50 protein-coding genes, 2 tRNA genes and 1 pseudogene (2 of these 53 cut by a window edge) are annotated in these 57401 nt (G+C 65.9%); 21 read left to right on the forward strand and 32 right to left on the reverse strand.

What is annotated here, in order from left to right:
• Positions 1-608 carry the end of a tetratricopeptide repeat protein gene (locus ACQR1X_RS26175; RefSeq protein ID WP_434899907.1) on the forward strand. The gene continues 715 nt to the left of window position 1, outside the view, so the window shows 608 of its 1323 coding nt (coding positions 716-1323); the start codon falls outside the window, past its left edge; the stop codon is at positions 606-608.
• Here the strand turns inward: ACQR1X_RS26175 and ACQR1X_RS26180 are convergent.
• A complete protein-coding gene (locus ACQR1X_RS26180; RefSeq protein WP_316181080.1) occupies positions 605-1570 on the reverse strand; it encodes an NAD(P)-dependent oxidoreductase in 966 nt (321 codons plus the stop codon). The two genes, ACQR1X_RS26175 and ACQR1X_RS26180, sit on opposite strands and share 4 nt — an antisense overlap.
• Before the next feature lie 154 nt (positions 1571-1724).
• Complete coding sequence (locus ACQR1X_RS26185) at positions 1725-3026, reverse strand: M24 family metallopeptidase (RefSeq protein ID WP_315758877.1); 1302 nt, start codon at positions 3024-3026, stop codon at positions 1725-1727.
• A gap of 122 nt (positions 3027-3148) precedes the next feature.
• On the opposite strand from ACQR1X_RS26185, the gene ACQR1X_RS26190 reads away from it, so the two are divergent.
• The 3 genes from ACQR1X_RS26190 to ACQR1X_RS26200 are packed head-to-tail and all read left to right on the forward strand — an operon-like array spanning position 3149 to position 5826.
• The gene (locus tag ACQR1X_RS26190; protein ID WP_434895799.1) at positions 3149-4210 is read left to right on the forward strand and encodes a LacI family DNA-binding transcriptional regulator; all 1062 of its coding nucleotides are present in this window, start codon (positions 3149-3151) and stop codon (positions 4208-4210) included.
• Between the two features lie 57 nt (positions 4211-4267).
• Positions 4268-5086: a CoA transferase subunit A gene (locus tag ACQR1X_RS26195; RefSeq protein ID WP_434899908.1), complete on the forward strand. Its 819-nt coding sequence runs from the start codon at positions 4268-4270 to the stop codon at positions 5084-5086.
• Positions 5083-5826, forward strand: coding sequence for a CoA-transferase (locus ACQR1X_RS26200; RefSeq protein WP_434895801.1), 744 nt, complete (start codon positions 5083-5085; stop codon positions 5824-5826). The genes ACQR1X_RS26195 and ACQR1X_RS26200 overlap by 4 nt, the downstream gene beginning before the upstream one ends.
• A gap of 1 nt (position 5827) precedes the next feature.
• Here the strand turns inward: ACQR1X_RS26200 and ACQR1X_RS26205 are convergent, their stop codons facing one another.
• Positions 5828-7300, reverse strand: a complete 1473-nt coding sequence (locus ACQR1X_RS26205) for an N-acyl-D-amino-acid deacylase family protein (protein WP_434895802.1) — start codon at positions 7298-7300, stop codon at positions 5828-5830.
• Between the two features lie 256 nt (positions 7301-7556).
• Here ACQR1X_RS26205 and ACQR1X_RS26210 point away from each other — a divergent pair, with 256 nt between their 5' ends.
• The gene (locus ACQR1X_RS26210; protein WP_434874310.1) at positions 7557-8594 is read left to right on the forward strand and encodes a zinc-dependent alcohol dehydrogenase family protein; all 1038 of its coding nucleotides are present in this window, start codon (positions 7557-7559) and stop codon (positions 8592-8594) included.
• Positions 8595-8620: 26 nt separating this feature from the next.
• Here ACQR1X_RS26210 and glgA read toward each other — a convergent pair whose 3' ends face one another.
• From glgA to ACQR1X_RS26260, 10 genes are all read right to left on the reverse strand, one after another.
• Positions 8621-10087, reverse strand: coding sequence for a glycogen synthase GlgA (glgA, locus tag ACQR1X_RS26215; protein ID WP_315804645.1), 1467 nt, complete (start codon positions 10085-10087; stop codon positions 8621-8623).
• Positions 10084-11349 (reverse strand): glucose-1-phosphate adenylyltransferase, encoded by a 1266-nt coding sequence (glgC, locus tag ACQR1X_RS26220; RefSeq protein WP_315804646.1) that lies wholly within the window; start codon positions 11347-11349, stop codon positions 10084-10086. The genes glgA and glgC overlap by 4 nt, the downstream gene beginning before the upstream one ends.
• 144 nt (positions 11350-11493) lie before the next feature.
• Complete coding sequence (locus ACQR1X_RS26225; protein ID WP_316218063.1) at positions 11494-12441, reverse strand: carbohydrate kinase family protein; 948 nt, start codon at positions 12439-12441, stop codon at positions 11494-11496.
• A gap of 2 nt (positions 12442-12443) precedes the next feature.
• On the reverse strand, positions 12444-14087 hold the full coding sequence (locus tag ACQR1X_RS26230; protein WP_434899909.1) for an FGGY-family carbohydrate kinase: 1644 nt from the start codon (positions 14085-14087) through the stop codon (positions 12444-12446).
• 28 nt (positions 14088-14115) lie between these two features.
• On the reverse strand, positions 14116-14889 hold the full coding sequence (locus ACQR1X_RS26235; protein ID WP_434838060.1) for an SDR family NAD(P)-dependent oxidoreductase: 774 nt from the start codon (positions 14887-14889) through the stop codon (positions 14116-14118).
• A gap of 47 nt (positions 14890-14936) precedes the next feature.
• The gene (locus ACQR1X_RS26240) at positions 14937-15944 is read right to left on the reverse strand and encodes an ABC transporter ATP-binding protein (protein WP_434899910.1); all 1008 of its coding nucleotides are present in this window, start codon (positions 15942-15944) and stop codon (positions 14937-14939) included.
• A 15-nt stretch (positions 15945-15959) separates the two neighbouring features.
• Positions 15960-16790, reverse strand: coding sequence for a carbohydrate ABC transporter permease (locus ACQR1X_RS26245; RefSeq protein ID WP_315804651.1), 831 nt, complete (start codon positions 16788-16790; stop codon positions 15960-15962).
• 4 nt (positions 16791-16794) lie between these two features.
• Entirely contained in the window at positions 16795-17667 is an 873-nt protein-coding gene (locus tag ACQR1X_RS26250) for a carbohydrate ABC transporter permease (RefSeq protein ID WP_434899911.1), read from the reverse strand.
• Positions 17668-18019: 352 nt separating this feature from the next.
• Positions 18020-19309: an ABC transporter substrate-binding protein gene (locus ACQR1X_RS26255; protein WP_434847163.1), complete on the reverse strand. Its 1290-nt coding sequence runs from the start codon at positions 19307-19309 to the stop codon at positions 18020-18022.
• Between the two features lie 200 nt (positions 19310-19509).
• Positions 19510-20457: a sugar-binding transcriptional regulator gene (locus tag ACQR1X_RS26260; RefSeq protein ID WP_316181057.1), complete on the reverse strand. Its 948-nt coding sequence runs from the start codon at positions 20455-20457 to the stop codon at positions 19510-19512.
• A gap of 286 nt (positions 20458-20743) precedes the next feature.
• Here ACQR1X_RS26260 and ACQR1X_RS26265 point away from each other — a divergent pair, with 286 nt between their 5' ends.
• Entirely contained in the window at positions 20744-21067 is a 324-nt protein-coding gene (locus ACQR1X_RS26265; protein ID WP_316181055.1) for a hypothetical protein, read from the forward strand.
• Between the two features lie 116 nt (positions 21068-21183).
• Positions 21184-21594 carry a flagellar basal body rod protein FlgC gene (locus tag ACQR1X_RS26270; protein WP_434899912.1) on the forward strand — a complete coding sequence of 137 codons (411 nt, stop codon included), beginning with the start codon at positions 21184-21186 and terminating at the stop codon, positions 21592-21594.
• A 41-nt stretch (positions 21595-21635) separates the two neighbouring features.
• On the opposite strand, the gene aqpZ is transcribed toward ACQR1X_RS26270, so the two are convergent.
• Positions 21636-22388 (reverse strand): aquaporin Z, encoded by a 753-nt coding sequence (gene aqpZ / locus ACQR1X_RS26275; protein ID WP_434899913.1) that lies wholly within the window; start codon positions 22386-22388, stop codon positions 21636-21638.
• A 1188-nt stretch (positions 22389-23576) separates the two neighbouring features.
• On the opposite strand from aqpZ, the gene ACQR1X_RS26280 reads away from it, so the two are divergent.
• Complete coding sequence (locus ACQR1X_RS26280) at positions 23577-24809, forward strand: TIR domain-containing protein (RefSeq protein ID WP_434899914.1); 1233 nt, start codon at positions 23577-23579, stop codon at positions 24807-24809.
• 50 nt (positions 24810-24859) lie between these two features.
• Positions 24860-28003: a tetratricopeptide repeat-containing protein gene (locus ACQR1X_RS26285; RefSeq protein ID WP_434899915.1), complete on the forward strand. Its 3144-nt coding sequence runs from the start codon at positions 24860-24862 to the stop codon at positions 28001-28003.
• A 795-nt stretch (positions 28004-28798) separates the two neighbouring features.
• On the opposite strand, the gene ACQR1X_RS26290 is transcribed toward ACQR1X_RS26285, so the two are convergent.
• From ACQR1X_RS26290 to ACQR1X_RS26335, 10 genes are all read right to left on the reverse strand, one after another.
• Positions 28799-28874: transfer RNA gene (locus ACQR1X_RS26290), tRNA-Phe, on the reverse strand.
• A gap of 174 nt (positions 28875-29048) precedes the next feature.
• Complete coding sequence (gene yacG, locus ACQR1X_RS26295; RefSeq protein WP_315801484.1) at positions 29049-29246, reverse strand: DNA gyrase inhibitor YacG; 198 nt, start codon at positions 29244-29246, stop codon at positions 29049-29051.
• A 48-nt stretch (positions 29247-29294) separates the two neighbouring features.
• On the reverse strand, positions 29295-29924 hold the full coding sequence (locus ACQR1X_RS26300; protein WP_006613056.1) for a Maf-like protein: 630 nt from the start codon (positions 29922-29924) through the stop codon (positions 29295-29297).
• Between the two features lie 181 nt (positions 29925-30105).
• Positions 30106-30576 (reverse strand): low molecular weight phosphatase family protein, encoded by a 471-nt coding sequence (locus ACQR1X_RS26305; protein WP_434899916.1) that lies wholly within the window; start codon positions 30574-30576, stop codon positions 30106-30108.
• Between the two features lie 54 nt (positions 30577-30630).
• Positions 30631-31137: a UPF0262 family protein gene (locus tag ACQR1X_RS26310; RefSeq protein WP_006613054.1), complete on the reverse strand. Its 507-nt coding sequence runs from the start codon at positions 31135-31137 to the stop codon at positions 30631-30633.
• On the reverse strand, positions 31134-32429 hold the full coding sequence (gene hisD / locus ACQR1X_RS26315) for a histidinol dehydrogenase (RefSeq protein WP_434899917.1): 1296 nt from the start codon (positions 32427-32429) through the stop codon (positions 31134-31136). Before hisD ends, ACQR1X_RS26310 begins: the two co-directional genes overlap by 4 nt.
• An 87-nt stretch (positions 32430-32516) precedes the next feature.
• A complete protein-coding gene (locus tag ACQR1X_RS26320; RefSeq protein ID WP_316218920.1) occupies positions 32517-32966 on the reverse strand; it encodes a DUF2948 family protein in 450 nt (149 codons plus the stop codon).
• A gap of 18 nt (positions 32967-32984) precedes the next feature.
• Positions 32985-34274, reverse strand: coding sequence for a UDP-N-acetylglucosamine 1-carboxyvinyltransferase (gene murA / locus ACQR1X_RS26325; RefSeq protein WP_434899918.1), 1290 nt, complete (start codon positions 34272-34274; stop codon positions 32985-32987).
• A gap of 149 nt (positions 34275-34423) precedes the next feature.
• Positions 34424-36142: an FAD-dependent oxidoreductase gene (locus ACQR1X_RS26330; RefSeq protein WP_316218919.1), complete on the reverse strand. Its 1719-nt coding sequence runs from the start codon at positions 36140-36142 to the stop codon at positions 34424-34426.
• Positions 36143-36167: 25 nt separating this feature from the next.
• Positions 36168-36350, reverse strand: coding sequence for a hypothetical protein (locus tag ACQR1X_RS26335; RefSeq protein ID WP_316218918.1), 183 nt, complete (start codon positions 36348-36350; stop codon positions 36168-36170).
• Between the two features lie 352 nt (positions 36351-36702).
• Here ACQR1X_RS26335 and ACQR1X_RS26340 point away from each other — a divergent pair.
• Positions 36703-36777: transfer RNA gene (locus tag ACQR1X_RS26340), tRNA-Thr, on the forward strand.
• Positions 36778-36782: 5 nt separating this feature from the next.
• Here the strand turns inward: ACQR1X_RS26340 and ACQR1X_RS26345 are convergent.
• Positions 36783-36998: a hypothetical protein gene (locus ACQR1X_RS26345; RefSeq protein ID WP_315801491.1), complete on the reverse strand. Its 216-nt coding sequence runs from the start codon at positions 36996-36998 to the stop codon at positions 36783-36785.
• Positions 36999-38076: 1078 nt separating this feature from the next.
• On the opposite strand from ACQR1X_RS26345, the gene ACQR1X_RS26350 reads away from it, so the two are divergent.
• The 4 genes and pseudogenes from ACQR1X_RS26350 to ACQR1X_RS26365 form a co-directional block, all read left to right on the forward strand.
• Entirely contained in the window at positions 38077-38811 is a 735-nt protein-coding gene (locus tag ACQR1X_RS26350) for a sensor histidine kinase (protein ID WP_434848460.1), read from the forward strand.
• Positions 38792-39481, forward strand: a complete 690-nt coding sequence (locus tag ACQR1X_RS26355) for a response regulator (RefSeq protein ID WP_434899919.1) — start codon at positions 38792-38794, stop codon at positions 39479-39481. Before ACQR1X_RS26350 ends, ACQR1X_RS26355 begins: the two co-directional genes overlap by 20 nt.
• A gap of 187 nt (positions 39482-39668) precedes the next feature.
• Complete coding sequence (locus tag ACQR1X_RS26360) at positions 39669-40022, forward strand: response regulator (protein ID WP_315801494.1); 354 nt, start codon at positions 39669-39671, stop codon at positions 40020-40022.
• Between the two features lie 451 nt (positions 40023-40473).
• Positions 40474-41020 (forward strand): annotated as a pseudogene (locus ACQR1X_RS26365) (IS3 family transposase); the annotation flags it as partial.
• Between the two features lie 465 nt (positions 41021-41485).
• Here ACQR1X_RS26365 and ACQR1X_RS26370 read toward each other — a convergent pair.
• Complete coding sequence (locus ACQR1X_RS26370) at positions 41486-43561, reverse strand: methyl-accepting chemotaxis protein (protein WP_434899920.1); 2076 nt, start codon at positions 43559-43561, stop codon at positions 41486-41488.
• A 205-nt stretch (positions 43562-43766) separates the two neighbouring features.
• Entirely contained in the window at positions 43767-44495 is a 729-nt protein-coding gene (locus ACQR1X_RS26375; protein WP_434899921.1) for an SDR family oxidoreductase, read from the reverse strand.
• A 119-nt stretch (positions 44496-44614) separates the two neighbouring features.
• Here ACQR1X_RS26375 and ACQR1X_RS26380 point away from each other — a divergent pair, with 119 nt between their 5' ends.
• Positions 44615-45898, forward strand: coding sequence for a hypothetical protein (locus ACQR1X_RS26380; RefSeq protein ID WP_434899922.1), 1284 nt, complete (start codon positions 44615-44617; stop codon positions 45896-45898).
• A gap of 94 nt (positions 45899-45992) precedes the next feature.
• Here ACQR1X_RS26380 and ACQR1X_RS26385 read toward each other — a convergent pair whose 3' ends face one another.
• The 4 genes from ACQR1X_RS26385 to ACQR1X_RS26400 all read right to left on the reverse strand — a co-directional run bounded on the left by ACQR1X_RS26385 (position 45993) and on the right by ACQR1X_RS26400 (position 52073).
• Positions 45993-47030 carry a magnesium and cobalt transport protein CorA gene (locus ACQR1X_RS26385; RefSeq protein WP_315801497.1) on the reverse strand — a complete coding sequence of 346 codons (1038 nt, stop codon included), beginning with the start codon at positions 47028-47030 and terminating at the stop codon, positions 45993-45995.
• A 62-nt stretch (positions 47031-47092) separates the two neighbouring features.
• Complete coding sequence (locus ACQR1X_RS26390) at positions 47093-48697, reverse strand: hybrid sensor histidine kinase/response regulator (RefSeq protein ID WP_434899923.1); 1605 nt, start codon at positions 48695-48697, stop codon at positions 47093-47095.
• A gap of 288 nt (positions 48698-48985) precedes the next feature.
• A complete protein-coding gene (locus tag ACQR1X_RS26395; protein ID WP_434899924.1) occupies positions 48986-50425 on the reverse strand; it encodes a glutamine synthetase family protein in 1440 nt (479 codons plus the stop codon).
• Between the two features lie 289 nt (positions 50426-50714).
• A complete protein-coding gene (locus ACQR1X_RS26400) occupies positions 50715-52073 on the reverse strand; it encodes a Rieske 2Fe-2S domain-containing protein (RefSeq protein WP_434899925.1) in 1359 nt (452 codons plus the stop codon).
• A 211-nt stretch (positions 52074-52284) separates the two neighbouring features.
• Here ACQR1X_RS26400 and ACQR1X_RS26405 point away from each other — a divergent pair, with 211 nt between their 5' ends.
• The 4 genes from ACQR1X_RS26405 (at position 52285) to ACQR1X_RS26420 (ending at position 55484) form a co-directional block, all read left to right on the forward strand.
• A complete protein-coding gene (locus ACQR1X_RS26405) occupies positions 52285-53085 on the forward strand; it encodes an IclR family transcriptional regulator domain-containing protein (RefSeq protein WP_315801501.1) in 801 nt (266 codons plus the stop codon).
• 829 nt (positions 53086-53914) lie between these two features.
• Positions 53915-54616, forward strand: a complete 702-nt coding sequence (locus ACQR1X_RS26410) for an alpha/beta fold hydrolase (protein WP_315801502.1) — start codon at positions 53915-53917, stop codon at positions 54614-54616.
• A 75-nt stretch (positions 54617-54691) separates the two neighbouring features.
• Positions 54692-54979, forward strand: coding sequence for a hypothetical protein (locus tag ACQR1X_RS26415; RefSeq protein ID WP_315801503.1), 288 nt, complete (start codon positions 54692-54694; stop codon positions 54977-54979).
• On the forward strand, positions 54966-55484 hold the full coding sequence (locus ACQR1X_RS26420; RefSeq protein WP_316182225.1) for a hypothetical protein: 519 nt from the start codon (positions 54966-54968) through the stop codon (positions 55482-55484). The genes ACQR1X_RS26415 and ACQR1X_RS26420 overlap by 14 nt, the downstream gene beginning before the upstream one ends.
• A 16-nt stretch (positions 55485-55500) precedes the next feature.
• On the opposite strand, the gene ACQR1X_RS26425 is transcribed toward ACQR1X_RS26420, so the two are convergent.
• Positions 55501-56100: a TetR/AcrR family transcriptional regulator gene (locus ACQR1X_RS26425; protein ID WP_434874803.1), complete on the reverse strand. Its 600-nt coding sequence runs from the start codon at positions 56098-56100 to the stop codon at positions 55501-55503.
• 197 nt (positions 56101-56297) lie between these two features.
• On the opposite strand from ACQR1X_RS26425, the gene ACQR1X_RS26430 reads away from it, so the two are divergent.
• Positions 56298-56792, forward strand: coding sequence for a (2Fe-2S)-binding protein (locus tag ACQR1X_RS26430; protein WP_434874802.1), 495 nt, complete (start codon positions 56298-56300; stop codon positions 56790-56792).
• Positions 56789-57401, forward strand: partial view of an FAD binding domain-containing protein gene (locus ACQR1X_RS26435; protein WP_434874801.1) — the 5' portion only. The gene runs 446 nt beyond the window's last position; the window shows 613 of its 1059 coding nt (coding positions 1-613); the start codon lies at positions 56789-56791; its stop codon lies off the right edge, out of view. Before ACQR1X_RS26430 ends, ACQR1X_RS26435 begins: the two co-directional genes overlap by 4 nt.

Consider the following 57401-nt stretch of genomic DNA (forward strand, 5'->3'; position numbering starts at 1 on the left):
AGGCGCTCGGCGCCCTGGACCGCGGCGATGCCGCCGGGGCACTCAAAGTCTACACCGACGTGCTGGTACCGACGATGGACACCGCGCCGCCGCTCAACACGCTGTCGGACTGCGCCTCGCTGCTGTGGCGACTGCTGGCGGAGAACTACACCGTGCCGGGTGGCGCTTGGGCCGAGGTGGCGGCCTATGCCAGCCCCCGTTTCACGGGCTCGACGCTCGCCTTCATCGAGATGCACCTGGTGATGATCGCTGCGGCCACCGATGATACCGCGGCGCTCAAGGGCCGTCTCGCCGCGATCGAGCGGCGGCAGACCGAAGGCACGCTGCCGGCGGGCCGCATCGTGCCGCACATGCTGCGGGCGCTGCGCGCCTTCGCCGAAGAGAATTGGCGCGCCTGCGCGCGTGAGCTCACCCCTGTCATCGGCGACCTCGCCCGCATCGGCGGCAGCCACGCCCAGCGCGAGGTGATCGAGGACACCTACATCCTGTCCCTGATCCGCAGCGGCGCGCTGACCCAGGCCCGCGAGGTGCTCGACACCCGCCTGCACCGCCGGCCGTCGGCGCGCGACACGCGCTGGCGGGCCCTCACGACCCCTGCGCCTGCTTAGCCCTCGGTTTCCAGCCCGGTCGGCATCGGCACGTTTTCCGGCTGCAGCTTGAGACCGGCGGCGAGCGCCACCGTCTCCAGCAGCGCCGCAAAATCCTTCTCCAGATAAGCGGCCGGGTCCGATTGCAGCGAGGCGGCGCCGACATGGGCCTGCAGCGCCTCGCGCGTCGCCGCCGTCACCGGCATGGCGACGTCGAGCTGGCGCGCCGCCGACAGGCCGAGATCGAGATCCTTGCGCAAGAGCGGCGGCGTGAAGGTCGTGGTCCAATCGAGATTGACCAGCGCGTTGCTCTTGTACTTCGTGAAGGTCGAGCCCATCACGCTGGCATTCATGAAGTTGAGAAAGGCATGGCGCGGCACGCCGGCCTTCTGCGCCAGGATGGTGATCTCGGCGAGGTTCTGGATCACGACGCCGAGGAACACGTTGTGCGCGATCTTGCAGATGCGCGCGAGCTCGCCCTCGCCGACATAGGACACGCCGGAGACGGCGATCTTGGCGAGATACGGCTCGATCGTATCGAACGCGGCCTTGGGGCCGGAGACGACCGACGACAGCTTGCCGGCCTTGACGCATTTGCCATTGCCGGACACCGGCGCGCGAACGAACTCGCAACCGAGCTGATTCAGCTTGGCGGCGATCGCCTCCGACTGCTCGATACCGATCGAGGAGCAGTCCACCAGGATCTGGGGACGCGATCCAGAACTTGCGGCCACCAGGCCGTGGTCGCCGAAATACACCTGCTCGAGATCCTTGCCGGTCGACACCATCGTGAACACGATGTCGCACGCGGCGAGATCGCGGGGATGATCGACGATGACGCCGCCTTTCGCCGCCAGCGGCTCGGCCTTGGCGCGGGTGCGATTGTAGATCGACACCTTGTGGCCGGCCTTGAGCAGGCGCTCAGCCATCGGATAGCCCATGCGCCCCATGCCGATCCAGCCGAGCGAATGCGTCGCGGTCATCGTCCTCTCCTCGTTACTGATCACAGTCTTCGTCATTGCGAGGAGCGAAGCGACGAAGCAATCCAGAGTCACGACTCCCGCCCTGGATTGCTTCGCTTCGCTCGCAATGACGAAAATCACAAAGATCGCTCTATTGGGCGCATTGCCTATCCGCTCAGTAGCGGTTGGCGATCGGCAGCTCTTCCGCAGGAAACAGCGTGATCACCTGGCAGCCCTTGTCGGTGACCACGACCTCCTCCTCGATCCGCGCAGCCGAGAAGCCGTCGGTCGCCGGACAGTAGGTCTCGAGCGCGAACACCATGCCGGTCTTGATCTCCATCGGATTGTCCAGCGAGACCAGCCGGGAGATGATCGGACGCTCATGCAGCGCAAGTCCAAGTCCATGGCCGAACTGCAAGCCGAAGGCCGCCATCTCCGAGGGAAAGCCGAACTCCTCGGCCTTTGGCCAGACCTTGGCGACGGTGTCGGTCGAGACGCCCGGCTTGATCAGCGCGATCGCATTGTCGAGCCATTCGCGGCACTGCTTGTAGGCATCGTGCTGCGCCGGCGTGGCGCGGCCGACGTTGAAGGTGCGGTAGTAGCAGGTCCGGTAGCCCTGATAGGACTGCAGGATGTCGAAGAACGCCTGGTCGCCCGGACGCAGGATGCGGTCGGTGAAATTGTGCGGATGCGGATTGCAGCGCTCGCCGGAGATGGCATTGATCGCCTCGACGTCGTCGGAGCCCATCTCGTAGAGCATCTTGTTGGCGAGCGCGACGATGTCGTTCTCGCGCACGCCCGGCTTCAGGTGCTCGTAGATCGAATGGTAGACACCGTCGACCATGGCCGCGGCCTGATTCAACAGCATGATCTCGTCGATGTTCTTGATCTCGCGCGCGTCCAGCATGACCTGCTGGCCGTCGACCACCTTCATGCCGGCCTTCTGCAACTCGAAGAACATCGCGGTCTCGGCGAGGTCGACGCCGACCGGCATGTCGGCAACGCCGGCTGCGCGCAAAAGGCTCATCACTTCCTCGGCATGCGCCTTCATCAGCCCGACCGCCGGCGGCACGGTGCCGCGCATGCCGAGCATGCCGGCCCGGCAGTTCTCCGGCGCCAGCCAGTCGCAGAACAGACGATGATGGACGGCTGCCGAACCGAAATCCCACACGATCGGCTCGCCGTCGCCGGCCAGCAGCGCGAAACGGCACAGCTTGTCGCGCTCCCATTCGCCGATCTTGGTGCCGGACACGTAGCGAATGTTGTTGACGTCGAACAGCAGCAGCGCACCATAGCCCGACGCCTTCAGCGCTGCGCGCGCCCGCGCCAGCCGGTAGCGCCGCAACCTGTCGAAATCGACGCGGCGCTCGAAATCCACCGAGACATGGCCATGCGACGGAATCGCCCGCCCCCAGCGCCAATGCGGATCGAGATGCTCCGGGCTGACCAGATGCGGCTTCAACGCGCTGGCTGTCATGTGGGCGTTTCCCATTGTGCTATTGCAATCGATTGCAGAGCCGGATTTATTGCATGCACGCAAATTGTGTCAAGGTACCGCGCGATCAAAACGTCGTTGCGCTGCGGCATCAGGGAGCGGAGATGAAACGGACGTCGCCATCGACCAGGAGCCCGCGCGCCACGGCGTCCTCACGCCCGACGATCAAGGATGTCGCGGCGCGCTGCGACGTGCATCCCTCCACGGTGTCGCGCGCCCTCAGCCCGGCCATGAAGCATCTGGTGGCGAGTGATGTCGTGGAGCGGATCCAGGCCGCCGCGAACGCGCTCGGCTATCGGCTGAACATGGCCGCCAAGGGCCTGCGCACCGGGCGCAGCGGCCTGATCGGCGTGCTCGCGCCCGATATCGCCGACCCCGGCTTCCCGCCCGTGCTGTCCGGCATCGCCGACCATCTCAACGCCGAGGGCTATGCGACGATCGTCGTCGACGTCGGCAGCAAGGGCTCGGAGCAGGATCTGGTCGACCGGCTGATCGCCCGCGGCGTCGACGGTCTGGTGCTGGCGACGGTGAGCCTGCGCGACAATGTCGTGAAGCACTGCCTGGACGCAGCGCTGCCGGTGGTGCTGGTCAATCGCGTCGATGCCGCCGGACTCCTGCCGTCGGCCGCCAGCGACGATGCCGCCGGCATGCGGCTCGCCGTCCGGCATCTCGTCGCCCTCGGCCACCGCCGCATCGGTCACGTCGCGGGCCCGCAGCACATCTCGACCGGCGCACGCCGCCGCGCCGGCTTCGAGGCCAGCATCTTGGCTGCGGGACTGTCCGGCCGCCATGCGCCGGTCGAAGCCGTCGAAGCCTATACGCGGGCGGCGGGTCGCGAGGCTGCGCTGCGCCTGCTCGCGCGGCGGACGCGCCCAACCGCCATCGTCGCCGCCAATGACCTGCTGGCGCTTGGCGTCTATGATGCGCTCGCCGCGCGCGGCCTCGCCTGCCCCGGCGATGTCTCCGTGGTCGGCCACAACGACATGCCGTTCGTCGACATGGTCGCGCCGCCGCTGACCACGGTGCGGATCGCCCAGCGCGACATGGGCGAAGCCGCGGCGCGGCTGCTACTCGACCGCCTTGCCGGGCGCGAGGCCGTGACCGACCACATCGTACTGGCGCCGGAGCTCATCATCCGCGGCTCGACGATCGCATACGCGCACTGACAGACCCGCGGCCCATCGCTACACTCGGCGGCCAAGCAACAACGGGAGGATAAGCCGATGACAGAGATGGTCGGCCTGGAGGCGCTCGTCGCATCAATCGCACCGGGGCAATCGATCGCGATCCCGGTCGACCGTGCCGGCGTCTCGATGGCGGCAACAGCGGCCATGATCGAGGCCGGCCTCACCGGGCTGCATCTCGTCTGCGTACCGATATCAGGCCTGCAGGCCGATCTGCTGATCGGCGCCGGCGTGGCGACGGTGGTGGAAACCAGCGCCGTCTCGCTCGGCGAGGCCGGCGGCGCACCGCGCTTTGTCGCGGCCGTGCGCGACGGCAGCATCACCTTGCGCGATGCCACCTGCCCTGCGATCCATGCCGGCCTGCTGGCCGGGCAGAAGGGCGTGCCGTTCATGCCGATCGCCGGCATCATCGGCAGCGACCTGTTGCGGGTCCGCCCCGATTGGAAAGTGATCGACAGTCCCGTCGGCGAGCCCGGCAAGGTCGTCGTGGTGCCGGCGATCACGCCCGACGTGGCACTGTTCCACGCGCCCGAGGCCGACCGCTTCGGCAACGTCCGCATCGGCCGCTACCGTGAGCTGGCGACCATGGCCTATGCGGCGAAGCGCACGCTGGTCACCGTCGAGCGCATCGTCGATCGCGATCTGATGGCGACCGAAGACTCGGCCGCCGGCGTACTGCCGGCGCTCTATGTCGATGCCATCGCGGTCGCCGAGAACGGCGCCTGGCCGCTGCCGCTGTGGGACGAATACGAGACCGATGGCGCGGAGCCTTCGCGCTACGCCGCGATGGCGCGTACGGACGAAGGCTTTCGCACCTATCTCTCCGGCTTCCTGAGCCGCAGCAGGGAGGTGGCATGACCATGCACGACGAGCGCGCGCGCAAGGAAACGCTGATCACCGTCATCGCCGACCTGCTCGACGGCGTCCGCCACGTCGCCGTCGGCGCCTCGTCGCCGGTCCCGGCGGCCGGCGCGATGCTGCTGCGCGCACGCAACGCGCAAAGGGGCAAGCCGCCGGTCCGCATCTCGATCCTCGGCTCCAGCCGGCACAATTTCTTCACCAATGGCGGCGTCGAGCTGTTCGACTGCGCCGCGCAGGGCCGCGTCGACGCGTTCTTTCTCGGCGGCGGCCAGATCGACGGTGCCGGGAATATCAACCTGGTCGGCACCGGCGACTATCCGCGGATGGACGTGCGCTGGCCGGGCTCGTTCGGCTCGGCCTATCTCTATCATCTGATCCCGCGGGTGATCCTGTTTCGCGAGGAGCATTCGCCGCGCGTGCTGGTGCCGAAGGTGGACTTCGTCAGCGCCGCCGCGACCACGCCGGAGGTGAAGCGGCGCGGCGGCCCGCATGCGCTGCTGACCAACCTGGCGCTGTTCGATTTCGACCGCGAGCGCGGCGGCTTCCGGCTGCGCTCGGTGCATCCCGGCTACACGGCCGAGGACGTCCGCGACCGAACCGGGTTCGAATACGCGGCGCCGGAACTCGTGCCGGCGACGGCCGGCCCTGATCGCGCCACGGTCGAGCTGATCCGCGGCCGGATCCGCGACGAGCTCGCGGAATGCTACCCGGAATTCGCGCGCGCGATGGCCACGTAGCTCACTGCAGCGTACCGCGGGTGATCACCTGCCCCGCATGCGCCTTCTGATGCGCGCCCTGCCACCAGGTCAGCGCGCCATTGACGATGACGGCCTCGATGCCGGCGGCCGGCACGCAGGGGGCATCATAGGTCGCGCCGTCGCGCACGCTGGCCGCATCGAACAGCGTGATGTCGGCATGGTTGCCGACCGCGAGCGTGCCGCGTCCCTTGATGCCGAAATTCTGCGCCGTCAGCCCGCTCATCTTCCACACCGCAGTTTCCAGCGGGAACAGCTCGAGCTCGCGGCAGTAGTAGCCGAGCACACGCGGGAATGTGCCCCAGAGCCGCGGATGCGGACGCTCGCCGAACGGCAGGCCGTCGGAGCCGATCATGGTCGGCTCGAAGGCGAGGATGGTCTGCACGTCGGCCTCGTCCATCGCGAAGTAGATCGCCGACGCCGGCTGCAGCCGCTTCGCGGCTTCGAGCCGGTCGACGCCCCAATCGGCGGCGATGTCGGCGAGATCGCGCCCCGCCACTTCCGGATGGGGTCCGGAGGCCGCGACGACGACCTTGACCTGCAGCTTGGCCGGGTCGGTGTGCAGCATGGTCGAGGAGGCGTTGTAGGGATAGCAGTCGAGCGCGACGCACTGGCAGCTCATCGCCTTGGTGATCAGCGGCAGCGTCTCCCTGGTGCGGCCGAAATTGGCAGGGCCCACCACCTTGTGATGCGAGATCACGACCTGGACGTCGAGTGCCTTGCCGATGGCGAAGCTTTCCTCCAGCGATTGGATGACCTCGTTCGCCTCGTTGCGCATATGCGTCGCATACACGCCGCCGCTGCCGGTGAGCGGACGGCAGACCTCGATGATCTCCTCGGTCGGCGCCGCCTCCGCCGGCGGATAGAACGTCCCTGTCGAAACCCCGATGGCGCCGGCATCGAGCGCCTCCTGCACATGCGCGCGCATCTCGGCGATCTCCACGTCCGTCGCGGCCCGGCCGAGATCGCTCACGACCGAGGCGCGCAGCGCGGTGTGGCCGACCATCGGCGCGACGTTGACCGCAGCCGGCGCCGCGCGCAACGCGGCGACGTAGTCGGCGAACGCGGCATACTCGACCACCTGTCCCTCGCTTGGCGATAGCAAGCCGAGCGGCATCGGCCGCGGCGAGCCTGGCTTCAGCGGCGCGATGCTGACGCCGCAATTGCCGGTCACGACGGAGGTCACGCCCTGCGAGACCTTGCAGGTCATGTCGGGATCGACCAGCACGGCGCTGTCGTCATGGGTGTGGGAGTCGATGAAGCCCGGCGCAACGATGAGGCCGGTGGCGTCGATCACGCGCGTGGCCTTCCGGCCGTCAAACCCGCCGATGGCGACGATGCGGCCATCCTTGATGCCGACATCAGCCTCGAAGCGTGGCGCACGCGTGCCGTCGATGACGGTGCCGCCGCGGATGATCAGGTCGAAGGACACGGACGAAGGCTGGCTGTCGGTCATGAAATCTCACGCGGAATGGTAGGAAGCCGGGAGACTATCCGCGAGCCGCGCCGATGCGTCCAGAGCGATGCGTATGTGATCTGAGCCGGGCTGGACTGCATTGGATGCGCGACGCGCGTCCGCCGTCCGCATTTCGCCCTGGCCACCCGGGACACACGATAGTGATAGGGACTCTGGTCAGGATTGATACGCCTCAACGGCGCGCGACCTCTCTTGCGCCATCCATCCTCCGGGCAGAAACCTGCGGAGGTAAGTCATGAAAGCCCTGGTCTATCATGGTCCCGGCAAGAAATCCCTGGACGAGCGCCCGAAGCCGACCGTCATCGAGCCGGGCGACGCGGTGGTCAAAATCCTGAAGACGACGATCTGCGGGACCGACCTTCATATTCTCAAGGGTGACGTGCCGACATGTACGCCGGGCCGCATTCTCGGTCACGAGGGTGTCGGTGTGGTCGATGCGGTCGGCAGCGCCGTGCGCGCGTTCAAGCCGGGCGACCACGTCATCGTTTCCTGCATTTCGGCCTGTGGAACGTGCGACTATTGCCGGGGCGGCATGTATTCGCACTGCCGCCACGGCGGCTGGATCCTCGGCAACAAGATCGACGGCACCCAGGCGGAGTATGTGCGGACGCCTCACGCCGACACCAGCCTCTACCACGTGCCCGCGGGCACCGAGGAGGACGCGCTGGTGATGTTGAGCGACATCCTCCCGACCGGTTTCGAATGCGGCGTGCTCAACGGCAAGGTCGAGCCGGGTTCGACGGTTGCGATCGTCGGCGCCGGTCCGATTGGATTGGCGGCGCTGCTGACGGCACAATTCTATTCGCCGGCCGAGATCATCATGATCGACCTCGACGACAACCGGCTCGAGGTCGCCACCCGCTTCGGCGCCACCAGCGTCATCAACAACACCGACGGCAAGGCGGTCGACAAGGTCATGGCCCTGACGAACGGCCGCGGCGTCGACACGGCGATCGAGGCGGTCGGCGTGCCCGCGACGTTCGTCACCTGCGAAGACATCATCGCCCCCGGCGGTGTGATTGCCAATGTCGGCGTGCACGGGGTCAAGGCCGACCTGCATCTGGAGAAGCTGTGGGACCGCAACATCGCGATCACGACACGGCTGGTCGATACGGTGACGACGCCGATGCTGCTGAAGACGGTGCAGTCGCGCAAGCTCGAGCCGAAGCGGCTGATCACCCACCGCTTCAGGCTTGATCAGATCCTTGATGCCTACGAGACGTTCGGCGCCGCGGCCAAGACCCATGCGTTGAAGGTTCTCATCGAGACATAGGCGTCCTGACCCGCACGCCGCGGCGCTCAGCCTGCCGGACGCCGCTGCGCGACGATCTGCCGGTAGAGTTCGGCATAACGACCGGCGCGGTGGCGCCAGGAGACGTCGGTCAGCATCGCGTTGAGCTGCATGCGGGTCCAATTCGAGGCGTTGCTGCGCGCGGCGTAGAAGGCCGCAGCGGCGCGGCGCAGGGTCTGGTCGAGCGCCTCCGCTGTCACGGACGCGCACTTGAACCCGGTCGCGGCGACGCCGGCCTCCGTCTCGTCAATGACGGTGTCGGCGAGACCGCCCACCGCAGTGACGATCGGCAGCGCGCCATAACGCAACGCGCAGAGCTGTGTCAGCCCGCACGGCTCGAACCGCGACGGCACGACCAGCGCGTCGCAGCCGGCCTGGATGAGATGCGCCAAGCCCTCGTCGTAGCCGATGACGACGCCGATCTTTCCGGGATCGTTCGCGGCCGCGGCGCGGAACGCGTCGCGCAGCTCGGCCTCGCCGTCGCCGAGCAGGGCCAGCTGGATGCCGCTACTGGTCAAGGTCGGCAGGCAGGACAGCAGCAGGTCGAGCCCCTTCTGCGAGGTCAACCGGCTGACGACGCCGAGCAGGAACGTCTCCGGCGCCACCTGCAGGCCCATGCGCGTCTGCAGCGCAGCCTTGTTGGGCGCCCGCGCCTCGATCCGGTCGATGCCGAAATGAGAGGCGATCGCCGGATCGCTGCCGGGATCCCACACCGCCGTGTCGATCCCGTTGAGGATGCCAACGAGGTCGGACGATCGCTGCCGCAGCAGGCCGCCGAGGCCCATGCCGTGCTCGTCGCTCTGGATCTCCCGCGCATAGGTCGGCGACACCGTCGTGATCTTGTCGGCGAACTGCAACCCCGCCTTGAGGAAGCTGATGTCGCCGTAATATTCGAGGCCGTAGATCGAGAACGATTCCGGCGGCAGTCCGAGCGGCGGCAGGAAATGACGGGGGAAGCGGCCCTGGAACGCCAGATTGTGCACCGTCATGACCGTGCCCGGATGCGGCCGGTGGCTGTAGAGCAGATAGGCCGGCACCAGCCCGGCCTGCCAGTCGTGACCGTGGACGATGTCGGGGACGAAGGCCGGCACCGCGCCGAGCCCGATATAGGACGCCGCGCGGGCCAGCGCGGCAAAGCGGAACGCGTTGTCCGGCCAATCCTTGCCGTCGGGCCCCAGATAGGGGTTGCCCTCGCGGTCGTAGAGATGCGGCGCATCGAGCACGAACAGATCGAGCGCACCATGGCTGCCGCCGAGCAGCCGGGCGTTGCCGCCGAAGAAGTTCGGCAATGAGCTGATCTCGCTGGCCTGCTCCAGCGCCTTCATCACGGCGGGATAGCCGGGAATCAGCGTGCGGACCTCGACGTCCTCGGCCAGCAGCGCCCAGGGCAGCGCGCCGACGACGTCGGCGAGACCGCCTGTCTTGACGATGGGATAGACCTCGGAGGCAACCGACAGAACGCGCAGCGGCGTCATGAATTGAGCCCATCGATCATCGGCTGGGTAATCAAGGTCACGCCGTTCTCCGTGGTCCTGAACCGCTTGGCGTCGAACTCCGGATCCTCGCCGACAACCAGCCCTTCCGGAATCTGCACGCCGCGGTCGACCACGACGTTGGTCAGGCGGGCGTGGCGGGCGACGTTGACGTAGGGCAGCAGCACCGCGTTCTGCACTCTGGCGTAGGAATGCAGGTGCGCGCCGGTGAACAGCAGCGAGCGCTGCACCTGTGCGCCGGAGACGATGCAGCCGCCGGAGACCAGCGAGCAGGTCGCCTCGCCACGGCGGCCATCCGTGTCGTGAACGAATTTGGCCGGCGGCGTGATCTCCGAATAGGTCCAGATCGGCCAGGAGCGGTCGTAGAGATCGAGCTCCGGCACGACGTCCGTCAGGTCGAGATTGGCGGCCCAATAGGCGTCGACGGTTCCGACGTCACGCCAGTAGCTGCGCGGATCGTGATCGGCACGAACGCAGGAGCGCGAGAACTGATGGGCGACGGCGCGGCCGTTCCTGACGATGTGGGGAATGACGTCACGTCCGAAATCATGGTTCGAGTTCGGGTCTGCAGCATCGCGCTTCAGCTCCTCGAACAGGAACTTGGCGTCGAACACATAGATGCCCATGCTGGCGAGCGACTTGTCGGGCTTGCCCGGCATCGGCGGCGGATCGGCCGGCTTCTCGATGAAGTCGCGGATCGTGTCGTCATCGTTGATGTGCATGATGCCGAAGCCTGAGGATTCCTCACGCGGCATCTCCAGGCAGCCCACGGTGACGTCGGCGCGCTGGTCGACATGCTGCTGCAGCATCAGCTCGTAGTCCATCTTGTAGATGTGGTCGCCGGCCAGCACGACGATGTATTTCGTGTTGTAGGTCTCGAGGATGTCGATGTTCTGGTACACGGCGTCGGCCGTGCCGACGTACCACATGGTCTCCGAGACGCGCTGGCTCGCCGGAAGGATGTCGAAGCTCTCGTTGCGCTCGGGACGGAAGAAGTTCCAGCCCATCTGCAGATGCCGGATCAGACTGTGCGCCTTGTACTGTGTCGCCACGGCGATGCGCCGGATGCCGGAATTGACGGCGTTCGACAGCGCGAAATCGATGATGCGCGACTTGCCGCCGAAATAGACCGCCGGCTTGGCACGCCGGTCGGTGAGTTCGAGCAGGCGGCTGCCGCGGCCGCCTGCCAGCACGAAGGCCAGCGCGTGACGGGACAGCGGCTCGGTCCTGGCGGCGACTGCCATAGTTCTCCTCCCTGCAACTCGTTGTCGCGTCATGATTTCGGCGGCCCCGACAAGGACGCTTCGCGATCGCGCTCCGCTGTCCGGACCTCACATATGACGGGGGAATAGCCAACCAGTTCCCAATGACGAGTGCAATGGGGTGCTTCAGCCCAGGCGATCCCAGGTTGCAGCCATGTCGTCCCAGCGCGGCGGGTCGGCGCCCTCGCGGGTGCAGGTGACGGCCGCACACGCCCCGGCAAAGGCGAGCGCCTTGCGCATTTCAGTCTGGCTCAATGCCTTCAGGGCCTCCCGGCCGATGCGGCCGAGCTTGCGCAACGCGAACAGGAGACCCGCCTGGAACGTATCGCCGGCGCCGATCGTATCGACCACCTCGACCTGGGGGACCGAGACCTCGACCGCGCCGGCCTGCGCATGCCAGCCGAGCGCCCCGTTGGGGCCGCGGGTGACGACGACCAGGCTGGTGCCGCGCGAAAGCAGCGCGTCGGCCCGTGCGGCGTAATCGTCGTGGCCATGCAGATAGTCGAAATCCACATCCGACATCTTGATCAGATCGGCGCTCGCGGCAAATCTATCCATGCCGGCGCGATAGGCGGCCTTGTCGGTCACGAGATTCGGCCGGCAGTTCGGGTCGAAGGAGATCGTCACCGTGCCTTGCGTGGCGGCGATCAGCGCACGGGTCTCCGCGGCACCGAGATCGTGGATCAGCGTGGTCGATCCGACATGGATGGCGTCGATGTCAGCAAAAGGGATGCTGCCGGGTCTGAACGTCCATTTCCGCGCGGCGGTCTCGGCGTCGTAGAAGGCATACTGCGCCTCGCTGCCGACATGGCGCACGAAAGCGAGCGTGGTCTGGTCCGGGCTGCGCGTGGCGTAGCCGAGGTCGACGTTCGAGCCTTGGGCATGCGCCGCGATCATGCTGCCGAACAGGTCGGTCGAGATGCCGCCGACGAAGCCCGTGGGCGCACCGAGCCGGGCCACACCGACGGCGACGTTCAGGCACGAGCCGCCGACCACGGGCCGCAAGGCATCGCGCCCGTCGGGCAATCTGGCCGGGACGAAATCGATCAGCGCATCACCGCAGCTCAGGATCATGGTCATGCCTCCCCGTGGCCCCCATGCATCACGGAACGGCTCTCGCGATCAAGCGTCCGCAGCATGCCGTGGATGCGCCGCTTGCGGCGATGGAAGGCCGCGATGTTCGGATCGGTCGGGTCGCTGAGACGCCCCAGCGTGGACATCGAGGCCATCGTGTCGACGATCGAACGGAAGGCGCCGCTGGCGACCGCGCCCAGCATGGCCGCCCCGAGCAGCACCGGCTCCTGGGTCCCCGGCAGCGCCACCGTCAACCCGGTCGTATCGGCCATGATCTGGCGCACCAGTGGGCTGCGCGAGGCGCCGCCGGCCATCACCAGCGTGCGGCTGGTGACGCCATTGGCGGCGAAGGCATCGATCACGTCGGCCAGGCCATAGGCGAGCCCGCACAACCCCGCCACGAACAGCCGCTCCAGCGCCGCGATATCGGCATCGAGATCGAGGCCAGCAATGACGGCGCGCGAATCCGGATCGGCATAGGGCGAGCGGTTGCCGAGAAATTCCGGAAGAATGTGGAGATCACGGGCCAGCAGCGCCGCACTGCCGGCATTGGGCACCCGCGCCATGATCCGTTTTTCGAGCAGGCTGATCAGGTCGAGCCCTTCCGCGCGCGCCGCAGCGGTCGCCTCGACAGAGGCCGGGTGCGAGCGCAGCAGATGGTCGATCGCCGCGCCCGCGGCGGACTGGCCACCCTCGTTGAGCCAGGACCCAGGCACCATGCCTTGATAATAAGGTCCCCATACGCCGGGCACGAAGGACGGCGCCTGCGTCGTCGCCATGATGCAGGCCGAGGTCCCCATGATGTAGGCGAGGCGGTCGCAGACATTCACCTCACCGCCGTCAGCCGCTCGGCCACCGATGGCGCCGATGCCGCCGGCATGGGCATCGATCAGCGCGGCGCCGACCGGCGTGCCCGGGGCAAGCCCGAGCTCTTCGGCTGCGACGCGGGACAGCCCGCGGCCGAGCGGCGTGCCCGGTGCGACGATCTCGGTGCCGATCCGCGCGTAATCGTCTGCGACGAAATCCTCCAGCCCGATGCGCCGGAAATAGGCTGCGCTCCAGCGCGTCTCGTGGGCGAGATAATTCCATTTGCAGGTGACCGTGCACATCGAGCGCGCCAGCGAGCCTGACGCGCGCCAGGTCAGGAAGTCGGCCAGATCGAAGAAGTGGCCGGCGGCGTCGAAGCTGTTGCGGAGATGCCGCTTCAGCCACAGGAGCTTGGGCATCTCCATCTCCGGCGAGATCGAGCCGCCGACATAGCGCAGTACGTCGTCCCCGGTCGCATTGATGTCGCGTGCCTCCGTCAGCGCGCGATGATCCATCCAGACGATGACGTTGCGGCGGGCGTCGCCGGAGCTGCTGACGGTGACCGGCGCACCCTGGCGGTCCAGCACGACCAGCGAGCAGGTGGCATCGAAGCCGATCCCCCTGATCAGATCCGGCGCGATCCCCGCTTCCGCCAGCGCGGCTTTGACCGACGCGCAGCACGCGCGCCAGATGTCGTCGGACGATTGCTCGACGACATCGCCGGCCTCATGCCAGGTCTGGATCGGATGCCGCGCCGCGGCAAGCAGCCGACCGTGACTGTCGAAAACTCCGGCGCGCGTGCTGGTCGTGCCGACATCGACACCGACAAAGGCCTGCATGTTCCGCTCCCGTCAATTTGACGAGAGCTTACCAGCAAGTGTAGCCGCCATCGACAACGACGACGCTGCCGGTCATCAAACTTGCCGCCTCGGAGGCCAGGAACAGCACCACCGAGGCGATCTCCTCGACCTGACCCATGCGGCCCATTGGGGTTCCGCCGATCCAGGCGTCGTACATGCGCGGATTGCTCTTCACGAAGGCGTTGAGCGGCGTCTCGATATAGGTCGGCGCCACCGCGTTGACGCGGATGCCCCGCGCGCCCCACTCGGCCGCCAGCGACTTGGTCAGATGGTGCACCGCAGCCTTGGAGGCGTTGTAGAAGCACTGCTCCTGCGGCTTGTTGACGATGAATCCGGACATCGAGCCGATATTGACGATGCTGCCGCTCTTGGCTGCCAGCATGTGCTGGCCGAAGGCGCGGCAGCACCAGAAGGTGCCGTTGAGGTTGACATCGAGCACGTTGAGCCAGTGCTCGTCGGTGACGGTCTCGGCCGGTGTCTCGCTGCGCGCGATGCCGGCATTGTTGACGAGGATGTCGACCTTGCCGTAGCGCGCCACCAGATCGTCGGCGACCGCCGCAACCTGCGCCGAATTGGTCACGTCCATCAGCGCGGTCTCGGTGGTGAAGCCCTTGGCCTTCATCGCCGCCTGCGCGTCCGCGGCCGCCTTCGCATCCCGATCGGCGATCACCACATGCGCGCCCGCCTCCGCCAGCGCCTCGACGCAGGCCAGGCCGATGCCCTGCCCGCCGCCGGTGACCAACGCGGTCTTGCCGTTCAGTTTGAATTTTTCGAGATACATCGTCGTGGTCCGTTGTTGTCGTTGACGCCCGGAGGGGACGTCACCTCTCATGCGAAGATCGAATTGCCGCTCTGGTCGAAGCGGTAGATGCGGCTGGGCTCGGGCCGCAGCGTTACAGCGTCGCCGGCACTGAGCCGTTTCTCGCCGACGACGCGCACTGTCAGCGTGCCCAGCGCGCCGGCGTCGACGTAGAGAAAGGTGTCGCTGCCGAGATGCTCGGCGATCACGACCTTGCCGGGCCAGCCTCCGACGCCCTCATCGACGACCGCGACATGCTCGGGCCGCACGCCGATCGTGGTCGCATGGTGTTTGTCCGCTTCCGCGCCGGTGATGAAGTTCATCTTCGGCGAGCCGATGAAGCCGGCGACGAACAGATTGGCGGGTCGCTGATAGAGCTCGATCGGCGAGCCATATTGCTCGATGCGGCCGGCGTTCAGCACCACGATCTTGTCGGCCATGGTCATGGCCTCGACCTGGTCGTGCGTCACGTAGATCGCCGTCGTACCGAGCTGCTTCTGCAGCCGCGTCACCTCGAGCCGCATCTGCACGCGCAGCGCGGCATCGAGATTGGATAGCGGCTCGTCGAACAGGAACGCTTTCGGCTCGCGCACGATGGCGCGGCCGATCGCGACGCGCTGGCGCTGGCCGCCGGAGAGCTCGCGCGGCTTGCGGTCGAGATAGGGCGTGAGGTTCAAGGTCGCCGCGGCGGCCTCGACCTTGCTGTTGATCTCGGCCTTTGGCAGCCCGGCCATCTTCAGGCCGAAGGCGATGTTGCCGCGCACGCTCATGTGCGGATACAGCGCATAGGACTGGAACACCATCGACAGGCCGCGCTTGGCCGGCGGCACGTCGACGACATTGTTGCCGTCGATCAGGATGCGGCCGCCGGAGACATCTTCCAGCCCTGCGATCAGGCGCAGCAGCGTGGTCTTGCCGCAGCCGGAGGGGCCGACGAACACCACGAAGGCACCGTCGGGAATGTCGAGGTCGGCGCCCTTGATGATGTGGACCGGCCCGAACGATTTCTGCACACCCTCAAGCGTGATCCGTCCCATGATTCAGCCCCTTTATTACTTCACTGCGCCGAAGGTCAGCCCGCGCACGAGCTGCTTCTGGCTGAACCAGCCGATGATCAGGATCGGCGCGATCGCGAGCGTCGAAGCCGCCGACAGCCGCGCCCAGAACAGGCCTTCGGGGCTCGAATAGGAGGCGATGAAGGTCGTCAGCGGCGCCGCCTCCAGGGTCGACAGGTTCAAGGTCCAGAACGCCTCGTTCCAGGCCAGTATCAGGTTGAGCAGCAGGGTCGAGGCGAGGCCCGGGATCGCCATCGGCGTCAGCACGTAGATCAGCTCGCGCCCGATCGTGGCGCCGTCCATTCGCGCTGCCTCGAGAATGTCCTTGGGGATCTCCTTGAAGTAGGTGAACAGCATCCAGATCACGATCGGCAGATTGCCGAGGCACAGGATGAAGACCAGCCCAGTCCGCGTATCGAGCAGCCCCATGTTCTTGTAGATCAGATAGATCGGAACGAGCACGCCGACCGGCGGCATCATCTTGGTCGAGAGCATCCAGAGCAGGATGTCCTTGGTGCGCTTGGTCGGCGCAAACGCCATCGACCACGCCGCCGGAATGGCGATCAGCATCGCGATCAGGGTCGAGCCGCCGGCGACGATCAGCGAGTTCAGCGCGTGGTGCAGATAGTCGCTGCGCTCCTGCACGGTGACGTAGTTCTCGGTGGTCCAGTGGAAGAACAGGAACGAGGGCGGCGTCGCGAACGCCTCCAGCTCGGTCTTGAAGCTCGCCAGCACCATCCACAGGATCGGGAAGAAGATCACGAACCCCGCCAGCCACGCGGCCACGGTCGAGATCGCGACATGACGTCCGGTGACCTTGCGCGCCATGGTGTTACGCCTCGAGGTTACGGCCGACGATGCGGACCAGGAAGAAGGCGACGATGTTGGCGATGACCACCGCGACGAGGCCGCCGGCCGAGGCGGTGCCGACGTCGAACTGGATCAGCGCCTGCGAATAGACCAGGAAGGCGATGTTGGTGGTCTGCAGCCCCGGCCCGCCGCCGGTTGTGACGAAGATCTCGGCAAACACCGTGAGCAGGAAGATGGTCTCGATCAGGATCACCACCGTGATCGGGCGCGCCAGATGCGGCACAGTCAGGTAGATGAAGCGCGACAGCGCGCTGGCGCCGTCCATCTCGGCGGCCTCCTTCTGCTCCTCGTCGAGCGACTGCAGCGCGGTCAGCAGGATGAGCGTGGCGAACGGCAGCCACTGCCAGGCCACGATGAAGATGACCGCGAGCAGCGGCGCGTCGGTGAACCAGTCGACCGGTGTCATTCCGAGCGAGGTCGCGATCCACGCGAACAGGCCGGACACCGGGTGCATCAGCAGGTTCTTCCACACCAGCGCGCTAACCGTCGGCATCACGAAGAACGGCGCGATCACCATCAGGCGGATGATGTTGCGGCCGATCACGGGCTGGTCGAGCAGGATCGCAAGGGGAATGCCGAGGCCGATGGTCAGCAGCAGCACCGAGCCGACCAGCACCAGCGTATTCTGCAGCGAGGCGAGGAAGGCCGGATCGGTGAGGAAGTAGGTGAAGTTCTCGAAGCCGACGAAGCTTTCCGAGCCGGGATCGAGCAGGCTGAAATGCAAGGTCGAGAAGTAGATCGTCAGCGCCAGCGGCACGATCATCCAGATGAACAGCAGAATCACCGCCGGCGACATCAGCGCCCGGGCGAGCAGTTGCGTCTGTCTGGTGGCCATTGCTGCTGTCCGTCTGCTCGATGAACTGCTTGCTCGGTAAAAACCGCCGTCATTGCGAGCGAAGCGAAGCAATCCAGGGTCGCGGGCGTGACTCTGGATTGCTTCGTCGCTTCGCTCCTCGCAATGACGGAGTCCGGGGCTTCCCGTAAGGTGGGCAAAGGCGCGAAAGCGCCGTGCCCACCATCTTAACCGTTGTCGTGACGCGGTGGGCACGCTTCGCTTTGCCCACCCTGCGAATGCTCGCAGGTCCCATCCGCATCGGAGAGAAAATGCGGCCATCCCTGTGGGGAGGGATGGCCGCCAGTGATCAGCTCGGGAGGAGTTTCTTGTCGAGCTGATAGACTTGGCACGCCTATTTGATGTAGCCGGCGCGTTTCATCTCACGTTCGGTGGCGGACTGTGCCGCCGCGAGCGCCGCATCCACTGTCATCGATCCGGCGAGCGCGGCAGAAAACTGCTGCCCGACCGCGGTGCCGATGCCCTGGAATTCAGGAATGGCGGCGTATTGCACGCCGACATAAGGCACCGGCTTCACCGTCGGATGGTTCGGATCGGCGGCGTCGATCGAAGCCAAGGTCAGCTTGGCGAACGGCGCGACCTTCAGATACTCCTCGTTCTTGTAGAGCGAGGTGCGCGTCCCCGGCGGCACGTTGGCCCAGCCATCCTTCGAGGCGACGAGCTTGAGATAGTCCTTGCTGGTCGCCCAGGCGATGAACTTCTCCGCCGCCTCGACCTTCTTGGAGCCGGCGGGCACCGCGAGGCTCCAGGCCCACAGCCAGTTGGCGTTCTTGCCGAGGCCGGTGTTCGGCGCCAGCGCGAAGCCGACCTTGTCGGCGACCTTGGACTCCTTCGGATTGGTCACGAACGAGGCCGCCACGGTGGCGTCGATCCACATCGCGCATTTGCCGGAGTTGAACAGCGCGAGGTTCTCGTTGAAGCCGTTGGAGCTGGCGCCGGGAGGGCCGGCCTCCTTCATCAGCTCGACATAGGTCGACAGCGTCTTCTTCCATTCCGGCGTGTTGAATTGCGGCTGCCACTTCTCGTCGAACCAGCGCGCGCCGAACGAGTTCGACATCGCGGTCAGGAACGCCATGTTCTCGCCCCAGCCGGCCTTGCCGCGCAGGCAGACGCCGAACACGCCGGCCTGCTTGTCGGTGAGCTTCTTGGCGGCGTCGATGACGAAGTCCCAGGTCGGGCTCTCCGGCATCTTCAGCCCGGCCTTGTCGAACAGGTCGGTGCGGTACATCACCATCGAGCTCTCGCCATAGAACGGCGCGGCGTAGAGGTTGCCGTCGACGGACACCGCGTCCTTGATCTTGGGCAGGATGTCGTTCGCGTCGTAGTCGGCGCCGAGCTTGTCGAGCGGCACCAGCCAGTTCTTCTTGGCCCAGATCGGCACCTCGTAGGTGCCGATGGTGAGGATGTCGAACTGGCCGCCCTTGGTGGCGATGTCGGTGGTGACGCGCTGGCGCAGCACGTTCTCTTCCAGGGTCACCCATTTCACGGAGATGTCGGGATTGGCCTTGGTGAATTCGCTGGTGAGGCCCTGCATCCGGATCATGTCGCCGTTGTTGACGGTGGCGATGGTCAGGCTCGTCTCCGCCAGTGCGGGCGTAACTGTCAGCAGCGTGGCGGCGCCCATCAGGGCGGCAAGCGTGCTCGTCCGAGTGAAGATGGTCTTCACGGTCTCCTCCCTTCCCGTGTCTTTTGAATATATGCTCACGGGCTGAGCTGATGTTCACAACACCGGTCGGGCTTTGTCAAGCATGCGCCGGCGCCCACAGGTTGTGCGGCGCGACAGAGATCGGACTTTGATAGAAGGAAGCGCAGCGCCGCGGGCATTCACCCCAGGACGGCGCGCGCCGTGGCCTCGTCGGTGATCAGGCCATTGATGAGACGACCGGTCAGTGCGGCGCGGATCGCTGGGATCTTCGCCGGCCCCAGCGCCGCCGCGATGGTCATGGCGCGGGCCGGCACCTCGGGCGGAATGCTGGTGAGCCGGCGGTTGGTGCCGCCAGCGATCACCTTGCCGCCGGCGTCATAGGCCCAGCCGGTGATCTCGCCGATGGCCCCGAGCCGCATCATCTCGGTGAGCTCGTCGCGGGTGACGAAGCCGTCGACATGCATCTGCGCCTTCTGGTCCATCTGGCCGATGCCGACCAGCTTGAGATCGGCCTTGTCGGCGACCGCCTTGACCTTGGCGATGGCATCCAGCCGGACCATGCGGTCGCGCTCGTCCTCGCTGCCCATCAGGAACGGCAGCGGCATCGGATAATGCCGCGCGCCGGTGCGGTCGGCGAGCCGGCCGACGGTATCGAAGAAGCTCGCCGAGCCGTCGGCCAGGATGTTGCCGACCAGCGAGACGATCTGATGCTCCGGGCGATCGATCGGCGAGACGCGCTCGACCGCGGCGCGCACCGCCCGCCCCGTTCCGAGCGCAATGATGACCGGCGTCTCGGCGCGCAAGGTCGTCTCCAGCAGGTTGGCGCAGCGCTCGGCGATCCCCGCGGCGCCCGCCGGGGCGGCCGGATCGGTCGGTACCACCTCGCAATGCACCAGCGCGAACCGCTCCCTGAGCTGCGCCGCGAGCGCCATGCAGGACGCGATCGGGTGTTCGAGTCGGAAGGTGATCAGCCGCTCGGCGAGGCACAGCGACACCAGCCGCTGCGCCGAGGCGCGCGACACCTGCAGCATCCGGGCGATCTCGTCCTGGGTGTGGCCGGCGATGAAATACAGCCAGCCGGCGCGGGCGGCGTCGTCGAGCCGGGATTTTTCGCTGTCGCCTGCCATGACGCAGAGCGGTCTCCTTCTCAGACACGTCGTCCCCCGGCCGAGCAGGGGCGCGACGGTGATCGGCCGGCACTATGGCATGGCCGCCGCGGCGCCGGGAACCGAAGCCCGCCACCATCCCCAGCCGGACGCGGCGGGGTCATTCAGACCAGATCATATGCCCCGATCATGGGCAATAGCCCAGGCTCGGAAGGTTGCAACCCAAGCCCCGGAACCTCGCTCGCCGCACGACGGCTGCGCATCCGCGAGGGATGCGGCGCCTCGGCCGGCCGCTTAGCTCGGAGGCATGGCCCTCCCAGCTCTCGTCCGCCCCCGCCGCGCCGCTCCGGTGCTCGTCTGCCGCAAATGCCTGAAGCGCAGCGATGACCCCAAGGAAATCAGGAAGGCCATCAAGCACGCGCTGAAATCCCACGACAGCTCTGGTCACGGCGCAGGCGAGAAGCCGGCGCGCATCGTCATGACGAGCTGCTTCGGCCTGTGCCCGAAGCGGGCGGTCGTGGTCACCGGCGGCGTCCGCGCGGCGCGTGGCGAATATGTACTCGTCTCCGCAGCCAAGGACGTGCCCAGCGCCTTGGCGCTGCTGCGCGATGATCCGAACAGGCCGGGTTGAGATCGTGATGGTGAACAGGACCTTACGCCGGACGCTCGAGTCTCATCGGCGGTCTTGACGCTTGCTTGGTGCGCCGCGGGCTTAGCTGACGCATCACGTCACCAGCAAGCGCCGCCATGAGCCCCACCGCCACCATCGCAGTCTCCGGCATGCAGGCCGCCTCGCGCCGGCTCGAGGTGTCCGCCTCGAACATCGCCAATGCCCGGAGCACGGGCGCGCTGCCCAATGCCGACGGCACGCTGCCGGCCGGCGCGCCGAAGGCCTACGACCCGCTCGCGCTGGTGCAGAGCGACGTCGCTGGCGGCGGCACGCAGACGACCATCGCGCGTTCAAGCTCGGGCACGTCCGCGAGCTACGATCCCTCCGCGCCATTCGCCAACAAGGACGGCCTGGTCGCCGCGCCCAACGTCGATCTCGCGCAGGAGATGATCAGCCAGCTCGTCGCCAAATACAGCTTTGCCGCGAACGCGAAAGTGCTGAAGGCGAGCGACGAGATGAGCCGCACCGTGATCGACATGAAGGTGTGAGCCCGACCGGCCGGCGGATCCGGCCGTATGAGGCGATCTCCCTAGGCGCCTTTCGCGACCGCGCCCTGCCCTGCCTGTTCGCCGGTCACCTCGCCGGCCGGCTCCGGGCTGAGCCAGCGATAGATGAAGCCGCCGGCCGCGCCGCCGAGCAGCGGCGCCACCCAGAACAGCCAGAGCTGCGCCAGCGCCCAGCCGCCGACGAACAGCGCCGGCCCGGTGCTGCGCGCCGGGTTCACCGAGGTGTTGGTGACGTGGATGCTGATGAGGTGAATGAGCGTCAGCGCGAGCCCGATCGCCAGAGGGGCAAATCCGGCCGGCGCCTTGCCATGGGTCGCGCCCATGATCACGAACAGGAACATCATCGTCAGCACGAATTCGCTGAGCAGGCAGGCCCCGAGGCCATATTTGCCGGGCGAATGCTCGGCATAGCCATTGGCGGCAAAGCCGCCCGCCGTGCTGAAGTCCGGCGCCCCGCTGGCGATCGCATACAGCACGGCCGCACCGACGATGGCGCCGACCACCTGCGCGAGGATGTAGGGCACGATCAGCCCGGTCGGGAACCGCCCGCCGCACGCCAGCCCGACCGTCACGGCCGGATTGAGATGACAGCCCGAGATGTGCCCGATCGCGTAGGCCATGGTCACCACGGTGAGCCCGAACGCCAGCGCCACGCCGAGCATTCCGATCCCGACATCCGGCACGGCCGCCGCGATCACCGCACTGCCGCAACCGCCGAAGGTGAGCCAGAACGTCCCGATCGCCTCCGCCACGAGCTTGTTGTTGTTGCCGTTCATCATCGCCTCCCTGGGTGCGTGTGATTGGCTGGAGCCCTGCTTCTCCCGTCAGCAGAGAAGATGATCACTTCGGCAACCTGGAGTCAAAGCCGGATTCGCGGCCGCCGTGGGATGCCTGAAACTTCGAGTCGGCAATCGTCGGCGTAATTCGTAGTTCGTAGGGCGGATGAGCGCAGCGTAATCCGCCGTCTTACTTGCCAACAGTCGCCGGCCCGAATTCCGGAGGACGCGCACTTCCCCCGTGATCAAGCTTGATTGGCAAGTGGCTGCTCATCGAGCTCGCGGCCGACAGCCCAAAGCCGACATCGATGATCCCCGCATGGCGGATGGCGCTCCCCTCATCCGCCCGACACGCTATCGATCTTTCCGGCACGCCGGCGAGAGCATCGGCACGTTCGCCCACGGCCAATTGTGCCAGCGGCCATCGTCGCCGACGCAAGCGGCGGATGCCGGGGACGGCCTCGTTGTCGCGTCCGGCGATGCTTCAAGCGCGGCAAATCGGTGGTCGACATAGGTCGTGGACAGAACTCCGGCGACGGTCACCACCACGACCACCGCAAATCCCGTGGCTGAGTCACTCCAGCGCATGTCATCACCTCCCTTGCTCGACGTGCCAGGACCACATGGGACGACATTGACGCGCCATCGCGTGGCGGGCTGTGAGAGAGGTCACATCGACATCTAACCGGATGCGCGCATCCCTGACGCCGCAAGCCCCGGGAGAGGAATGCAGTGCAGGCCCAAAATTACGGTGACAGTGCTGGACTGTCACCGTATCCCAGCTTCTGCAGTGCTCCGCCTTCGCACTCGCGAACTCACATGCGAAGACCTTTGATTGATTTCGGCTGAGGTCTCCGGAGGCTTTCGAACGTCGGCTGCCGCACGACCGACGCGGCTCCTCAAGCAGCCGGCATCCCAAACCGCCAAAGCTCTGGGTCTCCCATCAAACAATCTCAAGGTGCATTACCCAGCTGATGTTGATTTAGCGCAATGGTTGTACCGAGTGGCTGGTCTATTGTTCGTTTGGAACTCCAGAGAGAGCGTCCGTATGGACCATACTCAAGCGGCATTCCGCAATCAGTCAGAAATTTCTGGCTTTCCTACTCGAGGCCTTGGTCATCAGCGGCCTCGTTGCCTTGCGCCATTTATCTCGACTTCGACGCTGATGCCAATCTACCGGACGCCGCTATGAGCGATGTTTTCGTCAGCTATGCGAACGAAGACCGGGCGTGGGCTGAAATGCTTGCGCGCGCACTTGAAGGCCGCGGCTGGTCGATCTTTTGGGATCGGACTATTCCGATCGGCAAGACATTTCGCGATACTATCGGACGAGAACTCAACGAGGCGCGCTGTGTCGTTGTCATCTGGTCCAAGGCCTCGATCGCCTCCAGCTGGGTGCAGGAAGAGGCGGACGATGCAAAGCGGCGAGGGATACTGGTCCCGGTGTTTATCGAAGGTGTTGTCGAGGCTCCTCTCGGATTTCGGAGTCTTCAAGCTGCGGATCTGTCGGATTGGAAGGCCACGGAGCCGACCCAAGCGTTCCAGAGGCTGATCAATGATATTTCGCAGCTTATCGCCTCCCCGTCGAAAACGCCTGAAGAGGCACACCCCGGAAAACCGCCGCCGATTCTGCCCTCTGTCCCGAAACTTCGTGCGCCGCGGGGCCGGTGGGCGCTGGCAATTGCTGGCGCAGCGATCGTGGTAGCGGGCGCAGCTGCCTATCAATTCCTGGGCCCGCAAGACAGCTCGAATCGCGATAATTCGTATGATGCACGTCACCAGAATACGGCCGCCAAAGAGCCCTTCGGAGTGACAACAGCCAAGGAGGTTGCCGGAGTGACAACACCCAAGGAGCCTCTCGGAGCGACGACGGCCAAACAGGCTCCGGAAGTCCCGCCAGCGAACGAGACGCCGCCGAGTCGCCTCGATAACTACACACTGCAATACAACCAAGACATTGATAAACAAGACATCGTGCAACCTGATGGCCAAGCTGGCATTCGCGATTCGGAAATCAACGCCTGCGCCTTGCAGTGCGACGCGAACCCGGCATGCGTCGCATTCAGCTTCGATCGCTGGAATAAAATGTGCTTTCTAAAGCGGAAAATCTCAACGTCCGTACTTGAGCCGCGCTCCGCAATCGGCATCAAGAAACCTTTCGCGCTGCCGACCCGTTCAACGCTGCCAGTACAATTGGCTACTGTTCATAATCATCGGTTTGATGCACGACCGATTGCAACCGCCAACGTCTCCGACCTGACGGCGTGCCAAGTGGCTTGCGCCGGCGACCGGCGATGTGTGGCGTTCAGCTTCTTAAGAGGGAGCGGGCAGGCGAAGAACTGTCAGATCTTCGACAATGTACAAGATGCATATATCGACGATCCTTTGGCAGACAGCGGCTGGAAGGAACAGGCCCGCTAGCTCTCTGTAGGAGGCTGCCACTCGAACGATGCGACTCAAAAGGTGCCAAGTTGCTGAGCTCGACATTCCGCAAGAGATCCTCGGTACTCGCGCTCGCCGGACGACGGATCGATGGAGCTGATACCGCTCCCTCACGCTTTCCGCCCGAAAGCATCCCGGTTGTACGCCAGCGGCTTGCCGACCTGCTCACCAGTGAACGCGTCGTCACCATCGTCAGCTCCGCCGCCTGCGGCGCTGACCTCCTCGCACTCGAGGAGGCAGAGCGTCTCAGTCTACGACGTCGAATTGTCGTGCCGGCTCCGCTGGAGCGATTTCGACAAACCTCCGTGATCGACCGACCGGGCGATTGGGGCCGGCTATTTGACCGTCTCGTCTCGGCTGCCGAAGCAGCAGGAGACCTGATCGTGCTCTCCGGCAATCACACCAGCGACGCTGCCGCCTATGCCGCCGTGAACGAAGCCGTGATCCGCGAGGCCAGGACGCTTGCAAGAGAGGGGGCTCTGCATCGGCTCGTCGCCGCAGTTGTCTGGGAGGGGTCAGCCAGATCCGAAAGCGATATAACCGGTCAATTCCGGAAATTGGCGGCGGAGGCGGGGTTTGAGGGGCGGGTCATTCTCACGCGCTCTGCAGCCAACGAAGCACAGGAGTACCTGCGAGGCCATCAGCTCTCGCCCGAACGGGTGAAGGATTTGGTGGTCCGCCTGAAGAACGAGGACAGGTTCGGCGTGGCGCGGAAAGTCCTTGCGAGAATTCGTGAAGAGTCGACCTCTGAAGTCGCTCTTCGGGTTTGGTTTGCCCAGCAGCACGCGCTGTGCACCTACAAAGATCCTGATTTGCCCGTATTGAAGGCTCTTGATCAAGCGCTTGCGATTCTCAAAGGAACCTTCGATATCGCGAACACCTCCGACCAGGAGACTCTCGGCATCATGGGCGCCATCTGTAAGCGCCGCTGGCAGGCCACCGGGCAAAAGGACCAACTGGAGCGTTCATATCACTACTACCGTCGTGGCTTCGATGTTGGTCCGGAGAAGGATTATGGCTACAGCGCGATCAACGCCGCGTTCGTTTTGGACCAGCTTGCCGACATCGAAACATCTGAAGGGACGCCATCGGTCGAGGGACGCCGAATGGAGGCCAGAGCGATACGAGAGGCCGTCGTGGCGAAGCTGTTACCGTTGCGCACCACAGATCCCACGCTCAACAACAACTGGTGGTATCTTGTCACGCTTTCCGATGCGCTGTTTGGACTAGGAAGGTACGACGAGGCCGAGCGCTGGCTCTCGGCGGCCAAGGCTCTCCCAAGCGTCCCTGATTGGGAATTCCGGAGCACCGCCACACAGCTTGCGACGCTCTGTCAGCTCCAGAACCGAGGCATCCCATCACCGAACGAGCCCGTGGTAGCGAAGGCTGCGAAGGCGCTCGACGCTTTTGTTGGCTCCGCCGCCGCACGCGAAAGCGCCTTTATTGGAAAGGTCGGCCTGGCCCTGTCCGGTGGCGGCTTTCGTGCTTCGCTCTTTCATATCGGGGTGCTTGCAAAACTGGCCGAGCTCGATGTCCTGCGCCGCGTGGAGGTCCTTTCGTGTGTTTCCGGTGGCTCAATCATCGGCGCTCACTACTACCTTCAGCTACGGGAGACGATGGAGACCGAGGGGCTTGAGAATTTGAACGACATCGAGCTACGCGATGCGTACATTAGGCTCGTTCGGCGCGTAGCGGCGGATTTTTTGGCCGGCGTGCAGACAAATATACGGATGCGCGTATTTGCCAACCCTCTACCGCTCCTGCGTTCAATCGTTAGCCGCGCCTACACGCGAACGGTTCGACTAGGCGAACTCCTCGAGGCCCAGCTCTTCGCAAGGGTGTGGACGAACGCAGTGAGTGAGCGCAAGCCGAAGGGCCCGTTGCTTCTCAAAGATCTGAAAATCCAGCCTTACGGAGGAGAAGAGGATTTCGAGCCGAACAAATACAACTGGCGTCGTCAAACGAAAGTTCCAGTATTGATACTCAATGCCACGACGCTGAATACGGGACATGCTTGGCAATATACGACGAGCTTCATGGGTGAGTCTCCTTGGGGAATCGATCCCAATGCAGACGGCACGAACCGGCTCCGAAGAATGTACCATAGTGAGGCGCCACCAGAGCACCGAGCGACCAGCCTCTCTCAGGCTGTTGTTGCTTCTGCGTGCGTGCCCGGCCTCTTCGAGCCAATCAGAATCGATGGTCTATATCGTCTCGAAGAACGAGGTAAAAAGTCCGAGCCACTTATACTGAGACAGGTCGACGGCGGAGTGCACGATAACCAGGGGATCGCGAGCCTCTTCGAACAAGGCTGCAGCGTTGTTCTCGTGAGCGACGCCTCGGGACAAACCGCATTTGCGCCAGATCCTGGTGGGGGCACGCTAGCGTCGCTAACGCGGAGCAATTCCATTCTTATGGAACGCGTTCGACAGGAGCAATATGCCCGCTTAGAGACCATGGAAAGAGGCGGCCTGCTCAAGGGAATGATGTTCATTCACCTTAAAAAGGATCTCGATGTCGTACCGATCGACTGGCTGGGATGCGAAGAGCCGCGCGATGATTCAAACCAAACAGACGAACCGGTGACCGAATACGGTATTCGGAAGCGAATTCAGGAACTTCTTGCAGGGATTCGCACTGACCTTGACAGCTTCTCCGAGGTCGAGGCGTACGCCCTGATGGCCAGCGGCTATCGCATGACCGAGTACTACTTACCTCAAGTTCAGGTCCTCCCCATCCACACTCAAGAAAGTGTCGAATGGGACTTTCTGGCCATTGAGTCAGTGCTACGAGATTCCATGACCTCGGACAAAAACTACAGATACCTATTGCGACTGCTCGGAAGTGCAGGCAGCCGGATGTCTAGAATCTGCTCGCTGTGCCGTGTTCTACCTCTGATCATCTCTCTTACTGCCGCTGCAGGAATTGTGCTGGCAGCCGCTTGGCTAATCCATAACGGCGGACCCGCCACAATAAACATCTCGGTGAACGGATGGGTGATTCCCCTGCTTGTTGTTCTCGTGATTCCGCTCGCATCACCTTCAGTTCGCGAGCACGCGGGTCGAATATCGATGGGCATTCTCAGCCTCGTCCTCTGGATCCCCGCGCAATTCCATCTCAGGGTGACTGATCAAATTTTCCTAAGGATGGGTCGGCTAAATAGGTTGCAATAGAATCCGAGTTTCCGCGCGCTCCGTCGATGGAGAAGTTGTTGCAATCAAGGGGACCTTTCATCTTCGAGCTCGAATCGCCGTAACAGTGCACATTTCTTCCAGACTCGGATTCCATCGGCCAACGCATTCCCGGTCTGCACAAACTGCCCGTCGTGCCACTCTGCCGCAGTGATTCCGCTTGCGCCGTCGGGCAAATCACCTCCACATTTCTGGCCATCCCGCCCGCACTGAGAGGGGCGTATCGCGATCGTCACGGGACGTTGCGGCGGGGGGCGATGGCCGCGGGGCGACGCAGCATCTCATGGAGGTGCGGACGAACGTCGTTGCGCGGACGGTCAAGCCGTGTGGTCCCGACACCCCGATGCTGGTGTCTTGGTCGGCGACATCCCGATGACGGGGGCAACAAGCCCGGTCCCCTGGGAGAGCACGGAGCAGCCGTAAGCCCATTGCGCAGGGAAGGCCGGGTTGATTCCGGCTGAGCCTGTGGTTCCTGCCCCGTGCACTTCTTTCGCACGGGGGCCATGGGTGCCAGTCGGCACTCGGTCTTCCCTGCGCCCTCTCACCTGAAGAGGACGCCAACTGCAGCAGAGCTCGGGCCTGACAGGCCGCGGGATCGCGGCGGCATGGGCGTCAGCAAGGCTGCGACGTGCGGCAGGCTGTTTGACAGGGTTGATCAGGAGATCAGAGAACGTGGCTCAAGCGCGAGTGGGGATCAAACGCCCGGCTTCGCCGGACACGCTTCGCCCTTCGGGCACTAGCGCGGCTGCGCCACGCGGTAGCCCGAAGGGCGAAGCGTGGTGCCCAGGGGCGGAATCGAACCACCGACACTGCGATTTTCAGTCGCATGCTCTACCAACTGAGCTACCTGGGCAGGTCTCGTGAAGGGCAGAAAAGCCCGGCGAGCCGGCGGGTTATAGTCAGAGCGGGCGGCGCTGTCTACCGCCCTTGGCGTAAGTTTTCACATTCCTTTTGCGGTCGCGCAGCCGCGCGGGGCGTGCGCCCATGCCGCCCGGCACCGCCGCCGCAACAGCATGAGAATATTGATCTATTCGACGTCGTCCTCGTCGCCCTCAGTGGCCGGAATGACATAGGAGCCGCTCAGCCAGCGATGCAGGTCGACGTCGCGGCAGCGGGGCGAGCAGAACGGGCGCGAGCCTTCGGCGGCCGGCCGGTTGCAGATCGGGCAGCGGCGGACGGGCTTGGCCGGGGTGGCGGTCTTCGGGCTGGTCGATTCGTCGGGCATGGCCGCTATCTAGGCGCGCGCGGCGACCGATGCATCCCCTCGTTCGCGTCAGACGCCGACCGTGTTCAGCCAGCCGAAGCGGATCGGGAAGCCCTCGCCGGCGAGCAGCGTCGTGGTCTCGTACAGCGGCAGGCCGACGACATTGGTGTAGGAGCCGACCATCTTCACCACGAACGAGCCGGCGATGCCCTGGACGGCGTAGCCGCCGGCCTTCCCCCGCCATTCGCCGGAGCCGATATAGGCCTGGATGTCGTCCTCGCTGAGCCGCTTGAAGCGGACGCGGGTCTCGACCAGGCGCTGGCGGAATGCCTCCTTCGGCGTGACGAGCGTGATCGCGGTGTAGACGCGATGGTTGCGGCCCGACAGCAGCCGCAGGCACTGCGAGGCCTCGTCGACCAGGTTGGCCTTGGGCAGGATGCGGCGGCCGACGGCGACCACGGTATCGGCGGAGATGATGAACGCGCCGCGCAGCTCGTCGTCGAGCTGGACCGATTTCAGCGCCGCATCGGCCTTGGCGCGGGCGAGGCGGTTGGCGCAGGCGCGCGGCAGCTCGCCGCGCTTCGGCGTCTCGTCGACGTCGGCGGGGCGCAGCGCGTCGGGCTCGATGCCGGCCTGGTTGAGCAGCGCCAGACGCCGCGGCGAACCGGATGCAAGAACGATTTTGGGACGGCCGAGCATGCTGATTTCGCTGAGGGATTCGGAAGCGGCGGGGCGTGCGCGCGGAACCTATCGGAAGGGCTGTCATTCCACAACCCGAAGGCTGCGACAAGGCTGCGACAGGCCTGCTCTACGGCGCGAATTTGAGCGGGGGACGACGTTGGTATTTCGGTTCGATGACACCGGCTCGGGAACCGAAGACCTACAGACCGGCGGGCCCGGGCTTGCCGAAGCGCTTGCGGATCCGCGTGAACAGGCCGTCGCAGACCTCGCGATAGGCTGACAGCTTCTGCTCGCGGTTGCCGTCGGCGCCGGTCGGGTCTGGCGTCGGCCAATATTCGACGTCGGCGGCGATGGTGCGGGTCAGCTCCAGCGCCTTGTGATGCGCCTCGGGAGACAGAGTGATGATGAGGTCGAAGTTCAGGCCCTCCCAGTCCTCGAGCTCCTCGAAGGTGGTGGGCTTGTGCTGCGAGATGTCCTGGCCGAGCTCGGCCATCACCGACACCGCGAACGGGTCGAGCTCGCCCTTCTTGACCCCGGCGGAGCGGACGTACAGCGCCTGCGGATACATCTGGCGCAGCAGGCTCTCGGCCATCGGCGAGCGCACGCTGTTCTGGCCGCAGGCGAACAGCACCGCCTGCGGCTGGCGCGCGCGCGGCGGCCCCTCGGCCATGCGCCTACGCGCCCTTGGCCGAAAGCTGGGAGGCGCGCATCGCGGCCGGCGGCATCACTGGCCCTCGCCCTTCCAGTGCAGCACCGTGATCAAGGTGAACAGCCGGCGCGAGGTCTCGAAGTCGACCCGCACCTTGCCCTTGAGCCGCTCCTGCAGGGTGCGCGAGCCCTCGTCATGGATGCCGCGGCGGCCCATGTCGATCGCCTCGATCTTGTCGGGCGTCGCAGTGCGGATCGCTTGGTAGTAGCTGTCGCAGATCATGAAGTAGTCCTTCACGATCCGCCGGAACGGCGACAGCGACAACAGGTGCGTCACCACCGGCGTGCCGTCCTCCCTGCGGATGTCGAACATCAGCCGGTTGGCGGTGATGCCGAGATGCAAAGTGAAGGGGCCGGTGCCGTCGGCGCCCTCGGGCGCGAACAAATTCTCCTCGACGAGGTCGTAGATCGCGATCGCCCGCTCATGCTCGATGTCCGGACCGGAGCGGCCGATCGACTCCTCGTCGAGCGTCACCGCCACGATGCGATTGGTCCGGTCGTCGCCTGGCGGGTGCTGGGTCATGGCAGATTGAGGCGTATTCCCACGGAGCGTGAATGGGCGTCGAGACCCTCGGCCTTGCCCAGAGTCATCGCCGCTGGTCCCAGCGCGCGCAACTGCTCGGGGCCGCATTTCAACAGCGACGTGCGCTTCATGAAGTCGAGCACGCCGAGACCGGAGGAGAACCGCGCCGAGCGCGCGGTGGGCAGCACGTGATTGGAGCCGCCGACATAGTCGCCGATCGCCTCCGGCGTGTGCGCGCCGAGGAAGATGGCGCCGGCATTGCGAACCCTCGCGGCGAACGCGTCCGCGTCGGCGGTCATGATCTCCAGATGCTCGGCGGCGATGGCGTCGGCGAGCGGCACGGCCTGGTCGAGATGGTCGACCTCGATGATGGCGCCGAAATCGGCCCAGGACGCGCCGGCGATCTCCGCGCGCGGCAGGGTCTTGAGCTGGCCCTCGACGGCGCGGGCGACGTCATCCGCCAGGCGGCGGCTGTCGGTGATCAGGATCGACTGCGCGCTGGCGTCGTGCTCGGCCTGCGCGAGCAGGTCGGCGGCGATCCAGTCGGCATTGCCGCTGTCGTCGGCGATCACCAGCACCTCGGAGGGGCCGGCGATCATGTCGATGCCGACCTTGCCGAACACCAGCCGCTTGGCGGCGGCGACATAGGCATTGCCCGGACCGACGATCTTCGCCACCGGCGCGATCGTCGCGGTGCCATGCGCCAGCGCGGCCACCGCCTGCGCGCCGCCGACCCGGTAGATCTCGGACACGCCGCCGAGATGGGCAGCCGCCAGCACCAGCGGATTGAGCCTGCCGTCCGGCGCCGGCACCACCATCACGAGGCGCCCGACGCCGGCGACCTTGGCGGGAATGGCGTTCATCAGCACCGAGGACGGATAGGCCGCGGTGCCACCGGGAACGTAGAGACCGGCGGATTCGATCGCGCTCCAGCGCCAGCCGAGCTCGACGCCGGCGGCGTCGATGAAGCGCTGGTCGGCCGGCAGTTGCTTGAGGTGAAAGGCCTCGATGCGGTCACGGGCGAATTTCAGCGCGTCGACGGTAGCCGCGTCGCAGGCCTTCACCGCGGCCTCGATCTCGGCGGGCTTCACGCGCAGCGACGCGGCGGTCAGCTCGAGCCGGTCGAACTTGCGCGTCGCCTCGAGCAGCGCCGCATCGCCGCGCCTCGCGACGTCTTCGACGATGGCGCGGGCGGCGGCTTCGACGTCGGCGGAGACCTCGCGCTTGGCGGCGAGAAACTGCCGAAACTGGGTGTCGAAATCGGTGCTGGCGCGGGACAGGCGAATGGGCATCTCTGGCACTTTCCGAAGGGGTGGCTGCCCCCGACCCCCTGCTCAATGGCGCGGCAGCGCGAGGCCGTCAACCCTTTGAACAGGCGCCTACCCGGTCAGCGGCGGGACGCCATCGATATCGCTGGTGCCGAGGTCGTCCTCGCCAAGATCGGTCAGCTCGCATTCCAGGCATTCGACATCCAGCCGCAATGCGCCGCCGTGAGAGAACAGCAGCAGCGCGCTGCCGGCCGGCGGCTCGGCGCCGGCGTAGAATTCGATGCCGATCAGCTCCAGCACGGCCTCGGGCGCGGCTAGGTCGATGCGGCGCGACTTGCACGCCAGCACCCGGTCGAACCGCAGCGCCGCCAGCAGCCGGCGCGGCTCGCTCTCGCCATGCAGCGCCTGATCCCAGTCGAGCCGGTTCATGCCGATCACCAGCCGCTTCTCGGCCTGGCGCCAGATGATATCCGCCGCCTGCACCCGCGCGTCCTGCACATGGGCCGAGATGACGGCCAGATCGTCGGCGTCGAGCGCGATCAGTTTGAGCCGGTCGGTCACGGCATCATCCCTTCAACCTCACTCGCGAATGCGCTCGATCGTGGCTCCGCAGGCCTTCAGCTTGTCCTCCAGCCGCTCGAAGCCGCGATCGAGATGGTAGACGCGATTGATCATGGTTTCGCCTTCCGCAGCAAGCCCGGCAATGACCAGCGACACCGAGGCGCGCAGATCGGTCGCCATGACAGGCGCGCCACGCAGATTCGAGGTGCCCTCGATCCGCGCGGTCTCGCCGTCGAGACTGATACGCGCGCCGAACCGCGCGAGTTCCTGCACGTGCATGAAACGGTTCTCGAAGATGGTCTCGGTGATCGCCGAGGCGCCCTGCGCGCAGACCATCAGCGCCATCAGCTGGGCCTGCAGGTCGGTCGGGAAGCCGGGGAACGGCGCGGTCGTCACCTGCACCGGGCGGATGCCGTGGCCGTTTCTGACGACGCGGATGCCCTCGGCATCGCTCGAGATCTCGGCGCCCGCCTCGGTCAGCACGTCGAGCGCCGATTGCAGCAGCTCCGGCCGCGCGCCGGCAAGGCGGACGTCGCCGCCGGTCATGGCGGTCGCGATCGCATAGGTGCCGGCCTCGATGCGGTCGGGCAGCACGGTATGGCGCGCGCCATGCAGCGACGTCACGCCCTCGATCTCGATGCGGGGCGTGCCGGCACCAGAGATGCGCGCGCCCATCTTGTTGAGACACTCGGCGAGATCGGTGATCTCCGGCTCGCAGGCGGCGTTGGTGATGACGGTCGTGCCCTTGGCGAGCGCGGCCGCCATGACCGCGACATGAGTGCCGCCGACGGTGACCTTGGGAAAATCGATCGTCCCGCCGCGCAGGCCGCCCGGCGCCTTGGCGACGACATAGCCGGCGTCGATGTCAATGCTGGCCCCGAGCCGCTCCAGCGCCATGATCAGGAGATCGACCGGCCGCGTGCCGATGGCGCAGCCGCCGGGCAACGACACCCGCGCCTCGTGCATGCGCGCGAGCAGCGGCGCGATCACCCAGAAGCTGGCGCGCATCCGCGACACCAGCTCGTAAGGAGCCGTGGTGTCGATGATGTTGGCCGCGGAGATCTGCAGCGTCTGACCCTGGTATTGGCCATCGCCGGGACGCTTGCCGACCGACATGATGTCCACGCCGTGATTGCCGAGAATGCGCTGCAGTTGCGCGACGTCGGCCAGCCGCGGGACGTTGTCCAGGATCAGCGTCTCCGGCGTCAGAAGACCCGCGATCATCAGCGGCAGGGCGGCATTCTTCGCGCCCGAAATCGGAATGGTGCCGTGAAGCGGGTTACCGCCGACGATGCGAATGCGATCCATGCTGGTCCTGCTGGGCTGGCCGGAAAATTGGGCTAAGGTCGGCGCAACAGGACCGACATTACGGCGATTTGATGAGTTCGCAACGGCAGGTCGCAACCGGCGGGAATTCATCCCCTGACGGTGCGGCCCGCCGCGGCGGAAGGCGCGAATCAGACCGGCGGGACCAGCGCATCGGCCAGAAACCCGTGCAGCGCGGCGACGACCTGGGCGCCCTCGCCGATGGCGCCGCCGACGCGCTTGACCGAGCCGGAGCGGACGTCGCCGACCGCATAGACCCCGGGCACCGAGGTCTCGAGCGGCGACACCATCCGCCCGGCATTCTGCTCCGACTGCGCGCCGGTGACGACGAAGCCGGCGCGATCGAGCGTGATACCGCAGCCGTCGAGCCAGCCGGTGGCGGGATCGGCGCCGACGAACAGAAAGAGATTGCTGATGTCGGCCGGCGTCTCTTCGCCGGACAGCCGGCTCTTCAAGGTGATGCGTTCGAGCCCCGTGTCCGCCCCGCCATCGAGCGCGACGACCTCGGTGTTGAACAACAGCTCGATGTTCGGCGTCGCCTCGATGCGCTCGATGAGATAGCGCGACATCGACGCCGCGAGCCCGCCGCCACGGATGATCATCCGCACCTTCTTGACGTGACCCGACAGAAACACCGCGGCCTGCCCCGCGGAATTGCCGCCGCCGACCAGCGCAACCTCCTGCCCGGCGCACAGCCGCGCCTCGATCGGCGAGGCCCAGTACCACACGCCCCTGCCTTCGAACTCCTTGAGCCGGGCAAGATCAGGCCGGCGATAGCGCGCGCCGCTCGCGACCACGACCGAGCGCGCCCGCACCTCGTCGCCGCCCTCGAGCGCCAGCACGAAGGCGCCGGCCTTGCGCTCGCAGTCGAGCGCATTGACCGACACCGGGATCATGATCTCGGCGCCGAACTTCTGTGCCTGGTTGAAGGCGCGCGCGGTCAGCGCGAGGCCGGTGATGCCGGTCGGGAAGCCGAAATAGTTCTCGATGCGCGCGCTGGCGCCGGCCTGGCCGCCGAACGCGCGCGAATCCAGCACCGCGACCGTCAGCCCCTCCGACGCGCCATACACGGCGGTGGCAAGGCCCGCCGGCCCGCAGCCGACGACCGCGACGTCGTAGACCTTCTCGCCGCGCGGCCCGCCGATCATCCCGACGGCACGCGCCAGCTCGGTCTCGCTGGGATTGCGCAGCACGCTGCCGTCGGACACCACCACCAGCGGCAGCTCGGCCGGCGTCGGCGAATAGCGCGCGATCAGATCGGCCGCGTCGTGATCTGTGGCGGGATCGAGCAGATGGTGCGGAAATCCGTTGCGGGTGAGGAAGCTCTGCAGCCGCGCGATCGCGGCCGATTGCGGCGGCCCGATCATGACCGGGCCGCCGGCGCCGCCCTGAATGAGATTCACCCGGCGCAGGATCAGCGCCCGCATGATGCGCTCACCGAGCTCGGCCTCGGCGATCAACAGCGCGCGCAGCCGTTCGGGACGAATCAGGATGACCTCGACGTCGCCCTCGGCATGGCCGTCGACCAGCGCGACGCGGCCGGAGAGCTGGGCGATCTCGGCCAGAAACTGCCCTGGCCCCTGGTCGATCACCGGCGTGACGTGACCGAGACCGTCACGCTGGGTGATCGCGACATGGCCTTTGAGAATCACGAACATGCCGGGGCCGGGCTTGCCGGTCTCGAACAGCAGCTCGCCGTCACGATAGCTCTGGATCTCGCCGAAGCCGCGCAGACGCGCGATCTCCGGCGGCGTCAGCTCCGGAAACGTCTGGTCGAAGCGCGGCAGCGTCTTCGCGAGCTCCGCCCGTTGTGCCGCCGCATCCGCCGTCATCCCGTCATCCGCTGCCATCACGCCCACCCCGCCTGCCATCTGCTCAACGCTTCGAATCGTCCGGACCGCCGGCAGCGGCCTCGTCCAGGCCGCGCTCCTCGGCCGTCACCGGCTGGCTGCGCGCGCGGCTCTGTGCCTTGCGGCGCTTCAGGTTCTCGCGCAGCGCCTGCTTCAGCCGCTCCTCGCGCGCGCCCTTCGGCGCCGCCTTCCCGGTCTTATCCGTCATCCCTTCCCCCCGGTCACCCCATACCAGAGGCACAATTGGGGCCGCAGATGCGAAAGCCAAGAGGCGTTGGCGACGCAGACGGTAGGTTCCGCCCGGCCGGCCGTCGCCTGCCCGGATGGGGAGTTGCCGCCGCGGCGACGGCCAGTTGGGCACCTTGAGCGGCCAACCGCGAGAATCCGCCGCGAGCGGGCGATTTCGCGCCGATTCGGAGGTCTTTCGCTCCATTTCCATGCATCACGCTGACGTCTTTCCCGGAAAACCGGGCGAGCCGCGCTTGCGCAGGCGGGGACCTTGTGGCAAGAACCGCCCGCGTTCGGTCGCGCCCTTCGGGCCGGTCCCCGCCAGTCCCTTTGCTGCCGTAGCTCAGTGGTAGAGCACTCCCTTGGTAAGGGAGAGGTCGACAGTTCAATCCTGTCCGGCAGCACCAGGGCATCATTCCCCCAACATGATCTTCGGCGACGCCTCGGGACCACAGGCTACGCGCGGATGCGCGTCATCGGCCTCGCGGCGCAATTTGCGTCCGAGCTCTGCTGCAGCACCGCCCTCTCCGGAAATCGAGGGCGCAGGGAAGGCCGGGCGCTGGCCGCGCCCGTGGCCCGCCTGCGAAAGAAAATGCAGGCGGCAGGTACCACAGGTCTGGCCGAACACACCCGGCCCTCCCTGCGCAATGGGCTTACGGCTTATACGCGCTCTCCCTGGGGACCGGGCTTTGTTGCCCCCATCACCCGCGATGCGCGCGACGCACATCAGCGAGCTTGACCTCAGCGTCGGGAGGCCAGGACCACGCGATTTCACCGTCCGTATCGGAGTTGTTCGTCCGCTCGCGAATGCGCGCTGCAACTCCGACCCGGCCACCGCATCCCACACCCAACGCTCGTGACGACTCGCGAACGCCCCTCTTCGATGAGCACGGGACGGCCGAAAATGTGCAAGTGATTTGCCCGACGACACAAGGGGAATGAGTGCGGCAGAGTGGCACGACGGGCAGTTTTAGCAGAGCTGGGATGCAGGCGGCGGAGGGGGCTTTGTTTGGTGCAGCGTCACCGTAATCCCCGGACGGGACCGTCCTCCACCGCGCCGGCTTCCTGCAGCAAGTCGCCCGGAAGTCGCCGGCCACCGAGATTTCCGGCAGCGACATCCAGATCAGGGTCCTTGGAGACATCGGTGCCGTGAATGCACGCACGCACTTCACCAAACCCGACGGAAGCCGGAGGACTGGCTGCTACACGGACGTCTAATGGAAGCGTGGCGACCGCTGTCGTTGCATTTCGCTTCGCGCAACTGATGTGGAAGCACGGCGGTCGTACCTTGCGGTCGGGCGCCCGCGAGACAGATCGAGATTGGTTTGATCTTGCCTGTCATGAGATTGCCTCAACAGAGTTGCCGAGGCGATCAATCATGAATGAGGATAAACCCGCCGCCCGCTATTCAACGCCTGTGAGACCTTCACCTCACGTCCACATTTCATGCGTATGGAAGCTGCAAGGCTCAGCGTCCACTGGCTCATGCTAGCGTCGGGAAAGACGGCGAATGGCGGCGCAGTGCTCTCCGTCGACGCGATGAGCTTCATCGGCGCCCTGCCGATCGACAATTACAACGGTGCGGCGCGTAGCTCTAATGTACATAGAGTTATGCGGTTTAAATCGATCTTTGAAGTTGACTCGATCATACTGCTGATACATCCTAAGGGTGTATCTTAGTCACGACAAAACCTGGCTGGTCTTCGATGCAACGGGAGCAGATCGAAGCCATAACTCGCGATATTGGGCAACAAGAAATTCTTGAACGTGAAATTCTTGCGATTGCCTCTCGCGAGAGGCAGCGCATTGGGCGTGAACTCCACGACGGGCTCTGCCAATCGCTCGCCGGCTTAGCGGCGCTAGCTGCGGCGCTGTGGCGAAGTTTGGCGGCGAGCGGCCAACCGGGTCCCGCCGCGGCCGCGGCCGAACTCGTACGATTGCTGAACGAGACCATCGGCGAGGCGCGTGACCTCGCTCGTGGGCTCAGCTCGATCGGCCTGAATAGCGCGGATCTTGTCGGCTCCCTTGAGAGCCTCGCCCGCAACGTCAGCGCCGCTCATGGCGCCTTTTGTACGTTTGTGGAAGATAACCCTTGTCCCGATCTTGGCCGCGAAACCACGAGCCACCTCGTGCGTATCGCCCAAGAAGCCGTCCGCAATGCGGTCAGCCACGGCCGAGCCGACGAAATCGAGATCCGTCTGGCGTGCACTGCAGGCTCGGGACTATTGAGCATCCGGGACAACGGTGTCGGGCTTCCCGAAAAATGGCGCGATCATGACGGCATCGGGCTTTATACCATGGACTACCGCGCGCGAGCGATCGGCGGTTCTCTCACTGTGAAGCCGCAGGCCCGTCGCGGCGTCATGGTTGCGTGCGCGTTTCCGCTGTTATCGAATTACGAACGGCAGGAAAGTATCGGCGATGCCCACTTGCCTGGCTGATGAAGCCGCGGACGCGGTGCGGAAGAGGCTGCTTGTCGTCGACGATCATCCCGTGCTGTGCCGCGGGTTGATCGCCCTCATCGAGGCGGAAAATGGCCTCGCCGTTCACGGCGCGGTCGGTACGCGCGTGGCCGCGCTCAAGACCATCGCGATCAGTCGCCCTGATCTGGTGATCGTAGACCTTGCTCTCGGCGACGAGGACGGCCTAGACCTCGTCAAGGAAATCAAGGCGCGTCATCCCGGCGTTCGCTCGCTGGTGCTTTCGATGTACGACGAAGAGGTGTTCGCCGAGCGCGCGCTTTGCGCCGGCGCCCTCGGCTATGTCACCAAACAACAGCTCGAATCGACCGTGATCGCTGCCATTCGTCGGGTGCTTGCAGGCGAGACCTACATGAGCGAGGCTCTGCAGCGGCGGCTGGCTGAACGATGCGTCGGCGCGCGACCGCTCGAGGCCGCCTCGCCAGTGCGCACGCTGAGCGATCGCGAATTGCAGGTATTTCGGCTCGTTGGTCAGGGCCGAACCACGCGGCAGATCGCTGGTCTACTGAACCGCAGCGTCAAAACGGTAGAATCCCATCTTGAGCACATCAAGAATAAGCTGGCGATCGAATCGGCTGCTGAACTCGCCCAACGCGCGGCTCAATGGGTTACAATCGCCCGATTGGGTTGAGTCATAAAGTTCGCCCAAGTGCGCGGTTAGTGTCATACACGTCTGCCATGGCGCCGATGACTTCTCGACCAAGCCGCTTTCCGGCAAGCGCGACGGCCGAACACGCGGTCTGGTCCATGGCGCTAAAGCGGACTGCGCGATCGGCACGGCGCAAGCGGCGTCTGCTCATTGTGGACAGTCACCCCTGATGCGGCGCAGGCTGACCGCGCTGATCAATGCTGAGCCCGATCTTGTCGTATGTGCCTTGGCGGCCATCCAACGGGATGCGCTCGTGGCCATCGCGGCCACGAAACCCGATCTAGGGATCGTCGATCTGTTCCTTGGCGATAGCAATGGTTTGGATCTGGTGAGAGACGTTCGCGCGCGCTTTGTTCGTCTGCCGCTACCTGGATTGAACAGGCATGATTCGCCGCAATACGTCCGCCGCGCTTTCGAATCCGGCACCGACGGCTACGTCGCCAAGCGGGAGATGACGGAAGACCTTCTGGTGGCGATCCGCAGCGTGCTGCTCGGCGACCCTTACGGCGCACCGGCGCCTTGATCCATGCCCGCCTGCGTCCGGCAAGTTCACGCGTGCGAAGCTGGGCGGCCCATGGGGGATTCTCCCAATGCGAAAACGGGGTGCGACCCCGATGTCGGTTTAAGTCTCCAGCGTTAGCATTGGTAGCTACCAATGTCGTGCCCGCTTTGACGACCGAAATGCTGGTCGAGCCCTTCGCTTATCGGCTCGATCGAGACCATCACCGCTTCAAATGGGAAAAAACGATGAGAAATATCTGCACCGCCGCCGCAATAGTCGCGATTGTTTTCATTCCTTGGACCGTCCATGCGGGCACTTGCTACAAAAACCTAGGTTGCAAGGGCACGACGTCGACCACTTCTTGCAAGACATGTCTTGGAAACCCCTCAAAGGGAGAGGGTTGGAAGGAAAACTCAAAGAGCAGCTGTATCGGAAACTTCAACCATTGTCCGGCGGTCCGTTAACGGTACTGGCGCTGGTCCCGCGCCCCGGCACCAGCAAGGCCGTCTCCGGCCACAAGATCCATCCCTATCTGCTGCGCGGCGTCAGCATCACCGATGCCCAATCACGTCTGGGCGGCCGACATCACCTACATTCCGATGGCGCAGGGGTTCCTGTATCTGGTGGCGATCATCGACTGAGCCACCCGGGCGGTGCTGGCGTGGCGCTTGTCGAACACGATGGATACGGGCTTTTGCATCGCTGCGCCCGACGAGGCGATGGCGCGGCACGGCCGGCCTAAGATCTTCAACACCGATCAGGGCGCGCAGTTCACCAGCTCAGCCTTCACCGGCAGGCTGGAGGCTGCAGGCATTGCGATTTCGATCGACGGACGCGGCCGTTTCATGGACAACATCTTCATCGAACGATTGTGGCGCTCGATCAAGTATGAGGAAGTGCATCTGAAAGCCTATGCTGACGGGCGCGAAGCGCGAGACGGCATCGGCTCATGGATGACCTTTTATAATCATCGCCGCCCGCACCAGGCGATGAACAATCAGTTTCCCATGGCGGCATGGCGCGCCGGCATGGATGTGATCGAGGCGGCCCAGACTGTGGATATGCCGCTTCGCTTGGACAACGCAAACGCGTTGCCCACATCCCCACAGCAGGCCCAAACGCAGCAGCAGGAAGCTGCTTGATTTGAACGACAAGGCAGGCGCGATCACACCTTAATTTTCGGCGATCCATGGTCCCGTGCGTGGGGTCCACTTCAGTTGAACGTGTCTCGCAAGCTAACATCCGCCTGGGGTTGTGGATTCCCGCGTTCGCGGGAGAACGGGGCAGCCGAGAAGAACAAAGGGCGCGATCAGTCCGATCGCGGAGCATCGGCAGCAGCGCAGATCTGAGTAGCTGTAGCCCGCATGAGCGGCACCGATATCTGAGGGGGCCTGCCCCGCATGTCGCTTGCGCTCATGCGGGCTACAGCTGCTGCGATCGGGTGGCGATGCGCGGCCCTCGTCGAGGCCACGCAAAATGCACCCTCACGCCGCCCGCACCGAGTCGAGGAACCTGCTGACCTCGTCGCGGAGGCGGCTGCTCTGGCCGGACAGCGACTTCGCGGCGGACAGCACCTGCGACGAGGCCGAGCCGGTCTCGTCGGCGCCATGCCGGACGCTGGCGATGTTCGCCGACACCTGCTGGGTGCCGTGCGCCGCCTGCTGGACGTTGCGGGAGATCTCGCGCGTCGCCGAGCTCTGCTCCTCGACGGCGGAGGCGATCGCCGAGGCGATCTCCGACATCCGGGCGATGGTCTCGCCGATCTCCTTGATCGAGCCGACCGACTCCTGGGTCGCCGCCTGGATGCCGCCGATCTGCTGGCCGATCTCGCCGGTGGCCTTGGCGGTCTGCTCGGCCAGCGCCTTCACCTCCGAGGCGACCACCGCGAAGCCGCGTCCGGCCTCGCCGGCGCGGGCGGCCTCGATGGTGGCGTTGAGCGCGAGCAGGTTGGTCTGGCCGGCGATCGCATTGATCAGCTCGACGACGTCGCCGATCCGCGCGGCGGCCTTGGCGAGCTCGGCGACGTTGTCGTTGGTCTTGCGCGCCTGCGCCAGCGCCTCGTTGGCGATGCGCGCGGAGTCCTGCACCTGGCGGCTGATCTCGTTGACCGATGAGCTCATCTCCTCGGCAGCCGCGGCGACCGAGTGCACGTTGGTCGAGGCTTCCTCGGACGCCTGGGTGACGACGGTGGCGAGCTCCAGCGAGCGGCCGGCGGTCGTCGTCAGCGACGAGGCCGAGCGCTCCAGATCGGCCGACGCTGACGACACGATGCCGACGACCTCGCCGATCGCCATCTCGAACTCGCGGGTGAAACGCTCGACACGCTGGCCGCGCTCGATCTTGGCCTGCGCGTCGGCCGCGGCCGCCTGCTCGGCGCGCTTTTTCTCCAGCAGCGCCTCCTTGAAGGTCTGCAGCGAGCCGGTCATCGCGGCGATCTCGTCGTCGCGATCGATCGTCGGGATCGCCACGTCGTCATGGCCGGCCGCCATCTCGCCGATCAGGCCGGTCAGGGCCACGATCGGGTTGATCACGCGGCGGCGCAGCAGCAGGGTGACGAACACGAGAATGCCGGCGAGGGCCGCGACCACCGCCGTCGCCAGCGCGAGCATCAGATAGGCTGCATCGCGCGCCGCGACGGCGCGGTCGCGGGCCTCGCCGATCGCGGCGTCGCGCACGACGAAGAACTTCTGCACGGCCGGGACGACCGCCTCGGCCAGGCTGTCGGCGGTGAGGGCGTAGTTGAGATCGCCGAGCCCGGCTGCGATGTCCTTGTCGACGATCGGAACGGCGCGCCCGAAATAGGCGTCACGCGCCTCCTTGAACGCCGCGAGCAGCCGCTCCGGATTGCCGAGCTGGTCGATGCCGGCATCCAGGCGCTCGCGGTCGGCCTCGGTGCGGCCCTGGGCGCGGTCCATCGCCGCCTTCTCGGCCGGAGTGACGGCGCGGCGGGCGCTGAGCGCCGGCGACAGCGCGGCAGCCCGGCCGCCGGCGGTCACGCGCAGGTCCTGCGCGGTGCGGGCGACGTCGAGCAGCGTCGTCAGCGACGCGTCGGCATTGGCGATGCGGTTCTGCAGCTGGTTCAGGATCGGCTCGATCGCCAGGGCGACCTGGGTGACCCCGGGGAGAAAGCTCTTGATGACGGCCGGATCACGCGCGTTCAGCGGCGCGGTCAGCGTGGGGTCCACCTTGGCGAGGATCTCGTTCAGCTTGGACGAGGCCTGGTCCAGGCTGCGTGTGATCGCCTCGCTGTTGGAGACGTTCGCCAGCTGCGCGCGCGCCCTGGCGAAGGATGCCTCGGCCGATTGCCTGATCTTGCGCACGCCTTCGAGCTGCGCGGGCGTCGCGGGCGAATCCTGGAATATGGGCGTGATGTAGGGGGCGCGATGGCCGACCACGTCCTGCGCGTAGAGCAGCACGGCGCCGAACGCCTCGACCGTCTTGATCGCCTCGGCCTTGTTGCTGACAGCCCTGACCTGCTCGATCACGACCTGAGCAGAAGGGAGGACGGCCAAAGCCGTCACCGACAGCATGGAAATTGCGAAAAGTCGGCCGATCTTCATTATTGCCCCCGGATTGCGCGGGCTCACGCTAGGTTCCGTATGATTAAGGTTGCGCTTAATTCGACCCCCGTAGTTCCACGGAGACGTCGCGCGTCCTTGATCGGAGACACGGGCGCCGGACAGGTCATCCCGCCCCGCTCGAAGAATGTCCTGACGCGCCGCGACGACTTGGGGTTGAGTCCAGCTCGGGAAATTTTGGACGGCCCTACAGATCGAAATTCGTCGGCAGCATCACGACGTCGCGGATGGTCATGCCGCGCGGACGGGTCAGCATGAACATGATCACCTCGGCGACCTCCGAGGGCTCCAGCAGGCTGCCGGACTCGCGCGCCTCCTTCAGCTTCTCGGCCGGCCAGTCGGCGATCAGCGCGGTGACCACCGGGCCGGGCGAGATCGCGCCGACGCGGATGCCGTGCTTGAACACCTGGCGCCGCACCGTCTGCACGAAGCAGTCGATTGCCCATTTCGACGACGCATAGACCGGCTCCCACGGCGTCGGGTAATGCGCCGCGAGCGAGCTGGTCACGATGATGTCGCCCGACCCGCGCGCGATCATGTGCGGGAGAACGTCGCGCACATTCTTCATGACGACATTGACGTTGAGGTTCAGCATGCGGTCGATCGCGTCGGTCCTGGCGTCGACGAGATCGCCGCCGAGATAGCTGCCGGCATTGGCGTGGAGGATGTCGAGCCGTCCGGCCGCATCGAGGACGCGCGGCAGAAGGGTGGCGCAATCAGCGGGATCGAGCAGGTCGATCACGACGGGGATCACGGCGTCGCCTTGGGTCTCGCGCAGCTTCGCCAGCGCCGCGGCGTCGCGATCGATCATGACGACGCGCGCGCCGGCCGCCAGCATCGCCGCGCTGCTGGCCAGGCCGATGCCCGACGCCGCGCCGGTGACCGCCGCCACCTTGCCTTCGAGTTCCCTGCCCATCGTCTCCTCCTTGTCCGGCCAGACTACAGCAAACCGCGCCGCGTTGCCGCACTCCGTTGGACCCATCGCGATCCCCACGCGTTGCATCCCGGCCGCCAGCATCACCCATGAAGAGCCCGATGGAGACGATCGAAGCCTATCTCGCCCGCAAGCATCAGGAGCTGCAGCTCCTGAATTGCTGCCTGCGGAGACCGCATGCGCTGCCGGCGCCGCGCTCGGTGATGGAGGTCATCCGGCGCAAGTTTCAGCTCACGGCCGCGCTGAAGGCCGAGCACGCGCTCAGCGACTGGACCGCGACAGAGACGGCCTGGGCGGATGCGGACGATCATCGCGCCGGCCCGTTCGCCTTCAGCTACGACTATCAGCGCGCCGATCTCGACGTGCGCGGGCCGTCGTTCTACGCGGCGGGCGAGAGCCGCCATGACACCATCTACACCATCTCCGGCATGGCGGCGATCGCGGCACTGCTGCTGGCGACGCGGCCCGTTCTCGGCACGGCGGACCTCTTGATGCTGCCGGGCTCCTATGGCGAGACGCAGGAGCTGGTCGCGGCGCATGCGCGGCATCTGCGCCCGGTGACGCTGACCCGCGACCTGGCCGCCGCGCTGGCGCAGCGCTCGCCCGCGCCGCGGCTGCTGCTGATCGATTCCAGCGCGACCGCGCCGCGCTTCGAAGCCGTGCTGGGTTGCGACCGCCCGGCGATCGATCTCCTGATCTTCGACACCACCTGCTTTGCCAACGGCTCCGGCCGCATTCGCCGCGTGCTGGCCTGGACGCGGCGCTGGGACGTGCCGGTCGTGATGGTGCGCAGCCACACCAAGCTCGACTCGCTCGGCGCTGAATATGGCCGGCTCGGCTCGGTCGCTTTCGCCGATTGGAGCAAGGCCGGCGCCGCGGGCCGCATTGTGCTTCGGGCGCTGCCGGACGAGACGCGCAACGCCGTCAGGCTGCTCGGCGGCGCGGCGCTGCCGGCGCATTTCCCGCCTTACGTCGGCCTGCCCGCCTATCGCGAGCTGACCGCGCGGCGCGTCGGCGCCATCCTGCGCAACAGCCGGCGGGCGCGGCGCCACTTCGCGACCGCGCTGCGCGGCCTGACCGCGGAGCTCGACTTCGCGCACGGCCTCTACCTCACGCTCGCCGGTCGCGCGCCGCTCGACGAGGCCACCGCCCGGCAAACCGCAACCGCCATGAGTGATGATCTCCGGCGCGCCGGGCTGCCGATCCGCCACGCCGGCAGCTTCGGCTTCGATTTCGCTGCGACGGAATGGTTTCACGACGCCACCACGGATCGCTACAGCGTGCGCGTCGCCGTGCCCGACCTGCCGACCGCGATCTGGGACGAGCTGACGGACGCGATCGCCGCGTGGTGGTCCGCGCATCAGGGCCGATCCGCCGCGGCGTGACCGCTGCGCCATGGCAGGCGCGTTGCTCCCTCAACGGCAAACGATTTCGAGGTCACGCGCACCGCTTCGCGAGGAGGACCGACAGCCCATCCCCTCACAGCCATCCGCGCCGGCGGAACTGCCAATACAGCACGCTGCACACGGTGGCGATGAAGCCCAGTACGGCATAGTAGCCGTATTGCCATTTCAGCTCCGGCATGTGCTCGAAGTTCATGCCGTAGATGCCGGCCACCGCCGTCGGCACGGCGAGGATGGCGGCCCACGCCGCCAGCCGCCGCGCGATGTCGGTCTGTTGCGCCTGGCCGGCCATCATGCTGGCCTCGAACACGAAGGCGAGGATCTCGCGCAGGGAATCCGCATCCTCCTCGGCGCGCTTGGCGTGGTCGAGCACGTCGCGAAACAACGGCGCCATCTCGGCATCGATCGCGACGTTGTCGACATGCTCGAGCCGCTTGCAGACGTCGACCACGGGGCCGACGGCGCGGCGCAGCCGCAGCAGGTCGCGCCGCAGGCGATACAGCCGGTCGACCTCGTGGCGCGCCAGCGGCCGCTGCAGCACCACCTCCTCCAGCGTCTCGACCTCCGCCATGATGCTCTCGGTCACCGGCCGGTAGTTGTCGACGATGAAGTCGAGGATCGCATAGAGGATGTAGTCCTCGCCCTTGGCGAGCGAGCCCGGACAGCTCTCGCAGCGCTCGCGCACCGCGCCATAGGAGGTCGAGGCGCCGTGGCGCACCGAGACCACGAAGCCGGGGCCGACGAAGATGTGGGTCTCGCCGAACACGATGTGCTCCTTGACGAGCTGCGCGGTGCGGGCGACCACGAACAGCGCATCGCCATAGCGCTCGACCTTGGGCTGCTGATGCGCCTTCGACGCATCCTCGATCGCGAGCTCGTGCAGGCCGAACTGGTCCGCCACGCGCTGCAGGAGCGCCGCGTCGGGCTCGTGCAGCCCGATCCACACCACGTGGCCGGGCCGCTTGCTCCAGTCGCCGGCGTCCTCGATCGGAATGTCGGCGACGCGGCGGCCATTGGCATAGGCACCGGCCGCGACCACGCCCAGTTCCCGTGGCTCACCGCGGGGCTGAAGGACTGGCGCATCGGCCGGTGTCTGCACCGTGACGTGACGCATGGTTGGATCTCCGCTCTCCAGCCCGACTTTCGATGCGAGGAGTCGCCTGGTCAAGCGTCGCATCAGGTCACGCCGGTCGGGCCGTCGAGCAATTGCCTGACGCGGCGGACCAGATCGGTGCGGCGGTACGGCTTGTTGATGATCTCGAACTCGCCGATGTTGGCGTCGGCGCGCTCGACCGCGGCATCGGAATAGCCGGTCGTCAGCAGCACCTTCAATTTCGGCTGGCGCTTGCGCGCCTCGCGCGCCAGCACGGTGCCGTTCATGCCGCCGGGCATCACGAGATCGGTGAACAGCAGATCGAAGCGGACCTCCGAATCCAACAGCTCGAGCGCGGCATGCGCATTGGCCGCGACCTCGGTACGATAGCCGAAATCCTCCAGGATCGAGCGCGCCAGCTCGGCGACCTCATGGCGGTCCTCGACGATAAGGATGCGTTCGCTGCCGGTGCGGTCCATCGCCATCTGCGGCCGGATCGACGGCGCAGCGATCGCCTGCTCGGTCGCCGGAAACAGCAGCTGCACAGTCGTGCCCTGCCCGACCTCGCTGTAGATATAGGTGCTGCCGCCGGACTGGCGGGTGAAGCCGTAGACCATGGCGAGGCCGAGCCCGGTGCCCTTGCCCTCCTCCTTGGTGGTGAAGAACGGCTCGGCGACCCGCGCGAGAATGTGGTGCGGAATGCCGACGCCGTCGTCGGACACTTTCAGCGCGACATAGCGCCCGCCCTTGGGCACGCCGAACTGCACGATGTCCTCCTCCGCGATCTCCTTGTTCTCGGTGCGGATGGTCAACGTGCCGCCGTGCGGCATCGCATCGCGTGCGTTGACGAACAGATTGAGCAGCGCGACCTCCGCCTGGGTCTGGTCGACGCGGCTGTTCCACAGGCCGGGCTGCGCCTTGACGACGATGCGCACGCTGTCACCGAGCGTGTGGCGCGCCATCTGCACCATGGTCTCGATCATGTTGTTGAGGTTGATCGGCCGGCTGTCGAGCCGCTGCTTGCGCGCGAACGACAGCAGCTGCTGGGTGAGGGTCGCGGCGCGGTTGGCAGCCGAGCGGATGTTCTCGACGGCCCGGCGGTGCCGCGGGGCAAGTTCGCTGACGGCGCCCTGCAGCGTCTCGGTGTAGCCGATGATGACCTGCAGGATGTTGTTGAAGTCGTGCGCGATGCCGCCGGTGAGCTGGCCGATCGCCTCCATCTTCTGCGACTGCACCAGCGCGCTCTCGGCATCGCGCCGGCGCGACACGTCGAGCTGCGAGCCGAAATAATACACCAGCTCGCCGTCGCGGTTGTAGACCGGGCTGACGAAAAGCGCATTCCAGAACGCCGCACCATTCTTGCGATAGTTGAGGATCTCCACCGCAATGTCCTGGCGATTGGCGATCGCGGTTCGCACCGCGTCGACGGTGTCGCGGTCGGTGTCCGGACCTTGCAGGAAACGGCAATTGGCGCCGACGATCTCGGACAGCGCGTAGCCCGTCATCTCCAGGAACGCCCGGTTGGCGAACAGGATCGGATTGTCGGGCTGGCGCGGATCGGTGACGATCATCGGCATCCGCGTGGTCTCGACGGCCGCGAAGAAGATGTCGTGGCGCTCAGACGACAGATCGGATGCATCGCCGCTGTCGACAATCGCGCGATCGCGCTGCGGCCCGTGTTCCAACATGCTTCCTTGCTCCGCCTTCCATCGCCATGACATGCAGGGTCGCGCCGAGACCGGCGTGAGTTGCGCAACGACTCCTTCGATATGCCGCTGGATGGGATCGGGTTCCCGCAGGCCTGCTTGCGCGCGGAATAACGGACACAGGACTCACGAAAATGCGACGCGGCGGCGCGGGAACGAATCCGGCGGATACGGAAATACCCGCGCCGAGGGGCCGCGGCCTACGTCACCGGGCAAAACAACCACGTCGACGGCGGGCTGGTGCGCAGCCGGTGAGGCGGTGCATCGCCGTCAGAACATCTCGAAATATTCGCGCTGCTCCCAGTCGGAGACCTCCGCCTGGAAGCGCTCGAGCTCGGCGTTCTTGATGAAGGTGTAGTAGTCGACGAAGGTCGAACCGAACGCCTGGCGGAAGAACGCGTCGTCCCTCAGCGCATCGACGGCCTCGCGCAGCGATTTCGGCAGCAGGCTCGCCTTGGTCTCATAGGGCACATCGGCCGACGGTCCCGGCTCGAGCTTGCGGTCGATGCCATCGAGGCCGGCTGCGATCTGCGACGCCATGTAGAGATAGGGATTGGCGGCGGGCTCGCCGATGCGGTTCTCCAGGCGCGTGGCGCGATCGCCGGGGGCGCCGAGCACGCGGATCATGACGCCTCTGTTGTCGCGGCCCCAGATGGCACGGTCCGGCGCCAGCGAATAGGCGCGGTAGCGCCGGTAGCCGTTGATCGTCGGCGTCGAAAACAGCGCCGAGGCGCGCGCATGCGCGAGCAGGCCCGCCATGTAGTGGCGGCCGAGCGCGGACAGACCTTCGGCATCCTCGGTCATGAAGGCGTTGCCGCCGTCGCGCGCCACCAGCGACTGGTGCAGATGCCAGCCCGACGACATCACGTTGGGGATGCGCGGCCGGCACATGAAGGTGGCGTGATAGCCGTGGCGCTGGCAGATCTGCTTCACGGCGCCGCGGAACAGCACCATCGTATCTGCAGGCGCGAGCCCGAGCGCCGGCTGCAGCACGAATTCGCACTGGCTCGGGCCATATTCGAGCTCGATCGAGCGCAATGGCAGGCCGAGCGCGACGAGATTGGCCCTGATGATCTCGAGCGCCGGCTCCATCTGATCGAAGCGCTGCTCGGTGAGATATTGATAGCCCTGGGTCAGCAGGCTGACCGTCGGCGGCACGCCGGGCTGACCGGGCGAGCCGGCATCACCGGGCGCGAGCCTGGGATCCTCGACCTTGAAGATGTGGCACTCGACCTCGAGGCCGGCCATGAACTGATAGCCACGCTGTTCGAGCGTCGCCAATGCCGACCGGTAGAGATTGCGCGTGGCGAACGGGACCGGCGCACCGTTGGCGAAGTACAGATCACAGAGCACCCAGCCGGTGCCGGACGCCCAGGGCAGGACGCGGAACGTGGTGGGATCGGCGACCATCAGTGCATCGCTGCCGCCCTGCATCTCGGCCATGCCGAAGCCACCGCCGGCGGTGAACACCGGAAACACGGTGCGATGCGAGGTGTCCTTGGCGAGCAGGGTCGTCGTGATCGAGCAGCCGTCCTCGAGCGAGGACAACGCAGCATCGACAGTAAGCGTCTTGCCGCGCAGGATGCCGTGCTGGTCCGGGAACGAGAAGCGGATGGTGGTGAGGCCGTGCTCCTCGGCGAGGCGGCGCATGCGCACTGCGGCCTCGGCCTGCTCGGCGGTCCACAACTGATGCTTGGCGACGAAACTCAACGATGGCTCCTGATGAGGATGACTGATTGCGCAATCGAGTCCGCGGCGGTGCGGCTGGCTCGGTCCCGACCTCTCCTCGCCTGCGGCCAAGTCACCGCATGTAGAGATCGGAGTTTAGCACCCGTCTGTCTCCACGTCGTCATGGCCGGGCTTGTCCCGGCCATCCACGTCGTTCGGCATCCTGAGGACGGCGTGGATGCCCGGGACGAGCCCGGGCATGACGGAGTGAATAATTGACAAGGCTGCTCGTCGCGACGGCCCCCAATCAAATGCCCGCTCACGCCAGCCATCACTCCGCAGCGCTCAGATGCGGCGCGAGACGCACGATATCCGCGGGCACCGGCGGGGCCCAGGGGGCGCTGCGGCGGCGGCGGACGTCGACTTCCATCCAGTAGGTCTCCCAGCCGCGCGTCGGGCCGATGCCGTCCATCGTCGCCGGGCCCTGCACGCTGCGGGCCTCGGCGGCATCGAGGAACAGCATCGGCGGCTCGCCGCTCGCGACCTTCTCGATCTGCTCGCGCAGCATGCGGCGATATTGGACAATCGCCTTGTCGGATTGGCCCAGATGCTCGCGGGTGCGGTCCTGGATCCGGCCCATCGACTCCACCGCCCACTGGTCGTGCACGTTGATGTCATTGCCCATGCCGGTGTAGGTCGCGGTCGCCTGCTCCCGTGGATCGAAGCCGTAATCGTTGCTCTTGTTCTTGCGCGAGCGATAGTCGGGCAGCTCATAGAGCTCGAGCCGCTGCGCCCGCATCTTCGCCCGGTCGACCGGCGCGCCATAGCTGGTGAAGATCGCGTACCAGTAGCAGCTCTCGTCATCGACCGGCACGTGCCACTGCGTGATCGTCATCTCCGTGCTCATCGGAATCACGAAGGCATGCGGGAACAGCTGATTGGTGACGCGGACATGGGTGCGTTCGGCATCGATCTCACGCAGTGCGATGATGCGCAGGCCGTATTCGGTGCGCTCGACATTGATGATCGGACGATCGTACTCGCGCAGCACCTTGGTCATCGGCAGCTCGCTGTCGGCGGAGGCGCCGCGGAACTGCTTGCCATAGGCGGTCGACGTGTCCTCGTCCTCGAAGAAGCGGTGCAGGAACGAGGCATGCGCGGGGTCGATGCCGACCTCCAGCGCTTGCAGCCAATTGCACTCGATCAGGCCCTTGAAGGCGAAGGTGTAGGCGTCGGGCGCGGTGAAGCAGTCGAGATCGGGAAACGCCGGGGCTGCACCATCGCCGAGCCAGGCCCAAAGGATGCCTCCCATCTCGATCACGGGATAGGCGCGCTGCTTGACGTTCTTGCACAGCGGCGAGCCGGCCGGTTCGGCCGGCGTCTCCCGACAATTGCCGTCAGCGTCGAACAGCCAGCCATGGAAGGCGCAACGCAAGCCGCCGTTCTCCAGCCGTCCGAAGGCGAGATCTGCGCCGCGATGCGGACAATCGCGATCAAGTAGTCCGTAGCGGCCTTGCGCATCCTTGAAGAGCACGAAGTCCTGACCGAGCAGTTTCACCGCGCGCACCGGGCGCTCGCCTGCGAGCTCATCGACCAGTGCGGCCGGCTGCCAGTACATCCTCATTAGTTTACCGGCGGGCGCGCCGGGTCCGACGCGCGTGATCAGGTCGTTCTGCTCCTGGCTCATCATGATGGCCGTCTCTCCTGTTCCGTCGCAAGTCGGGCGTTGAGCGTCACGCGATCATCTAATAATGTTCGCTAGACGAACACATGTTCGCCCAGATTAGATTCGCTTTAAGTGGGGAGAAGCGCAAGTGAAAAAGCTACAACCGAAGCCGAGGGGCCAACGGACTGCAGCTTCACTGCGGCCGAAAACAACAACAGCGGATCATGTCAGGCCGATGCCGAAACTGAAGCGCACTGATGAGGAGAAGAAGCAGGCTCGGGGCGACGGTCCCGAGTTCGTGGAAGCGCTCGATCGCGGCCTGCGGGTGATCCAGGCCTTCAGCCGCGAGGGCCGCCCTATGACGCTGAGCAAGGCCGCGGAACTCACCGGTCTCGCCCGCGCCACGGTGCGACGGATCCTGCTGACCCTGAAAGCCTCGGGCTTCGTGCATGGCGACGACCGGCTGTTCTCGCTGACGCCGCGCGTGCTGCTGCTGGCCTCCAGCTATCTCGCCTCCAACCAGGTCAACAGCGTGATGCAGCCGTTGATGGACAGCACGGCCGGCGAGGCCCGCGAGGTCTGCTCTCTCGCCGTCCTCGACGGCGACCAGGTCGTGTTCATCGCGCGCGCGACGCCGGCGCGCATGTTCTCCACCGGCCTCGAGATCGGCTATCGGCTGCCGGCGTTCTGCACGTCGGTCGGCCGCGTGTTGCTGAGCCGGATGCCGGACGATCAGTTGCGCCAAGCCGTCGAGCGCATGACGCTGACCGAGATGACGCCGCAGACGATCACCGACAAGGACGCGTTGATCGCGTCGGTCACGGCCGTTCGGGACGACGGCTATTCGCTCGTCGACGGCGAGGCGGAGGAGGGTTTCCGCTCGATTTCCGTGCCGATCCGCCGCTATGACGGCGGCATCATCGCCGCCGCCAACATCGGCGGCCACGTCGATCGCATCGGCGTCGACGAGATGAAGGAGCGCTTCCTGCCGCTGCTGAAGAAGCTCGCCGCCACGGCGCAGCCACTGCTCGTCTGATCCTTCGACAAGAGGCACCGGGCTCGGCTGCAGCCGTGCCGGCTCGTGCTCGCGCATTGGGCCACAGCACCTTAAGCTTCGCATCGACCTCGCTGCCGCGAGTGCCACTGTTTCATCCGGCAGCGACGTCGCCGGACGCGTCCTCGCTGCTGCCGAGCGAGCAGTCGTCTCTCGTTCCATCAACAGCGTCGGCCCGCGCTGCTCCGGCAAGAGCTAGACTTGGCGCGGATATGTTTCCTCCGGGTGCGACGATCGCTCCGATGTCATCGCCGACAGCCCGGTGCTATCAATTCATCGCCGCGACGGAACGAGAGCGCCGGGCGTCAACAGCCACGTGAAGTTACCAGCTGCCCGAACTAATCGTTGTGGTCGCAGGCCTTGCGACGCCGGGCCGCACGCCCATTACGTGATATTATCGTGACGCCCGACCTCGTTTGCCACGATTGACGGTCTATCCAGGTATCATCGCGCTGCATGCGATGGTGGCATGATCCGGAGCGGAAGTAGTTAGACCCCTTCCTCGCGCGCAAATTGCGGACGACGCCACCAGATTGCCGCGAATGACGCCGTAATCACGAAAGCCAGAGGCGCCGCGGCCCAAGCAGCATCGCGTGCGACCCGATCACAGCGATCATCCGGCTGGCCATCCACTGTCGCGAAGAGGCGCAGGATGAGCCAGGACAAGGCTGGGGACGAGGTCGTCGCCCTGGGACGCCGGGCGCGAGCCGCAGCACATCGTTGGACATCGGCCGCCTCTCGCGCGTAAATGGCATTCCGGGCGGACGACACCCGGACATGCAGGTGAACGCCGTTTCCGGGGGGAAGACCCATGACTGATGCGCTGCCGCTCGTGCTGGTGCCTGGCCTGATCTCGTCGCCCCGCATCTATGCGCCGGTGATCCCGGCGCTGTGGCGGCTCGGGCCGGTGATGGTGGCGAACCACGTCCGCGACGACAGCATGGCCGCGATCGCGCGCCGCATCCTCTCCGAGGCGCCGCCGCGCTTCGCGCTCGCGGGACATTCGATGGGCGGCTACATCGCGCTCGAGATCATGCGCCAGGCGCCGGAGCGCGTGGGTCGGCTGGCGCTGATCAACACCCAGGCGCGGCCCGACACGCCGGAGGCGAGCGCCCGCCGCCGCACCATGATCACCCGCGCCAAGGAGGGCGACTACCACGGCGTGGTCGACGAGCTGTTCTCCGGCTTCGTCCATCCGTCGCGCCAGGATGATCCGCGACTGCGCCAGCTCGTGCACGACATGGCCGAGGAGGTCGGCGTCATCGGCTTCATCCGGCAGCTGACGGCGATCATGTCGCGCCCGGATTCGCGGCCGACCTTGACCGCGATCCGCTGTCCGACCCTGGTGCTGACCGGCGACACCGACAACACCATCCCGAACAGCCTGTCGAAGGAGATGGCCGACGGCATCGACGGCAGCTGGCTGGTGGTGCTGGAGAATTGCGGCCACCTGCCGCAACCCGAGCAGCCGGAGGAGACGGCGCAGGCGCTGATGGAGTGGTTGCGGGGGTGAGATGGCCGTCGAGCCGTATGAAACTCCGGACGGTAGCCGATGGCAACTCTCCGGAATGCAGCGTATATTGCGTCCATGCTGGACAACGCCAAAATCGCCAAGATCGCCCGCGAGGTCGCCACTGCGAATCTGAGCAGCTCCGCCGCGGTTACAGACGTCACCACAGCGCCCTATGCGGACTCCGAAGGCCGTGATGCCCTGCGGATCACCATCGTATTGAGCCCCATCCAAGGGACCAGCATCGAGGGAGAAGCAGTGCTGGATACGCTGGTCCAGATCCAAGAGCAGCTCCGGGCTGCAGGCGAGGACCGTTTTCCGCTGATCGAATACGAGGCGGAGAACGAGCCCGTTGGCGATACTTAATCCGGAGCATCTGTTTCAGCAGGCTGAGCAGTTGATCGCTCCGCCTGCAGCGGGGCCACCGCGACAGGTGAACATCCGTCGCGCAATTTCCGCTGCCTATTATGGATTGTTTCATGCAACGCTCATTGCCGCTGCAGATCAATTCGTTGGCAAGACGAAACAAGGGACACCCTTATACGCCCTCGTCTATAGAGCCGTGGATCATCGAGACCTCCGATTGCTATGCGAGGAGGTCAAAAAGTCGAAGCTTTCCGCAAAATACCTGCCGTTTGCACCTTCCGGAGGCTTTGGAGCAAACCTTCACGCGTTCGCATCTGCTGTCCTGGAGCTACAGGAGAAGCGACATGAAGCCGACTATAATCCGATGATCCGGGTCAAAACCCTGGATGCGCAGCTCGCCATCAGAATGGCGAGAGCTGCACTGACGAGCTTCGAGGCCGCCCGCGTCCAAAACCAGGACGCTTTCCTGACATCGTTGACGTTGTTGTTATTTCCGCCCCGCTGAGCGCGGACATCGTCAACTACGCTTCGCCGACTCTTCCCTTCCCCACCTTCAGCCCATCCACGAACACGTCGAGCAGCCGCAGCACGCTCTGCTGCCAGCCGGTCTGGTCGTGCATGTAGCACATACCGATCAGCGCGCGCAGGACGTCGTCGGCGCTGATGTCGCCGCGAATCTCGCCGGCGTCGACGGCGCGGGCGAGCAGCGCGCCGATCGAGCGGGTGAGATGGCCGTGCGAATAGGCGGCGAGCTCGGAGTTCGCGGTCATGACGATCGCGAGCGCGGCCATCATGCCCTTCTTGGTGGCGACGAACTGCACCGTCGAGCGCAGCCAGCGCCGGAGCGCCTCGACCGCCGACGGCTCGCTCTTGAGCTCCTCGGCCAGCTCCGCGAGCTGCTCGACCTCGCGCCGGTACACGGCCTCGAACAGGTCCTCGCGGGTCGGGAAATGACGATACAGCGTGCCGATGCCGACGCCGGCCTGGCGCGCCACCGCTTCCAGGCTCGCCTCGGCGCCGCCGACGCTGAACACCGCCTTGGCCGCCTCCAGCACACGCTCGCGATTGCGCTGCGCGTCCGCGCGCGGCTTGCGATGGCGGTCTTGTGGTTTCGTCTCCATCTCACCAGCTCTTGATGACGGACCGTTCATGTCCTCTTGCTAAACGGAGGAGCCCTCCGTATAAATAGACCTGCCACCCGGGACAGCCAACCTTCCTCAGCTCGTCGTCCCGCGGTCGCTGGATCTGGACGGACCACCGCCCGTAAGGCGGTGCCCGCTGCGATCCGATTAGGCCATCGCTTCGATCGGAACAACGCATGAATTGGACTGTCAGACTCACCGTCAACGGTGAGCCGCGAACCCTTGCGCTCGACGACCCCCGCGTCACGCTGCTGGACCTGCTGCGCGAGCGCCTCCATCTCACCGGCACCAAGAAAGGCTGCGACCGCGGCCAGTGCGGCGCCTGCACCGTCCTGATCGACGGGCGCCGTATCAACGCCTGCCTGACGCTCGCGCTCAGCCTCGACGGCGCCGCCGTCACCACCATCGAGGGGCTCGCCAACGGAGACCAGCTGCACCCGGTGCAGGAGGCCTTCATCGCCCACGACGCCCTGCAATGCGGCTTCTGCACGCCCGGCCAAATCATGAGCGCGGTCGGCCTCATCAACGAAGGCCAGGCCGGGAGCGATCCGGAGCGCGTGCGCGAAGGCATGAGCGGCAATCTGTGCCGCTGCAGCGCCTATGTCGGCATCGTCGAGGCCGTGCTCGACGCCCAGGCGACGCTCACCGAGGACAAGGAGCGCGCGGCATGAACCGGTTCGACTACGCGAAGCCGTCGACGGTCGCGGAGGCGATCGCAGCGGCCAGCGCGCCCGGCGCGGCCTATCTCGCTTCGGGCACCAACCTGCTCGACCTGATGAAGGGCAATGTCATCAGGCCGGCGCGGCTGGTCGACATCTCCCAGATCAAGGAGCTGACGCGCATCGAGACGTCAGGCAATGGCGACGTCCGGATCGGCGCGCTGGTGCGCAATGCGGACCTTGCCCATGACGCAGCCTTCGCGCGCGACTTCCCGGCGGTCGCCGAAGCGCTGCTGTCGGGCGCGTCGGCGCAGCTGCGCAACGCGGCCAGCGTCGGCGGCAATCTGCTGCAGCGGACACGCTGCGCGTATTTCTATGATCCGGCCTCGGCCTGCAACAAGCGCACGCCCGGCGCAGGCTGCGACGCGCGTGGCGGCGACACCCATCAGCACGCCGTGCTCGGCTGGAGCGAGGCGTGCATCGCCACCAATCCCTCGGACTTCTGCGTGCCGCTCGCGGCGCTCGATGCGATCGTCGAGATCGAAGGCGGCTCCGGCCGGCGCGAGGTCGCGCTGGAGGCGCTGCATCTGCTCCCCGGCACCACGCCGGAGCGCGAGAGCG

Origin of the sequence: Bradyrhizobium sp. HKCCYLRH3073, from assembly GCF_051167995.1 — a bacterium.
In the GTDB taxonomy this organism is placed as follows: domain Bacteria; phylum Pseudomonadota; class Alphaproteobacteria; order Rhizobiales; family Xanthobacteraceae; genus Bradyrhizobium.

Coding starts and splice junctions, on each gene's coding strand:
- ACQR1X_RS26180 (WP_316181080.1), bottom strand. CDS start 1,570: ATGACCGCGACGCATTCGCTCGGCTGGATCGGCATGGGGCGCATGGGC.
- ACQR1X_RS26400 (WP_434899925.1), bottom strand. CDS start 52,073: ATGATGAGCCAGGAGCAGAACGACCTGATCACGCGCGTCGGACCCGGC.
- ACQR1X_RS26230 (WP_434899909.1), bottom strand. CDS start 14,087: ATGCAGGCCTTTGTCGGTGTCGATGTCGGCACGACCAGCACGCGCGCC.
- ACQR1X_RS26225 (WP_316218063.1), bottom strand. CDS start 12,441: ATGATCCTGAGCTGCGGTGATGCGCTGATCGATTTCGTCCCGGCCAGA.
- ACQR1X_RS26355 (WP_434899919.1), top strand. CDS start 38,792: ATGCCCACTTGCCTGGCTGATGAAGCCGCGGACGCGGTGCGGAAGAGG.
- ACQR1X_RS26335 (WP_316218918.1), bottom strand. CDS start 36,350: ATGACGGATAAGACCGGGAAGGCGGCGCCGAAGGGCGCGCGCGAGGAG.
- ACQR1X_RS26360 (WP_315801494.1), top strand. CDS start 39,669: ATGCGGCGCAGGCTGACCGCGCTGATCAATGCTGAGCCCGATCTTGTC.
- ACQR1X_RS26300 (WP_006613056.1), bottom strand. CDS start 29,924: ATGCTCGGCCGTCCCAAAATCGTTCTTGCATCCGGTTCGCCGCGGCGT.
- ACQR1X_RS26185 (WP_315758877.1), bottom strand. CDS start 3,026: ATGACAGCCAGCGCGTTGAAGCCGCATCTGGTCAGCCCGGAGCATCTC.
- ACQR1X_RS26250 (WP_434899911.1), bottom strand. CDS start 17,667: ATGGCCACCAGACAGACGCAACTGCTCGCCCGGGCGCTGATGTCGCCG.
- ACQR1X_RS26390 (WP_434899923.1), bottom strand. CDS start 48,697: ATGTTGGAACACGGGCCGCAGCGCGATCGCGCGATTGTCGACAGCGGC.
- ACQR1X_RS26330 (WP_316218919.1), bottom strand. CDS start 36,142: ATGGCAGCGGATGACGGGATGACGGCGGATGCGGCGGCACAACGGGCG.
- ACQR1X_RS26240 (WP_434899910.1), bottom strand. CDS start 15,944: ATGGGACGGATCACGCTTGAGGGTGTGCAGAAATCGTTCGGGCCGGTC.
- ACQR1X_RS26190 (WP_434895799.1), top strand. CDS start 3,149: ATGAAACGGACGTCGCCATCGACCAGGAGCCCGCGCGCCACGGCGTCC.
- ACQR1X_RS26305 (WP_434899916.1), bottom strand. CDS start 30,576: ATGGCCGAGGGGCCGCCGCGCGCGCGCCAGCCGCAGGCGGTGCTGTTC.
- ACQR1X_RS26280 (WP_434899914.1), top strand. CDS start 23,577: ATGAGCGATGTTTTCGTCAGCTATGCGAACGAAGACCGGGCGTGGGCT.
- murA (WP_434899918.1), bottom strand. CDS start 34,274: ATGGATCGCATTCGCATCGTCGGCGGTAACCCGCTTCACGGCACCATT.
- ACQR1X_RS26415 (WP_315801503.1), top strand. CDS start 54,692: ATGCTGGACAACGCCAAAATCGCCAAGATCGCCCGCGAGGTCGCCACT.
- ACQR1X_RS26200 (WP_434895801.1), top strand. CDS start 5,083: ATGACCATGCACGACGAGCGCGCGCGCAAGGAAACGCTGATCACCGTC.
- ACQR1X_RS26410 (WP_315801502.1), top strand. CDS start 53,915: ATGACTGATGCGCTGCCGCTCGTGCTGGTGCCTGGCCTGATCTCGTCG.
- glgA (WP_315804645.1), bottom strand. CDS start 10,087: ATGACGCCGCTGCGCGTTCTGTCGGTTGCCTCCGAGGTCTATCCCATC.
- ACQR1X_RS26405 (WP_315801501.1), top strand. CDS start 52,285: ATGCCGAAACTGAAGCGCACTGATGAGGAGAAGAAGCAGGCTCGGGGC.
- ACQR1X_RS26205 (WP_434895802.1), bottom strand. CDS start 7,300: ATGACCGACAGCCAGCCTTCGTCCGTGTCCTTCGACCTGATCATCCGC.
- ACQR1X_RS26265 (WP_316181055.1), top strand. CDS start 20,744: ATGGCCCTCCCAGCTCTCGTCCGCCCCCGCCGCGCCGCTCCGGTGCTC.
- ACQR1X_RS26370 (WP_434899920.1), bottom strand. CDS start 43,561: ATGAAGATCGGCCGACTTTTCGCAATTTCCATGCTGTCGGTGACGGCT.
- ACQR1X_RS26375 (WP_434899921.1), bottom strand. CDS start 44,495: ATGGGCAGGGAACTCGAAGGCAAGGTGGCGGCGGTCACCGGCGCGGCG.
- ACQR1X_RS26270 (WP_434899912.1), top strand. CDS start 21,184: ATGAGCCCCACCGCCACCATCGCAGTCTCCGGCATGCAGGCCGCCTCG.
- ACQR1X_RS26260 (WP_316181057.1), bottom strand. CDS start 20,457: ATGGCAGGCGACAGCGAAAAATCCCGGCTCGACGACGCCGCCCGCGCC.
- glgC (WP_315804646.1), bottom strand. CDS start 11,349: ATGGCAGTCGCCGCCAGGACCGAGCCGCTGTCCCGTCACGCGCTGGCC.
- aqpZ (WP_434899913.1), bottom strand. CDS start 22,388: ATGAACGGCAACAACAACAAGCTCGTGGCGGAGGCGATCGGGACGTTC.
- ACQR1X_RS26425 (WP_434874803.1), bottom strand. CDS start 56,100: ATGGAGACGAAACCACAAGACCGCCATCGCAAGCCGCGCGCGGACGCG.
- ACQR1X_RS26235 (WP_434838060.1), bottom strand. CDS start 14,889: ATGTATCTCGAAAAATTCAAACTGAACGGCAAGACCGCGTTGGTCACC.
- hisD (WP_434899917.1), bottom strand. CDS start 32,429: ATGCCCATTCGCCTGTCCCGCGCCAGCACCGATTTCGACACCCAGTTT.
- ACQR1X_RS26430 (WP_434874802.1), top strand. CDS start 56,298: ATGAATTGGACTGTCAGACTCACCGTCAACGGTGAGCCGCGAACCCTT.
- ACQR1X_RS26195 (WP_434899908.1), top strand. CDS start 4,268: ATGACAGAGATGGTCGGCCTGGAGGCGCTCGTCGCATCAATCGCACCG.
- ACQR1X_RS26245 (WP_315804651.1), bottom strand. CDS start 16,790: ATGGCGCGCAAGGTCACCGGACGTCATGTCGCGATCTCGACCGTGGCC.
- ACQR1X_RS26210 (WP_434874310.1), top strand. CDS start 7,557: ATGAAAGCCCTGGTCTATCATGGTCCCGGCAAGAAATCCCTGGACGAG.
- ACQR1X_RS26380 (WP_434899922.1), top strand. CDS start 44,615: ATGGAGACGATCGAAGCCTATCTCGCCCGCAAGCATCAGGAGCTGCAG.
- ACQR1X_RS26255 (WP_434847163.1), bottom strand. CDS start 19,309: ATGGGCGCCGCCACGCTGCTGACAGTTACGCCCGCACTGGCGGAGACG.
- ACQR1X_RS26350 (WP_434848460.1), top strand. CDS start 38,077: ATGCAACGGGAGCAGATCGAAGCCATAACTCGCGATATTGGGCAACAA.
- ACQR1X_RS26385 (WP_315801497.1), bottom strand. CDS start 47,030: ATGCGTCACGTCACGGTGCAGACACCGGCCGATGCGCCAGTCCTTCAG.
- ACQR1X_RS26310 (WP_006613054.1), bottom strand. CDS start 31,137: ATGACCCAGCACCCGCCAGGCGACGACCGGACCAATCGCATCGTGGCG.
- yacG (WP_315801484.1), bottom strand. CDS start 29,246: ATGCCCGACGAATCGACCAGCCCGAAGACCGCCACCCCGGCCAAGCCC.